The following is a 56,406-nucleotide window of genomic DNA, read 5'->3' as shown; positions in this document are numbered from 1 at the left end:
ATGGGCGAGTTCGGCGCCACCATCACCTTCGTCGCCAACATCCCCGGCGAGACCCAGACCCTGCCCACCGCGATCTACAGCTTCCTCCAGGTTCCCGGCGGCGATGCGGGCGCCCTGCGCCTGGTGCTGGTCTCGGTCGCCATCGCCACGCTGGCGCTCGCCCTGTCCGAATGGCTCTCGCGCCGCATCGCCGCAAGGATCGCCGGGCGATGACGCTGGAAATCCGCCTCTCCCATTCTCTTCCCGGCTTCCGGCTCGAGGTGGACCTGACCGCGCCGCCCGGCCTGACCTGTCTCTTCGGCCGCTCCGGTTCGGGCAAGACCACGGTGATCAATGCCGTCGCGGGGCTCCTCCGGCCGGACCGGGCCGAGATCCTCCTGGACAACGAGCCCCTCCATCACCTGCCGCCGCACAGGCGCCGCATCGGCTATGTCTTCCAGGACGCCCGCCTGTTCCCGCACCTGACCGTGCGCGGCAACCTCGGCTATGCCGCCCGCATCCGCCGCAGGCGGCCGCCCGGCTTCGACCGGATCGTGGCGCTTCTCGGCCTCGCAGCACTCCTCGACCGCCGTCCCGGCGCGCTTTCGGGGGGCGAGCGTCAGCGCGTCGCCATCGGCCGGGCTCTCCTCTCCGAGCCCCGGCTGATCCTGATGGACGAACCCCTCGCCGCCCTGGACGAGGCGCGCAAGGCCGAGATCCTGCCCTATATCGAGACGCTGCGCGACGAGCTTGCCCTGCCGATCCTCTATGTCAGCCATTCCCTGCCCGAGGTCGCGCGCCTTGCCACCACCATCGCCGTGATCGAGGCCGGGCATCTGGTCGCCCAGGGGCCGGCGGCCGACCTGCTGTCCGATCCGCAGATCGCGCCGGTTCTGGGGCTGGGCGATGCGGGCGCCATCCTGACCGCCCGCATCGCCGCGCATGAGGGCGACGGCCTGTCCCGGCTGGAGCTTGCCGCCGGCCCGCTCAGGCTGCCCCTCTGGCTCCCGCGCGTCCTGGGCGCGCCGGGCCAGACGCTGCGTCTGCGCATCGCGGCGCAGGACGTGATCCTGTCGCTGTCCCGGCCCGAAGGCCTGTCGGCCCTGAACATCCTGCCCGCCCGCGTCTCGGCCCTGCATCTGGGCAGCGGGCCGGGCGCGCTGGTGCGGCTCGACCTCGGCGGCCAGCACCTTCTCGCCCGCGTCACCCGCCGCTCGGCCGAGGCGCTGGCTCTCGCCCCCGGCCAGCCGGTCTTCGCCATCGTCAAATCCGTCGCCGTCGCCCGCGACAGCGTCGGCCATGCCGTCACGCCGTGACGCGAAACCCGCTGCTTCCTCTTGGGACAAATACTCTCGGGGGGTCCGGGGGCAGAATGCCCCCGGCTTCGGCCTCAACCCAGCGCGTAGCCCGCGCCCCGCACCGTCCGCACCGGATCCGAGCCGCCGAACTGCATCAGGCTTTTCCGCAGCCGCCCGACATGGACGTCCACCGTCCTGGTGTCGACATAGATGTCCCGCCCCCAGACCAGATCCAGCAGCTGCTCGCGGCTGAAGACCCGCCCCGGCCGCTCCATCAGCGTGACGAGAAGCTTGAACTCGGTCGGTCCCAGCTTCAGCACCTTGTCGGCGCGGTAGACCCGGTGGCTTTCGGGATCCAGCCGGATATCCTCGTGCTCCAGCACCACCCCGGCGGTCGAGGGCCGGACGCGCCGCAGCTGCGCCCGGGCGCGCGCCATCAGTTCCAGCACCGAATAGGGCTTCACCACGTAATCGTCCGCCCCGGTCTCCAGCCCGCGGATCCGGTCCACCTCCTCGGCCCGCGCGCTCAGCATGATGATCGGGATCCCCCGGGTCTCGGGCCGCATCTTCAGCCGCCGGCAGACCTCGATGCCGCTGACCCTCGGCATCATCCAGTCCAGGATGATGATGTCGGGATCCTCCTCGTCGACCAGCACCAGCGCGTCCTCGCCGTTGTCGGCCTGGGTCACGGCAAAGCCCTCGGCTTCCAGGTTGTAGGCCAGGACCGTCCGCTGCGCGGGCTCGTCCTCGACCAACAGCACCCGCGGCTGCCCGCTGCGCGCCATCGCCTCAGCCCCCCGTGGCGGTGGCGTCGAACTTCGGCCGCTCGTCGCCCGGCATCTCGCCGGTGACGAGGTAGATCACCTGCTCGGCCACGGCGGTGGCATGGTCGCCCACCCGTTCGATGTTCTTGGCGATGAAGTGCAGATGCATGCAGGGGCCGATGTTGCGCGGGTCCTCCATCATGTGGGTCAGGAACTCGCGGAAGATCGAGTTGTACATCTGGTCGATCTCGCGGTCGCGCTGGCGCACGTCGCCGGCCAGCTTCACGTCGCGCCGGATATAGGCGTCCAGCGCGTCGGCCATCATCTGCACCACCGCCTTCGCCAGCCGCCGGATCGCGCCCGAGGCGCCGGGGACCTGGGTCATCTGCCCCAGCACCGCGGTCCGCTTGGCCAGGTTCTTCGCGTAATCCCCCGACCGCTCCAGCGCGCCGGCGATGCGCATGACGGTCAGCACCGTGCGCAGATCGCCCGCCGTCGGCCCGCGCAGCGCCAGAAGCCGGGCGCATTGGCTGTGGATCTCCTCCTCCAGCGCGTCGATGGCGGCATCGCCCGTCCGCACCTTCTGCGCCAGTTCCTCGTCGCGGGTGTCCAGCGCCTCGGCCGCGTCCAGAAGCGCGGTCTCGACCAGCCCGCCCATGCGCATGACCAGGGCCTGCGCCGCTTCCAGGTCGCGGTCGAAGGCGGAAACGATATGTGCGGTGCTCATCGCGCTCTCCTCAGCCGATCCGGCCGGTGATGTAGGATTCGGTCCGGGGGTCCTTCGGGTTGGTGAAGATCCGGGTCGTGCTGTCGTATTCCACCAGATTGCCCAGGTGGAAGAAGGCGGTCTTCTGGCTCACGCGCGCGGCCTGCTGCATCGAATGGGTCACGATCACCACCGAGAACTGGTCGCGCAGCTCGTCGATCAGCTCCTCGACCTGGGCGGTGGCGATCGGGTCCAGCGCCGAGCAGGGCTCGTCCATCAGAAGGACCTCGGGCGCGGTGGCGATGGCGCGCGCGATGCACAGCCGTTGCTGCTGCCCGCCCGACAGCCCGGTGCCGGGCGCATCCAGCCGGTCCTTGACCTCGTTCCACAGCGCGGCCTTGCGCAGGGCGGTCTCGACGACCTGGTCAAGCTCGGCCCGGGTTCGCGTCATGCCGTGGATGCGCGGGCCATAGGCCACGTTGTCGTAGATCGATTTCGGGAAGGGGTTGGGCTTCTGGAACACCATCCCGACCCTTGCGCGCAGCTGCACCGGATCGACGCGGGCGTCATAGATGTCCTCGCCGTCCAGCAGGATCCGCCCCTCGATCCGCGCCGTGGCCACGGTGTCGTTCATCCGGTTCAGGCAGCGCAGGAAGGTCGACTTGCCGCAGCCCGATGGCCCGATGAACGCAGTGACCGCGCGTTCGGGAATGTCGATGTCCACGTCGCGCAGCGCATGGTTCTGGCCATACCAGACCTGCACGCCCCTGGCCGAGATCTTCGCTGCCCGCGTCGCGATGTCCTGCTCTGCCGTCTGCATCCCGTCCATCTTTCCGCTCCTTGCCGCTGCGAGACCGCAGCCCGCGCCCGGCCCCTATAGGCCGGCCCGGTGAAGTCTATGCGACAGAAGTGTAACAGCCGGGTGACAGCCCGTCACCCGCGCGCCAGAAGGGCCTCGATCTCGGCCCGCGCGGGCATCGAGCGCGCGGCTCCCGGCCGGGTGACGCTGATCCCGGCGGTGGCGCAGCCGAAGCGTACCGCCTCGACCACGTCGCGTCCTTCCGCCAGGGCCACGGCGAAGCCGCCGTTGAAGGCATCGCCCGCGCCCGTCGTCTCGACCACCGGGCCCGCGCTGACGGCCGGCACATGCACGCTGCGGCTGCGGTCGCGATACAGCGCGCCCTTCGCCCCCAGCGTGATCACCACCGCCCCGACGCCCCGGTCCAGCAGCGCATCCGCCGCCGCCTCGGCCTCGGCGAGGCTGGTCACCTTCAGGCCGGTCAGCCCCTCGGCCTCCGACTCGTTCGGGGTCAGATAGTCGCAAAGCGCCAGCATCGCATCGTCCAGCGCCGCCGCCGGCGCCGGGTTCAGGATCGTCGGCACTCCGGCCGCGCGGGCGATCTCCAGCCCGCGCTTCGCGGCCGGGATCGGCTGCTCCAACTGGGTGACGAAGACCGAGGCCCCCCGGATCAACTCCGCCCGCGTTTCCAGATCCTCCTCCGTGATCCGCGCCGCCGCCCCCGGCGAGACGATGATCGCATTGTCCCCCGTGGCCGCCTCCAGGAAGATGAAGGCCGCGCCGGTATAGCTTTCGCCATCCTCCGTCACCTCGGGCCGCACTCCCGCCTTCTCCCAGGTCGCCCACGCGATCCGCGCAAAGTCGTCCCGTCCCAGCCGGGTGATGAAATGCGTCTCGCCCCCCGCCATGGCGGCGGCGACCGACTGGTTCGACCCCTTGCCGCCGGGCCCGAGCGCGAAGCCTTGCCCCAGGACGGTCTCGCCCATGCGCGGCATCCGCTCGGCGCGAAAGCTGGTGTCGGCGACGAAGATGCCAAGGATGACGATGGGTTTCATGGGTCTCATACCTCAGGCGGGATCACGCCCTTGCGGAACATGAAGCAGCCGTAGAACCGCCGCTCTCCGGTCTGGATCACGGCAAAGGACTGGCGGGCAAGGTCGTAGAAGGCGAAGCGTTCGATGCCGGCCATCGGTCGCGCCCGCCCCTCGGCGCGGTCGATCTCGGCCTGGACTTCCTTCTGCACCGGCGGAATCTCGTCCGGCGCGCCCACCACCTCCATCCGCCCGGCAAAATCCGCGACGAAGGTGTCCAGCGGCAGGACCGAGAGGATCGCCGCTGCCGCCTCGGCCGCGCGCAGATTCTCCATCCGCAGGGATCTTCCCGTCACCGTCGCCCGCGCCAGCGCCTCGGCGGGGAAATTGGCATCCGCCAGGATCAGCATGTCGCCATGCCCCATGGCGCGCAGGCAGGCCAGCACCTCGGCGTTCAGCCGGTGGTCGATTCCCTTCAGCATCCGGCCCTCCCCGGCCTTGTCGGATCGCGCATCGGCGGAAGGATTGCACCTTTTCCTCCCCGGTTGCAAAGGCCCCGTGCGATGCCGTCTGGACATCCCCGGTCGCACCCTCCCTGATGGGCCGACACCAGGGAGGGGGGTCCGCATGATCACCGCAAGCCACATTTCCGTTCCGCCCGGCGGGATCGGGCAAAAGCCGTGACCCGACCGCCCTATGCCTGGCCCGATCCCGACCGCGAGCACATGAACGGGGCCTTCATCCCCGGTGCCGAGGATTATCCCGCCCGCTGGGCCTGGCGCGCCGCTGCCTTCCGCGCTGCCTGCCGCCGGGCCGAGCTCGACCTGCCCTATGGTCCCGCCCCGCGCGAAAGGCTCGACCTCTTTCTGCCCGAAGGCGCGCCGCGCGGCGTGGTGGCCTTTGTCCATGGTGGCTACTGGCTGGCGCTGGGCAAGGCGGACTGGTCGCATCTCGCCGCCGGGCCGCTGGCGCAGGGCTATGCCGTGGCGCTGCCGGGCTACACCCTGGCGCCCGAGGCGCGGCTGGCCGGAATCACCGCCGAGATCGCCCGCGCCTGCCGTTTCCTCGCTGCGCGTTTCACCGGCCCACTGGTGGTGACCGGCCATTCCGCTGGTGGCCACCTCGCCGCCCGGATGGGCTGCGCCGACCTCGACCTGCCGGTGGCGCGGGTGGTGCCGGTCTCGCCCCTGGCCGAGCTCGGGCCGCTGATGGCCACCACGATGAACGCGACATTGAAGATCGACGCGGCCGAGGCCGCAAGCGAAAGCCCCGCCCGGCTGCCGCTTCGTCCCGGCGTCACCGCCCATGTCTGGGTCGGCGCCGAGGAACGCCCCGCCTTCCTCTGGCAGGCGCGGACCCTGTCCGAGGAATGGTCCTGCGCCTGGACCCCGGAACCCCTCCGCCACCATTTCGATGTGGTCGAAGGGCTGGAGAGACCCGATTCCCCCCTCTGCCGGACCCTGCTCGCCGGGCTTTAGCCGTCGCGCGCCAGCACCTTGTCCAGCGTGGTCAGGAACTGGTCGAGGTTCGCCATCGAGAACGGCAGCGGCGGGCGGATCTTCAGGCTGTCGCCTGCCGGCCCGGTCGAACTGATCAGGATCCGCTCCTCGCGCAGCGCATTGACCAACCGCGCGGTGCGGGCGGGGTCGGGCCTGCCGTCGCTCAGGATCGTCTGGCCCAGGAACAGCCCCGCCGCCCGGGTCTCGCCCAGGGCCTCGTGGCGCGAGGCCAGCGCCCGCAGCCCCTCGGCAAAGGCCCGGCCGACGCGGTCGGCATTCTCCTGCAGCCCCTCGTCGCGGATCACGTCCAGCACCGCCAGGCCCACGGCGGCGGCCACGGCATTGCCGCCGAACGTGTTGAAATACCGCGCCTTCGCGCCGAACTCGGCAATCGTCCCCGGCTGCAGCACCAACCCCGCCAGCGGATAGCCATTGCCCATCGGCTTGCCCAGGCTCACCATGTCCGGGACCAGCCCATGCCGCTGGAAGCCCCAGAACCGGCTGCCGGTGCGGCCAAAGCCGGGCTGCACCTCGTCGGCCAGGAACAGCCCGCCCCGCGCCCGGATCGCGGCGGCGGCGGGGGCGAGGAAGCCCTCGGGGTCGGGATGGACCCCGTCCGAGGAAAAGATCGTGTCGGCGATCAGCAGCGCCGGCCGGATTCCCTGCGCCGCCATCCGGTCGCAGGCATCGTTCACCGCCCGCGCAAAGCCCGCCGCGACGCCTTCCGGGTAGTTCGCGGCCGAAGGCGCGGGGACCGGAAAGACCGCAGGCCCCGGGGCGACGGCCGGGCCGATCGACATCGACATCTCGGCCGTGGCCAGCGTGACGCCGTGATAGGCGTTGTCGGTCACGATCACCCCGGTCCCGCCGGTGCAGGCCCGTGCGATCCGCAGCGCGAGGTCGTTCGCCTCCGACCCGGTGCAGGTGAACATCACATGCGCAAGCCCGGCCGGAAACAGCGCCAGCAGCCGCTCGGCATAGGCCAGGATCCCCTCGTGCAGATAGCGGGTATGGGTGGCCAGCGTCGCGGCCTGCCGCGCCATCGCCTCGACCACGCGGGGATGGCAATGGCCGACCGAGGCCACGTTGTTGTAGGTGTCGAGATAGGCCTTGCCCTCCCGGTCATAGAGATGGACGCCCTCGCCCCGGACCAGATGCACCGGCGTTTCGTAGAAGAGCCGGTAGGCGGGCCCAAGCGCCCGGCTGCGCCGCTCGGCCAGCGCCCGGTCCTCGGGCGACAGATGCCCCGCTCCGGGGGTATAGGCGTTCAGCATCGTGGTCTGGCGGGTCATGGCAGGGGCTTTCGCAAGGCGGGAGCGGCAGGATAGCCGCTTGCCCGCCGGGGGCCAGCGGAATGTGCGGTTGACATACCTGAGTATTTCACTAAGGATGTGATCGAGCCCAGCCAGCCCCGACCGGGGCCAGCCCCGGTGTCCTTCGAACAGATGGAGTTCACCATGCCCGACCGCCAGGCCCTGCGGGGCGATCTTCTGGAATTCCTGTTCAGCATGTCCGGGGCCTTCCCCGGCGCGATGATCGAGACGCTGCTCGCGCGGATGGAGACCGGGCGATGAACGCTTTCGTGGAAACCTGGCTTACCGCCGATGCGACCCCGGCGCATGACGCCCGCGTCCTGACCGAGGGCGGCAGCCTCGCGCGGATCGTGCTGGACGGGCAGGTCTATTCCCTGCGGATCACCCGGGCGGGCAAGCTGATCCTGACCAAGTGACGGCGGCGACCGGCCGAGAATCCTTCGACGGATCTTGCAGAGCCTTTCGAAAGGATTTGGCGCCCGTCACCCGCCGGTATGGCTCATGTGCCGGGTGATCTGGCCCTGCACCTTCTGCCGCGAGTAATCGAAGTCATGGCCCTTCGGCTTGCGCGCGATCGCGGCGCGGATCGCCTGGTCCAGCGCCGCATCCGCGGGGCTGGCGCGCAGCGGCGCGCGCAGGTCGGCCACGTCCTCCTGCCCGAGGCACATGTAAAGCTGCCCGGTGCAGGTAAGACGCACCCGGTTGCAGCTTTCGCAGAAATTATGCGTCAGCGGCGTGATGAAGCCGACCTTCTGCCCCGTCTCCTCGATGCGGACATAGCGCGCGGGGCCGCCTGTGCGCTCGGCCAGGTCGGTCAGCGTCAGGCGTCCGGCCAGCCGGGCGCGCAGGTCCTTGAGCGGCCAGTACTGGTCCAGCCGGCCGGCCGTCATGTCCTCGCCCATCGGCATGACCTCGATGAAGGTCAGGTCGTGGCCCTCGGTCGCACACCAGTCCAGCAGCGGGAACAGCTCGTCCTCGTTGAAGCCCTTCAGCGCCACCGCGTTGATCTTGACCCGCAGCCCCGCGGCCTTCGCGGCCCCGATCCCCTCCAGCACCTGCGGCAGGCGGCCCCAGCGGGTGATCTCGGCGAACTTGGCCGGATCCAGCGTGTCCAGCGAGACATTGACCCGCCTCACCCCTAGGTCGGCCAGGGGCCGGGCGAATTTCGCCAGCTGGCTGCCGTTCGTGGTCAGCGTCAGCTCCTTCAGCGCGCCCGAGGCCAGATGGCGCGACATTGCCTCGAAGAAGGTCAGGATTCCCTTGCGCACCAGGGGCTCGCCCCCGGTGATGCGCAGCTTTTCCACGCCAAGCCGCACGAAGGCCGAACACAGCCGGTCCAACTCCTCAAGGCTGAGAAGCTCGGCCTTGGGCAGGAAGGTCATGTGCTCTGACATGCAATAGGTGCAGCGGAAATCGCAGCGGTCCGTGACCGAGACGCGCAGATAGCTGATCCGGCGGGCGAAGGGATCGACAAGCTGTTCCATGCCGGAAAGGTAGGATCGGGCGGGTCCCCGCACAAGCGGGAAAGCGGCGATTGCGGCGCTGTTGGCGTCAGGCTAGGCTTCGGCCATGCGCCATTTCCTGCTTGTCCCGCTTCTCGCCCTGGCCGGCTGCGGCCTGTTCCCTGCCTTCGACGAGCGCCCCGGCCCCGTTACTGGCTCCGTGACCGGCCCCTCGGCCCCGCAGCCCGCGACCGGGATCGCTCCTGCGGTCTCGACCACGGCGCTGGGCGCGCGGGCAGTCAGCGCGGCCGCACTCGACAGCACCACGGCCGAGCAGAAGGCCGCCGCCCTTTCCGCCCCCGCCGCCAGCGGCGAACGGGCGCTGGGCAAGGCCGTCGTCGCGCTCGGCCCCCCGGCCGAGCAGGGGATCTGGCTTTCGACCGCGCTGGTGGACAAGCCGGTTCAGGGCCGGATCGAGACGGCGGCGGGCAAAAGCCTGACGCTCGAGCTGCGCCCCGGCAGCGGCGGCGCGCTTCTGTCGCTGGCCGCCTTCCAGGCGCTGGGCCTGTCGCTGACCGAGCTGCCCGAGGTCACGGTCTACACCCGCTGACCGGCGGACCTTACCCCTGCAGATGCCGCGCGGACTCCTTGCGGGCAAAGGGTTTCAGCGCCGCCCCGTGCTCGGCCAGGAAGGCGCGGGCGCGCGGGGCGTCGTGTTTCGACAGGTCGCGGACCCACCAGGCGACCGCCTTCTGGATGAACCAGTCCGGGTCCGTGGCCAGGGTCGCGCACCAGCCAAGCACCCGGTCGCGGATCGCAATCTCCTCGGGCTTGGGAAAGTTCTGCTTGGTCCAGGGCAGGGTCATCACCAGCGCCGCGCGGCGGGTCCACATCCTCGGGCTGGCGATCCAGTCCGCGACCGTCTCCAGCCGCGCCGGATCGGCCACCAGCCGCTTTTGCCCGGCGATGGCGGCATGGTCGGCGATGGCCCAGGCGTCGAACTCCGGCACCCATCCGGCGATCAGCTCCCAGGCCGCCTGATCGGGCCGGATGCGGGCCTGGGTGAGCAGCTTGGCGGCGGCGATCCGGGCCTCGTGGATATTCGTCTGCCAGAGGTCGGCGGCCAGCTGGAGGCGCTCCTCCAGCGTCCGCTCGGCGCGCCAGCGATCGGCCAACTCGTCGATCTGCGGGACGGAAAGGCCGAGATAGGGCCGCTCGACCTTGTGATAGGCCTGCATCCCGGCGGCCTTCGCGGGATCGGCCAGCGACTGGAGTTCCTGAAGCGGTGTCACGGGCCTGGCCTCGATCCCCATGGGCAGGCCGCCGATGCGGCTTGCCGGTTGCACAGGGGGCAAAGACTGCCAGCCGGGGCCGGGAAGGGCAAGCCGCACCGGGATAAGGATTAATCAGATCTGAACGTCCGCGTCCAAGGCATTGATTTCCTTTGTGGCGGGATCCTGTCCACGCGTGGACACCCGCTGGCGTGACTTGACCTTTTCCGGCCGCTCGCAGAAGGTCGCGCGACGGACAGGCGGGGCAGATGGCAACGAAAACGGCACCTTTCTCGGGCTTTGAATTCATGATCGCCTGGCGCTACCTGCGCGCCCGGCGGGCTGAGGGCGGGGTCAGCGTGATGACCTGGATCAGCCTGATCGGCATCACGCTCGCGGTCTTCGCCCTGATCCTGACGCTCGCGGTCCGCGCCGGCTTCCGGGCCGAGTTCGTGGACACGATCCTGGGCGCGAATGCCCATGTCACCGTCTATTCCTCCGGCGAGGTCGGACCCGAAGGCCAGCTGATCCGCGGCTTCTCGCAGCCCGAGGCCATGGCAGCCGCCATCGCCAAGGTGCCGGGCGTGACCCGCGCCGCGCCGTTGATCCGGGGCAAGCTGATGGTCTCGGACGGCGAGGACACCACCGGGGCCGAGGTCTACGGCCTCCTGCCCGAGGACTTCGCCTCGATCCCCCGGATCGGCCGCGGCTCGGACGCGATCGGCGAACTGGACCGCTTCCCCGAGGGGATTGCCCTGGGCTCCGGCGTCGCGCGCGAGCTGGGCGTGACCGTGGGCGACCGCGTCCGCCTGATCGCGCCGGGGGGCGTCAAGACCGCGATGGGCACCAGCCCGCGCGTGAACGCCTATGAGGTCGTCTACATCTTCACCGCCGGCCGCTACGACATCGACTCGACCCGGATCTACATGCCCTTCATCGAGGCGCAGAGCTTCTTCAACAAGGAGGGCCTCGCCGACGAGGTCGAGGTCATGGTGGAGGATCCCGACGCCATCGACGACTACAGCCTGCCGATCCTGAACGCGGCCGGGCCGACCGCGCTGCTCTGGACCTGGAAGGACTCGTCCGGCGCCTTCCTGCGCGCGCTGGATATCGAGGATAACGTCATGTTCGTGATCCTCTCGGTCCTGGTGCTGATCGCGGCGATGAACATCGTTTCCGGCCTGATCATGCTGGTCAAGAACAAGGGCCGCGACATCGGCATCCTGCGCACCATGGGCCTGACCGAAGGCTCGGTCCTGCGGGTGTTCTTCATCTGCGGCGCCTTCACCGGGGTGATCGGCACCATCGCCGGGGTGGCGCTGGGCTGTCTCTCGGCGCTGAACATCGACCAGATCATGTCCTTCATCAACTGGATCAACGGCTCCGAGGTCTGGGACCCCTCGATCCGCGGCATCTACTCGCTGCCCGCGAAGCTGCAACTCGGCGACGTGCTCTCGGCGGTGGCACTGTCGCTGGGCCTGTCCTTCGTCGTCACCTTCTTCCCGGCCCGCCGCGCCGCGCGGATGAACCCGGTCGAGGCCCTGCGCTATGAGTGAGACGATGCTGGAGCTCGAGGGCGTCAAGAAGGGCTACAACCGGGGCAAGCCCTCCGAGGTGCTGGTCCTGCGCGGGGCGACGCTGAGCGTCGCCAAGGGCGAGGTCGTGGCGCTGGTCGCGCCGAGCGGGGCGGGGAAGTCGACGCTTCTGCATATCGCGGGGCTGCTGGACGTGCCGGATGCGGGCACGGTCCGGCTGGGCGGGCGCGCGATGGGCGGGCTGTCCGACCGCGCGCGGACCGAGGCGCGGCGCGAGGAGGTGGGGTTCATCTACCAGTTCCACCATCTCCTGCCCGAGTTCACGGCGCTGGAAAACGTGATGATCCCGCAGCTTGCCAATGGCGCCCCCCGGGCAAAGGCCGAGGCGCGGGCGCGCGAGCTTCTGGAGAAGGTCGGCGTCGGCGCGCGGGCGGGGCATCGCCCGGCGGCGCTTTCGGGGGGCGAGCAGCAGCGGGTCGCCTTTTGCCGGGCGCTGGCCAATGCGCCGAAACTCCTGCTGGCGGACGAGCCGACGGGGAACCTCGACCCCGCGACCTCGGACCAGGTGTTCGGCGTGCTGATGGAGCTGGTGCGGGCCACGGGCCTTTCGGCGCTGATCGCGACGCATAACCTGGAACTGGCGGCGCGGATGGACCGTATCGTCCGGCTTTCGGCCGGGGCGGTGAGTTGATGCAAGACAGCAAAGGACATCCCATGCGACTCCTGATCCTGGCCCTGCCCCTGGTGCTTGCCGCCTGCATCGAACCCGATGTGCCCACCGGCAGGGCCGATTTCGGCGATTTCTGCGCCAGTTGCCACGGGCTGTCCGGCAAGGGCGACGGCGAGGCCGCGGCGCATCTGGAACGCAAGCCGGCCGACCTGACCCGGATCTCGGCCCGCAATGGCGGGACCTTTCCGGGAACTCAGGTGATGGCGAAGATCTGGGGCTATACCGGCGGGCGCGACGGGGCCTCGCCGATGCCGGAATTCGGGCCGCTCCTGCAGGGCGAGCTGGTGCCCTATGACGGCGGCGACGGGATCCAGACGCCGACGCCGGTGCGGCTGGTGCAACTGGCGGAATACCTGAAGTCGATCCAGGAATAGGCGCGGGCGTAGGGTGGGTAAATCACCCACCCTACCTGGCGTTGCGCGGGGTATCGGGCGGCGCGCGGTGCGGTCAGGCGGTGTTGAGGCTGCTCTCCTAGGGTCGCGGGCCACGGCGATCCTGCGGAGGTATCCATGCCCGACGAAACGACGATCCTGTCGCTGCCCCTGATCCTTCCGGCGCAGGCGCAGAAGCATGTCACCCATAACGAGGCCCTGGCGCAGCTGGATCTGATCGTGCAACTGGCGGTGATCGACCGGGTGCGGAGCACCGCCCCGGCCCTGTCCTCGGTCGGCGACCGGCATATCGTCGCGCCGGGCGCCACCGGCCCCTGGGCCGGCCAGTCCGGGCGCATCGCGCTGTATTCGGCGACCGGCTGGGAGTTCACCCAGCCGCTGCCCGGCTGGCGGGCGCATGTGCTGGCCGAGGGGCAGACGGCGGTCTTCGACGGGCTGGGCTGGTGCGCGCCGACCGACGGGCCGCTGAGCGTGGGCGGGCTTGGCGTCTCGGCCACGGCCGATGCGACGAACCGGCTGGCGATCTCCTCTCCGGCGACGCTTCTGAACCATGCGGGAGCGGGGCATCAGCTGAAGCTGAACAAGGCCGCGCCGGGCGATACAGCGAGCCTGCTGTTCCAGACCGGCTTTTCCGGGCGGGCCGAGATGGGGACGGCGGGGGCGGACGACTTCGGCGTCAAGGTGAGCGCGGATGGCGCGGCCTGGTCCACAGCGCTGCAGGCGGCAGCTGCCACCGGCGAGGTCACGTTGCCGCAGCCCTTGCATCTGGGCGGGCAGGCGGCGGATCCGCCAGCCCCGGCGGACGGGACCCTGTGGCTGGACGCGGCCACGGGCGAGGTCCGTGTCCGCTCGGGCGGGGCGACGCTGGCGCTGGGCGGCGGCGGCGGGGTGACGGATGGCGACAAGGGGGACGTGACCGTCTCGGGCGGCGGCGCGACATGGACCATCGGGGCGGGCGCGGTGGGGCTGGCGAAGATGGCGGACCTTGCGGCCGGCTCGATCCTCGGCAACGATACGGGTGCGGCGGCGGCCCCGCTCGCGCTGAGCCCGGCGCAGGTCAAGGCGCTGTTGGCGATTGCCGCGGGCGACGTCGCGGGGCTGGCCGCGGTGGCGACCAGCGGCTCGGCCGGCGACCTTGCAGCGGGCACCCTTCCGGCGGCGCGGCTGAGCCTGACGAAGGCGGAGCTGAGCGCCGCCGTCACGGACGGCGATCCGCTTTATGTCGGCGACGTGGCCGGCAACGCGACCCATACCGGGGATGTGACCGGGGCGACGGCCCTGACCATCGCGGCCGGAGCCGTGACCAATGCCAAGCTGGCAAGCGTCGGGGCGGGCACGGTCAAGGGGCGCGTGACGGCCGGGGCCGGCGCGCCGGAGGATCTGACCGGGGCGCAGGTGACGGCGCTGCTCGATCCGTTCGGCGCCGCGACGAAGGGGGTGGTTCCGGCCTCGGGCGGGGGGACAGCGAATTTCCTGCGGGCGGACGGAACATGGGCGGCCCCGGCGGGCGGCGGCGGTTCCCCCGGCGGGAGCTCCGGCGAAATCCAGTACAACAATGCCGGGGTCTTCGCCGGCGCGGCGGATGTGGAGATCGAGGGCGGCCAGCTGCGCCTTCCCGCCATCGCCATTCCCTCGGTCCCGGCCGCCGGGGGGCTGAAGCTGTTCGGACGGGACGTGGGGGGGCGGATCCTGCCTGCGTCGATGGGGCCGTCCGGGCTGGATTCGCCGCTGCAGCCGCATGTCGGGCTGAACCGCGCGGCCTGGTGGGTGCCGCACGGCAACGGCACGGCGATCTCTGCGATGGGGATGACGGCGAGCACGGCCGGCACCGCGACGGCAACCAATGTGGCAGCCGGCTCCATTGTGGGCATGATGCGCCGCCTAGGCTATCACGTCACCACCGCCTCCGCCTCTGCCGTTGTCGGCTGGCGCTGCAACGCCAACCAGTTCTCGGTCGGTGGCTCGGTGGCCGGCCTTGGCGGGTTCCATTTCATCACCCGCTTCAACGGCAGCCTGGGGATGGCAAACGCCAGCCACCGCGCCTTCGCCGGCCTGCGGCCGCAGAACACGCCGACCGATGTGAACCCGTCCACCCTGCAGAACATGGTTGGCGCGGGTTATGACGCAGGTGATTCCACCTGGCAGATCATGGCCAATGACGGGGCCGGCGCGGCCACGAAGATCAGCCTCGGCGCCTCCTTTCCGAAGCCCAACGTCGACAATGCGGATGCCTATGAGCTGGCGCTGTTCTCGCCGCCGGGCACGGTCCAGTCGGTGTCGTGGCGGTTCCGCAACCTGACCACCGGAGCCGAGGATGCGGGCTTGATCACGGCCGACCTGCCCGGCACGACCTCGCTGCTTGCGCCGACGTTGCAGATGAGCGTGGGCGGGGTCAGCGCGACCATCGGCCTTGCGATCACCAGCATCTACATCGAGACGGATTACTGACGATCTCTACCCGGACCGCATGAGGATGCGGTCCGGATTGCCTTTTGGCCATTTGACAGCCGCCATCGGCCTCCATAGACAGGCCCTCGGCTGCATTTGGGGATGCTTCATGCGCATTGCGATGATCGGGACGGGCTATGTGGGGCTGGTCTCGGGGGCCTGTTTTTCGGATTTCGGGCATGAGGTGGTCTGCGTCGACAGGGACGTGGGCAAGATCGAGCGGCTGCGGGCCGGCGAGGTGCCGATCTTCGAGCCGGGGCTGGAGGCGCTGCTGGAAAAGAACATCGCGGCCGGTCGGCTGTCGTTCACCACCGATCTGGCGCAGGCGGTGGACGGGGCCGAGGCGGTGTTCATCGCCGTGGGCACGCCCACCCGCCGGGGCGACGGCCACGCCGACCTGACCTATGTGATGGGCGCGGCCCAGGAGATCGGGCGGGCGCTGACCGGCCCGGCGGTGGTGGTCACCAAGTCCACCGTCCCGGTCGGCACCAACCGCAAGGTGGCCGATGCGATCCGCGCCGCCAATCCCCAGGCCGAGTTCGATGTCGCATCGAACCCCGAGTTCCTGCGCGAAGGCGCGGCGATCGACGATTTCATGCATCCCGACCGGGTGGTCGTCGGCGTGGAATCGGAGCGCGCGAGGAAGGTCATGGCCGAGCTTTACCGGCCGCTCTCGCTGCGCGAGTTTCCGGTTGTCTATACCGGGCTGGAAAGCGCGGAGATGATCAAATACGCGGCCAATGCCTTCCTTGCGACCAAGATCACCTTCATCAACGAGATCGCTGCCCTATGCGAGAGGGTGGGGGCGGATGTGAAGGCCGTGGCCCGCGGCATCGGCATGGACGGGCGCATCGGCGACAAGTTCCTGCATGCGGGACCCGGCTATGGCGGCAGCTGTTTTCCCAAGGACACCAGGGCGCTGGCCCGGATCGGGCAGGAGCATGCCGCGCCGGTGCAGATCGTCGAGACCGTGATCAAGGTCAACGACGAGGTGAAGCGGCGGATGATCGACAAGATCCTCGACCTTTGCGAAGGCAGCCTGCGCGACCGGACGATCGCGGTGCTGGGCGTGACCTTCAAGCCCAACACCGACGACATGCGCGACGCGCCGGCGCTGACCATCGTGCCGGCGCTGGTGGGGGCCGGGGCGAAGGTGCGGATCAGCGACCCCCAGGGCCGGCACGAGGGCGAGGCGCTGCTGCCGGGGGTGAAGTGGATCGAGAACCCCTACCAGGCCGCGACAGGGGCCGATCTGGTGGTGCTCCTGACCGAGTGGAACGAGTTCCGGGGCCTCGACCTGGCCAGGATGGCGCGGAAGATGGCGATGCCGCGCATGGCGGACCTGCGCAACATCTACGACCGCGACGAGGTGCTGGAGGCGGGTTTCACCGCCTATGTCGGCGTCGGCCGCTAGGCGGGATTTTCCGAAAATCCGGTGGAAAGGTCCCAATTCGGCCCGGATGGCTTCAGCGGAAAGTAAGGACGTTCGGGCAACCCTGATCCTTGGGTAAATAGGGTCTGTGTGGGGCCTCGGGTGTTCAAAGTCCATGTTGTGGAGACGTTCACGGCTGCGCCGCTGAACCTGGTCTCCGGTATTTGTGACATGCAGCTGGCGGTGCGGGGCGGGAACCTCGTGCTGTATACGGCGACGCGCGCGGGCGGGGGGGTGCTGGCGCTGGATGTCGACGGCGCGATGGCGCTGATCGACCAGGAGGGGTTGGCCCCCGGAACCACGCTGCCCGCCCCGGCGGGACTGGAGCTGCTGCAGGTCAATGGTGCGCCGCATCTTGTCGTCTCGGGCGCGAACCAGGCCGGGGTGCGGACGCTGGCGGTTCAGGGCGACGGGACGCTGGGCGCGGGCTTGCAGCTGCCGGGAAGCCTGGCAGGGACGATCTGCGCCCAGGCGGTGGTGGAGGTCGGCGCCGCGACCTTCTTCTATGCCGCCCGACCGGGTGAGGCGACGGTCCACGCCCATGCCGTCGCGGCGAACGGCGCGATGACGCGGCTGGCGCCGATGGTTGTCTCGGGCGCCCAGGCGGGGATCGACATCTCGGCCCTGGCCCCGGTGCGGGTCGGGGCCGAGACCTTTTTGGTCAGCCTCTCGCTTGCCGCCGATGTGGTCCGCGCCTTCAAGGTCCTGCCCGACGGGACGCTGGCCAGCCCGACGATGATCGGCGTGCCGCAGGGGCTGGGGCTGGGCGATCCCTCGGCGGTCGAGGCGGTGGAGGTCTGGGGCCATTCCTACCTGCTGGTCGCCTCTCGCGGCTCGTCCTCGGTCAGCGTGATCGAGATCGCGGCGGGCGGGCTGATGCGGGCGACGGATCACGTGATCGACACGCTGGACACCCGCTTCCAGGGTGTGCTGGCGCTGGAGGTGGTGACCGTCGGCGACCGGGCGCTGGTGATCGCGGGCGGCGCGGATGGCGGAATCACGGTGATGCTGCTTGCGCCGGACGGGCAGCTGCTGCCGGTGGGCCAGCAACTGCAGCTGCCGGGGCTGGCGCTGGACAACATCACCGCGATGACCGCGCGGGTGGTGGACGGTCAGGTCGACCTTTTCGTCGCGGGCGAGGGCACGGGGATCACCCGGCTGCGGATCGACCCCGGCCCGCTGGCCCCCATGATCACGGGCGGCGAGGGGCCGGCCAGCCTGGACGGCGGGGCATCCGGCGACATGATCCTGGGCGGCGAGGGCGACGAGACCATTCGGGGCGAGGGCGGCGACGACATCCTGGGCGACGGCGGCGGAGCGGATGTGCTGCATGGTGGCGCGGGGGCCGATCTCTTCGTCCTGGGGCGCGACGGGGCGGTCGACGTGATCGCCGATTTCCAGCCGGGGATCGACCGGATCGACCTGTCGGCCTGGGGGCGGGTACATTCGCTGGCCAGCCTGACGATCGCCGCCACCGCGACGGGGGCCCGCATCGCCCATGGCGACGAGGTGCTGGAGATCCACTCGGCCAACGGCCTGCCGATCCTGCCGCAGAGCTTCCGCCTGACGGATTTCGTCGGTCTCTGGCACAGCCTGCCCGATCCGGCCCATTCCGGCGGGCAGATCCGCGGCACCGCACAGGACGACCGGCTTGACGGCACCGGAGAGGACGACCTTTTCATCGCCACCCCCGGCGCCGACACGATCACGGGCGGGGCGGGGCTGGACCGGATCGCCTTTTCCGAGTCGCCCACGGGCCTGCGGGTCAACCTGCAATCGCCGGGCCTGAACACCGGGCTCGCCCAGGGGCAAGGCTATTCGGGGATCGAGGGGATCATCGGTTCGGGCTTCGCCGACAGCCTTACCGGCGACAGTGGCCGGAACTGGATCGACGGGGGCGAGGGGAACGACCGGCTCTGGGGGCTTCTGGACAACGACAGCCTGTATGGCGGCGCGGGGAACGACACGCTTTCGGGCGGGGCGGGTGCGGATATGCTGGATGGTGGCGCGGGCCGCGACCGGGCCAGCTATCGCGAGGCGACGGAGGGGATCCTTCTCGACCTCGCCGAACCCCAGCGCAATACCGGCGAGGCGGCGGGCGATCTTTTCATCGGGATCGAGGAGATCGAGGCCAGCACCCATGCCGATACGCTGCATGGCGATCATCTGGCCAATATCCTGCATGGCGTCGGCGGCAATGACCTGATCTTCGGTCGCGGCGGTAATGATTCGCTTTATGGCAACGACGGGTCCGACACGCTGGTCGGCGGGGCCGGGGCCGACCGGCTGGAGGGCAATGCCGGCGTGGATTTCGCGAGTTATGCCGACAGTCCCTCCGCCCTGACGCTGGACCTGCGCACGCCCGGCCTCTCGACCGGCGATGCGCTGGGCGACACATTCGTCACCCTCGAAGGCTTCCTGCTGACCGCGTTCGGCGATCGTTTCTTCGGCGCCTCGGGCAATGACCTCGCCGAGAGCGGCGCGGGCAATGATCTTCTGGACGGAGGCGCCGGCAACGACCTTCTGTCGGGCGGCGCGGGCAACGACAGCCTTCTGGGCGGCGAGGGGGATGACACGCTGATCGGCGGTGCGGGCGCGGATCGGCTGGAGGGCGGGTCGGGGTGCGACCGGGTGAGCCATGCCGATGCCTTTGCTGCGGTGAAGGTGGACCTGGCATCGCCGAGGGGCAACCTCGGCGATGCCAAGGGCGACAGCTATTTCGGGATCGAGGAACTGGAAGGCTCGGCCCATGCCGACACGCTGTTGGGCGATGCGGCGGCGAACCTGATCCTCGGGCTGGACGGCGCCGACAGTCTTGCGGGCCGGGCGGGCAACGACACGCTGGACGGCGGCGCGGGCGACGACACGCTGGCCGGCGGCGCGGGGGCGGACCTGCTGATCGGCGGTGCGGGGCTGGACATGGCCGCCTACGAGGTCGCCACCGCCCTGCGGCTGGACCTTGCCGCGCCGCCGCTGAACACGGGCGAGGCGGCGGGGGATGTCTACGCCGGGATCGAGGGGCTGATCGGCGGCGCGGGTGCCGACACGATCGGCGGCGACGGGGGCGCGAACCGGCTGATCGGCGGCGCGGGCAATGACCAGATCCACGGCCGCGAGGGCGAGGACAGTCTGGACGGCGGGCTTGGCAACGATTCCCTCTGGGGCGGCGCGGGGGAGGACAGCCTTGCGGGCGGGGCGGGCAATGACCTCTTGCACGGCGAGGAGGGCGGCGACCGCCTCTCGGGCGGCGACGGCAACGACAGTCTCTGGGGCGGCGAGGGGGCCGACTGGCTGGAGGGCGGGGCGGGTCTGGATACCGTCTTCTACAGCGATGCGGGGGCGGGGCTGGTGCTCGATCTGTCCGATCCGGGCCGCAACGCCGGGGCCGCGGCGGGCGACATGCTGCTGGGGGTGGAGGCGGTGGTGGCAAGTGCCTTCGCCGACAGCCTGGCGGGCGACGGGCTGGCCAACCTTCTGCGCGGCGAGGGCGGCAACGACTGGCTCTCGGGGGGCGCGGGCAACGACAGCCTTCTGGGCGGCGAGGGGGATGACACGCTGATCGGCGGTGCGGGCGCGGATCGGTTGGAGGGCGGGTCGGGGTGCGACCGGGTGAGCCATGCCGATGCCTTTGCCGCGGTGAGGGTGGACCTGGCATCGCCGAGGGGCAACCTCGGCGATGCCAAGGGCGACAGCTATTTCGGGATCGAGGAACTGGAAGGCTCGGCCTATGCCGACACGCTGCTGGGCGACGCGGCGGCGAACCTGATCCTCGGGCTGGACGGCGCCGACAGTCTTGCGGGCCGGGCCGGCAACGACACGCTGGACGGCGGCGCGGGCGACGACACGCTGGCCGGCGGCGCGGGGGCGGACCTGCTGATCGGCGGCGCGGGACTGGACATGGCGAGCTTTGCCGACATGACCGCCGCGATCCTGGTCGACCTGGCCGATCCCGCCCGCAACCTGGGCGAGGCGGCGCTGGACCGGCTGGTGGAGATCGAACAGATCACCGGCACCGCGGCCGCGGACTCGCTTTACGGGGACCACCTGGCAAACCTGCTGATCGGCGGTGGCGGCAACGACCTCTTGCACGGGCGCGGGGGCGACGACCGGCTGGAGGGCGACGCAGGCAATGACGTTCTCGACGGAGATGCGGGGATCGACACCCTGAGCGGCGGGGCGGGCAACGACATGCTTTACGGCGGCGCGGGGGATGACCTGCTGATCGGCGGCGCGGGCAGTGACCTTCTGGACGGGGGCGACGGGTACGACCTTGCCAGCTACCGGACTTCGACCGCTGCGCTGCGGATCGACCTGGCGCTGCCCTCGGCCAACAGCGGCGACGCGCTGGGCGACCTCTACCTGGGGATCGAGGCCCATGAACTGGGCCAGGGCGCGGACCGCTTCCTAGGCAGTGCGAACGGCGACCGGGTCTGGGGCCTGACCGGCAACGACTGGCTGGAGGGCCGCGCGGGGGACGACTGGCTGGCGGGCGGGGCGGGAAATGATTCGCTCTTGGGCGGGGAGGGGGATGACCTGCTGATCGGCGGGGCGGGGGCCGACCGGCTGGACGGGGGGGCGGGGCAGGATCTCGCCTCATACGCCGATGCGGCGGCCGGGGTGGTGGTGGATCTCGCGCTGCCCGCGCAGAACCAGGGCGATGCGAAGGGCGACAGCCATATCTCGATCGAGGATCTGGAGGGCTCGCGCTTTGCGGATCGGCTGGCGGGGGATGCTCTTGCCAACCGGCTTGCAGGCGGGGCGGGCGATGACAGCCTTTCGGGACGCGAGGGAGGCGACTGGCTGGATGGCGGTGGGGGGAACGACTGGCTTTCCGGCGGTTCGGGCGCGGATACGTTCGTCTTCACCGGCGGATGCGATGTGCTGGCCGATTTCACCGGGGGCGAGGACCGGATCCTGCTGTCGGCGGCGCTCTGGCCGGGCGACCCGCCGCCGCTTGCCGCGCTGCTGGCGGGGGCGACGGTCACCGATTCGGGGCTGATGCTGGACTTCGGTGCGGCGGGATCGCTGGACATCCGGGGGATTTTCGACGCAACATTTCTGGTGGACGAGATCCAGTTCCTGTGACGCGGGTTAGGTCGGAAGATGGCGGGCAAGGTGCTGGTGACGGGCGGGGCGGGCTATGTCGGAGCGCATGCCTGCAAGGCGCTGGCGCGGGCGGGCTTTACGCCGGTGGTGTTCGACAACCTCTCGACCGGCTGGGCCGAGGCGGTGAAATGGGGCCCGCTGGTCCGGGGCGATCTGATGGACCGCGCCGCGATCGACGCCGCGCTGGCCGAACACCGCCCGGTTGCGGTGATGCATTTCGCGGCGCTGTCGCTGGTGGGCGAGTCGATGCGGGATCCCGGCCGCTACTGGCGCGTGAACATCGGCGGCGCGCTGAACCTGCTGGAGGGATGTGCGGCGGCGGGGGTGCGGAACTTCGTCTTCTCCTCGACCTGCGCGACCTATGGCGACCAGGACGGCGTGCTGCTGACCGAGGAGACGCCGCAACGCCCGATCAACGCCTATGGCGGCTCGAAACTGGCGATCGAGGGGATGCTGCGCGATTTCGGCGCGGCCTTCGGGATTGCGCATGTGATCTTCCGCTATTTCAACGTGGCCGGGGCCGACCCCGAGGGCGAGATCGGCGAGCAGCACCGGCCCGAGACCCATCTCATTCCGCTGATGCTGGATGCCGTGGCGGGCAGGCGTCCGGCACTGAGCGTCTTCGGTACGGATTACCCGACGCCGGACGGCACCTGCGTGCGGGATTACGTCCATGTGGCCGACCTTGCGGAGGCGCATGTCCTGGGCCTGCGGCATCTCATGCAGGGCCGGGGCAACGGCGTCTTCTGCCTGGGGACGGGGCGGGGCTTTTCGGTGCGCGAGGTGATCGAGGCCAGCCGCGCCGTCACCAACCGGGAGGTGCCGGTGCTGATCGCCGGGCGGCGGCCGGGGGACGCGGCGGCGCTGGTCTCCTCCTCAAGCCGGGCGGTGCAGGAACTGGGCTGGGAGCCACGCCATTCGACGCTGCGGCAGATGATCGGCGACGCCTGGGCCTGGGCGCAGAAACCGGGGTTCGGCGCGTGACCTGTGGACATGCGGGGATGAGTGGCCATCGTGGCGGGAAACTCAGCGTGTGCAATTTCAACAGGTTAAGAGAAGACGTTCAGGACTTCTTAACATCTGCTGAGATCGGCCGACAGGTCAAAGGTCCCAGTCCAGCCTGGGGGGCTTCCCGCCCTGGCCTGCTGCGGCCAAGCCCAGCCAACCGCCCCGGATCGGCAGCTTGCGTTCCGCCCCCCAGTCGCCGGTGACGGTCAGCACGTCGCCCTCCAGCATCACCCCGGCCACCGACTGGCCCGAGGGCCAGTGGATCGCGCCCAGGATGTGGCGGACCTCGGCCGTTCCCTGCGGGTCGAGCCGGAGGAGCGCGGGCTGGCCGGCGGCGGTCAGGGGATCGGGTTCCTCGCGCGAGGAAAGTCCGAGCACCGGCAGGACCGCGCCCTCCTCGACCCCAAGGCAGGCCCTGTGCCTGCCGTTCCAGGGCGCGTAATCCCTGCCGCCGTTCGAATGCCAGAGCATGGTCATCGGCAGTTGCGCCGGGTTGCGCAGCGACAGGAAAAGGTCGCCCTCCTTTGGCCGGACCACGGCGGTCCAGCCCAGGGACGAGGCCGGGTCCTCGATGCCGGAGACGAAATCCTCGTGCCGCTCGCCCCAGGGATAGCGGTGCAGGTTCACCGTGCCGCCGTCGGCGCCGGGAAACTCGGCCGCGTCCTCGGCCCGGCGGGGATAGGCGAGGCAGGAGCGGCCGTTCACCGTCTCCAGCGGCCCCGCCAGGGTTTCCCACCAGCGTTTGCGCGAGAAGGAGAGTTTCGCGCCGTTCGGGACATGGACCATCGCGTGATTCGAGACCGGCAGCGCGCCGGTGCCGCCGATGAAGAGGTGGCGCTGGTAGACAAAGGGCTGGCCGTCGGCGACGGCAAGCTCCTTGACCAGGGTCGCGCCATGGACCGCACCGTCCAGGACCGCGCGCACCGTGCCGGGGTCCGTGGGCTGCACCCGCCAGTCGCCGTTCGCCGCCAGCCCGTGCAGCCCCTCCGGGCCCGGCCCCATCGGTGCGGCGAGGAAATCCCCGGCGAGCCAGGCCTGGTGCGGCGGGGCATCGGCAGGAACCTCTTCGGCCGCCCAGGGGGCGTGGTGCAGGGGGGCGATCTCGCCCCCCTCGTCCGTCACGGCGAACTGCCGCAGCACACCGCCCCTTGCGGCGAAGCTGGCGGTGATGCCTTGGGCGCTGATCTTGTGGAGCATCGGGGGGCCTCGCTTTCCGGGGCAGGCTAGCCCCACGGGACCAGCAAGGGAACTGGCATGTCGGTTTCCTCCCGGCTAGGCTGGCCGGGCAGCAGGGGAGGCGCGGATGGGACGGCTGGACGGTAAGACGGTTCTGGTGACGGCGGCGGGGGCGGGGATCGGACGGGCCTCGGCGCTGGCCATGGCGCGGGAAGGCGCGCGGGTGATCGCGACGGATGTGAACGCCGAGGCGCTGCAGGGCCTGCAAGGCTGCGAGACCAGGGTGCTTGACGTGCGCGACCCGGCCGCGATCGCGGCCACATTCGCGGCGGTCGGCACCCCGGATGTGCTGTTCAACTGCGCGGGATTCGTGGCGAACGGCACGATCCTGGACTGCGACGAGGAGACCTGGGCCTTCAGCCTGGACCTGAACCTGACGGCGATGTTCCGCATGTGCCGGGCGGCGCTGCCCGGAATGCTGGCGCGCGGGCACGGCAACATCATCAACATGGCCTCGGTCGCGGGGTCGATCATCGCGGCGCCGAACCGGGCGGTCTATGGGGTGACCAAGGCCGGTGTGATCGGCCTGACCAAGGCGATCGCGGCGGATTTCGTGGCTAAGGGCATCCGCTGCAACGCGGTCTGTCCGGGCACGGTGGACACGCCCTCGCTGCGCCAACGGATGCGGGACAGCGGCGATTACGAGACCGCGCGCGCCAGTTTCCTGGCCCGCCAGCCCACGGGGCGCCTGGCCGCGGCCGAGGAGATCGCGGCGCTGGTGGTCTATCTTGCCTCGGACGAATCCTCGTTCACCACCGGGGTGGCGCATGTGATCGACGGCGGCTGGTCGAACACCTGATCCCGCTCAGCCCCGCGTGGCGCGCTTCTGCACCGGCGAGGTGCCGAAATGCGCGCGGAACACGCGCGAGAAATGCGAGGTGGTCTGGAACCCGCAGGCCATCGCGATCTCGGTGATCGACTGTTCGGTCTGCAGCAGCAGGTTCTGCGCCCGGTGCAGCCGCATCTCCATGAAGTAGTGCTTCGGCGTGGAGTTCAGGTAGCGCCCGAACAGCCGCTCCAGCTGCCGGGTGGAAATCCCGAGGTCCTCGGCGATCAGGCTGGGCGAGATCGGGGTCTCGATCGTCTCCTCCATCATCGCGATCGCCCGCATCAGATGCTGGTTGCGCATCCCATGCCGCGACTGGATCGAGACGCGCTGCGCCGCCGTCCCCTCGCGCACGGCGTTGTAGACCATCTGGTCGGCGACCTCGGTCGCGAGGTCCTTGCCGTGGTCGCGGCCGATCAGGTGCAGCATCAGGTCCGCGGCCGCCGTGCCGCCCGAGGCGGTGATGATCTTCTCGCGCGCGGCGAAGACATTGCGCACGAGGCGGACGTCGGGAAACTCTTCGGTGAAAAGGTCGTGCCAGGCCCAGTGGACCGCCGTCTCCACATCGTCCAGGAACCCCGCCTTCGCCAGCACATAGGCGCCCGAGCAGATCGCGCCGAGCGGCGTACCCGCCGCCCGCTCGCGCCGCAGCCAGGACAGCACCGGCGCAGAGGTCAGGTTCTGCACGTTGGTGCCCGAGATGACGAACAGCCGGTCGGCATGGCGCGTCGGCTCCAGCCCCTGATCGGTCAGCGTGACCGAGCCGTTCGAGCAGGTGGCGCTGTGGCCGTCCTCGCTGGCCAGCGTCCAGCGGTAGAGCGGCCGGCCCGAGACGTAGTTGGCGATGCGAAGCGGTTCCACGGCGCAGGAAAAGGCGAGGTGGGTGAATTCGCGCAGGAGGAAGAAGGTGTAGTGCGTGGTCCCGGTCATCTGCCTTCGCTCCATGCAAAAGGGGGCCGCCCGCGACGGGCGGCCCCCAGGCTCAGTCGGACGGCGTCACTGCGCCACGGCGCGGGCTTCGGTCAGCCAGCCGTCGAAGGTGGCGCGGTTGTCCACGATCCACTTGTCGGCCAGGGCCCAGATCGCCTCGTCGGTATTGGCGCCCTTCGACACTTCCAGCGCCTGGGCCGAGACGTCGTTGACCGGGATCTTCGCCACTTCGAACAGTTTCGCGGCGGCCGGGTTGGCTTCGAGGAAGTCGTTGCGGGCCAGGACGCCGACGCTTTCGACCCCGAAGCCCACGTTCTTGCCGTCGACGATGGTGTTCAGGCCCTCGCTGCCTTCGGGCAGCGCGGTATAGGGCACGCTCAGCCATTCCACATCCTTGCCCGGGACCAGCACGCCCGAGACCCAGTAGGGCGTCCAGGTATAGTAGAGGATCGGCTCGCCGTTGGCATGCCGCGCGATGGCGTCGCCGATGATCGCCTGATAGGCGCCCTGGTTGTGGGTCACGGTGTCGCGCAGGCCGTATTCGGTCAGCTGGAACTCGATCGCCCGCTCGCAGCCCCAGCCGGGGGTGCAGCCGACCAGATCGGCCTTGCCGTCGCCGTCGGCGTCGAAGCGCTTGGCGACCTCGGGGTCCTTCAGCATGGTGAAATCGGTGACGCCCGCGTCATAGCTGGCCTTGTCGACCAGATAGCCCTGCAGGGCGCCCTCGATCAGGACGCCGACCTTGGACATCACCGCGGCGCCGCCGGATTCCTCGAAGAAGGCGGCATGCAGCGCGTGCCAGTGGTTGGCCGTGAAATCCGCATCCCCGCCGCCGATGGCGATGTGCATGGTCTGGTATTCGGCTTCCATCGGCTCGGCGGTCTCGTAGCCCAGTTCCTGCAGCGCGCGCAGCAGCACGTAGTGGTGGAAGTGCTCCTCGATCTGCGCCGGCATCACGACGCGGACCGGATCCTTGCCCTCGCCGGGCTTGTTCGGATCTTGCGCCAGGGACGGCCCCGCCAGCAAGAGCGCCAGCGCGGTGGTGAGGGTAAACATCTTCATCAGTGGTGTCTCCTTGTTGATTTTACAGTCAGATTCTTGTTGCTCGCAGGTTCTTCAGCCGCGTTTTGCGAAAAGCCCGGTCAGCAGGCCGACGGGCCCGGTCTGCCACCAGTGGCGGTGTCCCTTGTCGCGGCCGGAACGGCCCAGACCCTGGGTGATGCGGTCCAGCACGATGGCCAGCATCACGATCCCGAGGCCGCCGACGATGGCCTTGCCGGCATCCAGCCGCCCCATCGCCCGCAGCACCTCGTTGCCCAGGCCCTTGACCGCGATCATCGAGGCGATCACCACCATCGAGAGCGACAGCATGATCGTCTGGTTCAGCCCCGCGAGGATCGTCGGCGTGGCCAGCGGCAGCTCGACCTTGCGCAGGATCTGGCCCGGCGAGGCCCCGAAGGCCCGCGCGGCCTCGACCACCGAGGGGTTCACGCCGCGGATGCCCAGCGAGGTCAGGCGGACCAGCGGCGGCAGGGCGAAGATGATGGTGACGATGACGCCGGAGACGTTGCCGATCCCGATCATCATCACGACCGGAACCAGATAGACGAAGGCGGGGATCGTCTGCATCGTGTCCAGAATCGGGCGGATGAAGGCCTCGAACCGATCGCTCTTTCCGGCCAGCACGCCCAGGGGCAGGCCGATCAGCACGCAAAGGATGACCGAGGCGATCACGATGGCCAGCGTGGTCATCGCCAGGCCCCAGGCCTCGGGCGCCAGGATCCCGAGGATCAGCAGGCAGGCTCCGACCAGGATCGCGGTGCGCCGCCCCGCGGTCTGCCAGGCCACAAGCACCAGCACCGCCAGCATCACCAGGGGCGGCACCGAGTGCAGCGCGCTCTCGATGCCGGTGATCACCGTCTCGAAGAACCGTTTGGTCGGCTGGATCAGGTCCCGGTTGGAAATCGCCCACTGCTTGATCCCGTCCGCCCAGTTGGCGATGCCGAGATCGATCGAGCCGAAGGGGTTCAGCCAGTCGAAGGTCTTGTCGGCCATCAGGCAGCCCTCTCTTCTTCGCGTCCCTGGATGCCGCGCAGAAGCGCGCGCTTGGTCACCACGCCGACGGGCTTGCCCTCGGAGGCGATCAGGATCGGATGGTCGGTGCCGACCGCCAGGTCGACGAGTTCGTTCAGGTTCATCTCCGGCCGCCCGACCGGCCAGCTCGCGGTATCCTGCGGCCCCTGCGCCTGCACATGGGCCGCGAAGGGCTGCATGATCCGCGCCGCCGTCACCAGGTCCAGCTTGGAAATCCCGGCCACGAATTCGGCGACATAGTCATCCGCCGGCTCGGTCACGATCTCTTCCGGAGTACCGATCTGCACCAGCACCCCGTCCTTCATGATTGCGATGCGGTCGCCGATGCGGATCGCCTCGTCGAGGTCATGGGTGATGAAGACCGTGGTCTTGTGGAGTTCGGCCGAGAGCTCCATGAAGGTGCCCTGCAACTGCCGCCGGATCAGCGGGTCGAGCGCGCTGAAGGGTTCGTCCATCAAGAGGATCGTCGGATCTGCCGCCAGCGCCCGGGCCAGGCCCACGCGCTGCTGCATGCCCCCCGACAGTTCGTCGGGATATTTCGCGTCCCAGCCGGTGAGGTCCACCATCTCGATCGCCCTGGCCGCGACCCTCGCGCGCTCGGCCTCCGATTTGCCGCGCACCTCCAGGCTGAAGGCGACATTATCGCGCACGGTGCGGTGCGGCATCAGCGCCATCGACTGGAACACCATGCCGATCTTCTCGGCCCGCAGCTTGCGCAGCGCCTCGGCGTTCATCGCATTGACGTTCTGGCCCTCGATATAGACCGCGCCCGAGGTCGGCTCGATCAGCCGGTTGATGTGGCGGATCAGCGTCGACTTGCCCGATCCCGACAGGCCCATGATGCAGAAGATCTCGCCCCGGCCGACGGTGAAGCTGGCGTTCTGGACGCCCACCACGCAGTCGAATTTCTCGCGAATGTCCTTCTTCGACAGGCCCTGGGACCGCACGGCCTCCATCGCCTGGCGCGACTTGTCGCCGAATATCTTCCAGATGCCTTCGCAGCGGATCACGTCCTCTCGGGCCTCGGCCATGCAGAATCTCCCCCCGGTTTGGTCGACTAAAAACACAAAACTTTGCTGTAGACAATATGTATTTTATCCGACTACACAGAGGTCGGGCTACCTGATTCACCAATGGCGTCAATCCAGGGTCAGGCAGGAGATCATCCAGTGAACGCAGAACCGCGCAGCAAGAAGACCCAGTGCATCGAGGACCTGCGCCGCAAGGTCCTGACCCAGATTCTGGAGCCCGGCGCCTATCTCGACGAGACCGAGCTGGCCGAGACCTATGGTATCTCGCGCCCTCCGCTGCGCGAGGTCCTGCGCCAGTTGCAGGGTGAGGGTTATGTTGTGCTGCATGAGAACCGGGGCGCGCAAGTGGCCCCGATGTCGCACAAGACGCTGCGCAATTTTTTCGTCGCCGCCCCGATGATCTATGCCGCCGTGACGCGGCTGGCGGCCGAACATGCCACCCCGGCCCAGATCGCCTGGCTGAAGGACACGCAGGTTTCCTTCCGCAAGGCCATTGCCTCGGGCAATGCCTCGGACCGGGCGTTGTGGAACCAGCGGTTCCATTCCGTGATCGGCGAGATGGCCGACAACGAGTTCCTGATGCCCAGCCTCCGCCGGCTCTTGATCGACCATACCCGCATCGGGATGACCTTCTACAATCCGCGCAAGGAGGCGATGGCCTGTGTCTCGGCCACCGCCGCCGACCAGCACGACACCTTCATCGCCCTGATCGAGGCCGGCGATGCCGACGCCGCCGCCGACCTGGCGGTGGCCCATTGGGAGCTGTCGCGCGCCCAGATCGAAAGCTTTGTCACCCCCCCCAGCATCCAGAGCCCGCTTGGCCGGGCGCCCGAGGCTGGCGATCAACGAGGAGCCGCATGAACTTCGAAGGCATCTACACCCCCGCCATCACGCCGCATCGCGAGGACGGCTCGATCGACCGCGACGCATTCGTCGCCCAGCTGGAATACCTGATCGCCCAGGGCGTTCATGGCATCATCAACGGCGGTTCGACCGGCGAATATTACGCCCAGTCGATGGAAGAGCGGCTGGAAATGGCCTCGCTCGCCCGCGAGGTCACCAAGGGCCGCACGCATCTGATGGTCGGCACCGTGGCGATCCGGCTGGAAGACAGCCTCACCATGGCCGAACATGCCGCGAAGATCGGGGCCGACAGCATCCTCGTCGGCTCGCCGCCCTATTCGGTCCCGACCGAACGCGAGAACGCCTTGAACGCGCTCGCCATCGACCGCGCCGCCGACCTGCCGATCATGCTCTACAACTACCCCGGCCGGATGGGCATCAACATGGGCGAGGAATTCCTCGACCGCGTCGGCCGCAGCCGCAATTTCTGCGCCATCAAGGAAAGCTCGGGCGACATCAACCGCGTCCACCTCCTCGCCCGCGACTACCCGCATGTCCAGATGTCCTGCGGCATGGACGACCAGGCGCTGGAATTCTTCGCCTGGGGCGCCCGCAGCTGGGTCTGCGGCGGGTCCAACTTCCTGCCCGCCGAACACCTGGCGCTCTGGCAGGCCTGCGCGGTCGAGGGCAATTTCGACAAGGGCCGCCGGATCATGTCCGCCCTGATGCCGCTGATGCGGGTCCTGGAACAGGGCGGCAAGTTCATCCAGTGCATCAAGCACGGCTGCGAGATGATGGGCCAATATGCCGGCCCGCCGCGCCCGCCGCTGAAACCGCTCAACAAGGACGACAAGCGCCAGCTGGAACAGACCGTGCGCGTCCTCAAGACCACCATCGCCCAGATCGTTGCGGAGTAAGCCCATGTCCCTTCTCACCACCGAAGAATACAAGGCCATCGCCGCCGGTCTGTCCTTCCCCACGACCGCCTTCATCGACGGCCACTTCCGCCCCGCGATCTCTGGCAAGACCTTCGACACGATCAACCCGGCCACGGGCGACGTGCTGGCCAAGGTCGCCGCCTGCGGGCCCGAGGATGTGGACCTCGCCGTCCAGAAGGCCCGCGACGCCTTCGAGGACGGCCGCTGGTCGCGCCTGCACCCGAAGGAACGGAAAGAGGTGCTGATCAAGCTGGCGAAGCTGGTCAAGCGCAACGCCCGCGAACTGGCGGTGCTGGAAAGCCTCGATTCCGGCAAGACGATCTATGATTGCGAACAGGTCGACGTGCCGGAAACTGTCAACTGCCTGGCCTGGCACGCCGAACTGATCGACAAGATCTACGACCAGGTCGCCCCGGCGTCGGACAACCACATCGCCATGATCGTCCGCGAACCCGTGGGCGTCGTGGGTCTGGTGCTGCCCTGGAACTTCCCGCTCCTGATGCTCGCCTGGAAGATCGGCCCCGCCCTCGCTGCCGGCTGCTCGGTGATCGTCAAACCGGCCGAGGAGACCCCGCTCACCACCCTCCGCATGGCCGAACTCGCGATGGAGGCCGGCATCCCCGCCGGCGTCTTCAACGTCGTCCCCGGCAGCGGCCCGGACGTGGGCGAACCCATCGGCCGCCACATGGACATCGACGCCGTCTCCTTCACCGGCAGCACCGAGACCGGCCGCCGCTTCCTGCGCTATGCGGCGGAATCGAACCTCAAGGAAGTCACGCTGGAAATGGGCGGCAAGAACCCCGCCGTGGTCCTCGACGATGCCGAGAACCTCGACCGCGTCGCCGCGCATGTCGTCAACGGCGCCTTCTGGAACATGGGCGAGAACTGTTCGGCCTCCTCGCGCCTGATCGTGCAGAAGGGCGTGAAGGACGAGCTTCTGAAGCGCATCGTCGCCCATGCCCGCGAATGGCCGATGGGCGATCCGCTCGACCCGGTGAACCGGGTGGGTGCGCTGGTCTCGAAGGGCCATTACGACAAGGTGTGCAGCTACCTCGAGAAGGGGCCGAAGGTCGTCCTCGGCGGCAAGGCCGACAAGGGCTTCGTCGAACCCACGATCCTGGAAGTCTCGCGCGAGGCGAAGCAGGCCCGGGAGGAAATCTTCGGCCCCGTCCTCTCGGTCCTGACCGTCGACAGCTTCGACGAGGCCATCGCGCTGGCCAACGACACCGAATACGGCCTTGCCGCAAGCATCTTCACCGCCAACGTCAAGCGCGCCCTGCGCGGCGCCCGCGCCCTGCGGGCCGGGACCGTCACGGTGAATTCCTTCGGCGAGGGCGATATCTCCACCCCCTTCGGCGGGTTCAAGCAGTCGGGCTTCGGCGGCCGGGACAACGGCATCCAGGCGCATGACCAGTATACCCAAGTCAAGACGATCTGGGTCGACCTGGCCGACGACGCGGACGAGGCTGTCGGCTGATGCGCATCGGCTTTCTCGGCACCGGCGAGATCACCGCCGCCATGGTGCGGGGGCTGAAGGGCCAGGGTCACCGGATCCTGGTCTCGCCCCGCAACGCCGGCATGGCGGCGCAGCTTGCCGCCGAGGTGGCCGAAGTCACCATCGCGCCGAACGATGAGGTGGTGGCGGGCTCGGAGGTGGTGTTCCTCTGCCTTCTGGCCCGTGTGGCCGGGGAGGTGCTGCCCGGCCTGCCGTTCCGCCAGGGCCAGAGCATCATCTCCGTCATGGTCGATGCGCCCATCGCGACGCTGCAACGGCTCTGCGCGCCCGCGACCGACATCGCCATCACCATACCGCTGCCGCCCATCGCGGTGGGCGGCTGCCCGCTGCCGGTCTACCCGGCCTCGCCGGCGCTGGAGACCCTGTTCGGCGCCCGCAACCTGATCCTGCCGCAGCCGTCCGAGGCCGCGCTGAACGCCCATCTCGGCGTTTCCGCCCTCTGCTCGCCGATCCTGGACCAGATCCTGACGGCGGTGGACTGGCTGGCGGGCTTTACTGGTAATCCGGGGGCGGCCGAGGCCTATGTCGCCGCGATGATCCGCGGCTACCTGCCCGAACGGGCGAATGGCGGCGATCTGGCTGGGGCGCTGCAGAAGCTTTCCACCGAGGGCGGTCTGAACGCCACGCTGCGCGCCGCCATGGCCCCGGCGAAGGACGACCTGCGCCGGGGGCTGGACGGTTTCCGTTCCCGCCTCGGCCTTGACGAACGGAAGACAGAGACATGACCCGCATCCAGGCCAGACGCACCCCGGTCCACCGCGGCCCCGCCGCCTGGTCCGCGATCCTGCCCGGCCAGCCCGCGCCGGTGCCGCTGCCGGGCGACCAGACTGTCGACGTGGCGATCGTCGGCGGCGGTTTCGCCGGTCTCGCCGCCGCGCGCCGCCTGCGCGAAATGGAACCGGCGCTGAAGGTCGCGGTCCTCGAAGCCTCGCGCCTCGCCGAGGGCGCCTCGGGTCGCAACTCGGGCTTCATGATCGACCTGCCGCATGAGCTGACCTCGGACGACTACGCCGGCCACGGCGACGACCGCGAGATGATCGCGCTGAACCGCCAAGCCATCGCCTTCGCGCGCGGCGCGGTCCAGGACTATGGCATCAGGGCCGACTACTTCGACCCGATGGGCAAGGTGAACGGCGCCGCCTCCGAAACCGCCGACAAGCTGAACCGCTCCTATGCCGAGCATCTGACCAGCCTGGGCGAGCCCAACGAGCGGCTCGACGCGAAGGGGATGAAGGAGCTGACCGGCAGCCGCCACTATCTCTCCGGCCTCTACACCCCCGGCACGGTGATGCTGCAACCCGCAGGCTTCGTGCGCGGTTTCGGCGAGGGGCTGCGGGCATCCGGCGTGGGCATCTGGGAGAACACCCCCGTCACCGCGATCGAGCGGACGGGCCAGGGCTGGACCGTGACCACCGCGCGGGGCCGGCTGACGGCGGGCAAGGTGATCCTGGCGAACAACGGCCATCTGGAAAGCTTCGGCTTTGCCGAGAACCGGCTGATGCATGTCTTCCTTTACGCCTCGATGACGGTGGACCTTGGCGCGGAGGCGCTGAAAGCCCTTGGCGGCAGCCCGCGCTGGGGCGTCACGCCCTCGGACCCGATGGGCACCACCATGCGCCGGATCGACACCGCCCTTGGCGGCAACCGCATCGTCACCCGCACCTGCGCCAGCTTCCTGCCGGGGATGGAGGCCTCCGAGGCCGCCCTGCGCCGCACCGCCGCCGTCCATCGCCAGAAATTCGCCGACCGCTTCCCAGCACTGAAGGACGTGAAACAGGAATACACCTGGGCCGGGCACCTGTGCCTGACCCGCAACGCGGTCTCCATCGCGCGCGAGCTTGAGCCGGGGCTTTACGCCGCCACCGTCTGCAATGGCCTCGGCACGGCGCGCAGCACGCTGACCGGGATCGCGGCGGCGGAACTGGTCCTGGGGCAGGACACCGCCACCACCCGCCATTTCGCGCGCGAGGCCCAGCCGGCCAAGCTGCCGCCGAAACCCTTCTCGACCATCGGCGCCAATGTCTTCCTGCGCTTCAAGGAATGGCGCGCGGGCCGCGAGTAGGGTGGGCAATCTGCCCACGTCCCGATCTCCAAGGATGAACCGATGACCTTCAAGCGCATGATTACCGCCGTCGACACCCATTCCGGCATCCCGATGCGGGTCATCACCGGCGGCGTCGGCCATATCCCCGGCGCAACCGTCTACGACAAGATGAAATGGCTGGAGGCGAACGACGACCAGCTGCGCCAGCTGGTCCTGCGCGAACCGCGCGGCTACCCGGCGCATTGCTGCAACCTCCTCGTCCCGCCCAGCCACCCCGAGGCTCAGGCCGGCTACATCATCATGGAGCAGGTCGAATATCCGATGATGTCGGGCGGCAACACGATCTCGGTCGCCACGGTGCTGTTGGAGACCGGCATCCTGCCCATGCAGGAACCCGTGACCGAGCTGACCCTCGAAGCCCCCGCCGGGCTGATCCGAATCCGCGCCGAGTGCGAAGGCGGCAAGGTCAAGTCCGTCACCTTCCGCAACGTCCCCGCCTTCGCCGCGCATCTCGATGCCGAGATCGACGTGCCGCACCTTGGGAAGGTCCGCGTCGATGTCGGCTGGGGCGGCATGTTCTACGTCATCGCCGACGTGCGCCAGTTCAAGGGCCTTGAGCTGATCCCCGAACATGGCGGCGAGATCGCCCGCGTCTCCGCCATGATCCGCCAGGCCGCCATCGAGCAGCTCCCCGTCGCGCACCCGGACTATCCCGGCGTCGGCATCACCATCTCGCAGCTCTCCGGCCCCAGCGACGATCCGAAGGCCGACTGGAAGAACGCCGTCACCATGGCCACCGGCCCGCTCAGCTGGGACGACCCCGCCACCTGGACCGGGGCCATCGACCGCTGCCCTTGCGGCACGGGCACCTGCGCCAAGATGGCCGTCCTCCATGCCAAGGGCGAGTTGCCGCTGGACCGGGATTTCCGCCACCAGGGCATCCTCGGCACCGTCTTCACCGGCCGTCTGGTGGAGAAGGCACAGGTCGGCGACAAGGCGGCCGTGGTGCCGACGATCTCGGGCAGAAGCTGGATCTACGGGTTCAACACCATGGTCCTCGACCCCGAGGACCCGCTGCCGAACGGCTATACGCTGGGCGACATCTGGGCCTGATCACTCACGCGCGGTCAGCACGAGAAGCCCGCCCGAGGTGATCAGCACCGTCCCGACCAGGGTCCAGATGTCCGGCACCTCGCCGAAGAAGATGAAGCCCCAGAAGACGGCGAAGATCATGTAGGCGTAGTCGAAGCTCGCCACGACCTCGGGGCGCGGGGACTGGTAGGCCTTGGCCACGCCGATGGCGATCCCCAGCATCAGCAGGGCAAGGGTCGCCATGACCGCCCAGACCTCGGCCGTGACGGGAACCCAGGCGCCGGTGAGGAACGGGTAGTCCCAGGGCAGGTCCGGTCCCAGCGACAACAGGGTCAGGGCCGCAAGGCCAAAGCCCAGGAAGGCCAGGTTCAGCCAGAACCCCAGCACCACCGGCGCGACGGTGGCGCATTTCGCGCGGGTCAGGATCGCCGAGACGGCATAGAACGCCGCCGCGGCCACGGGCATCAGCACCAGCGGAGTGAACGCGGCACCGAAGGGGCGGACGATGGCCAGAAGTCCGGCGAAGCCGGTGAGGATCGCCAGCCAGTGCCGCGCCGTCACCCGGTTCCCCAGGATCAGCGCCGACAGCGCGACGATGAAGAGTGGCGCGGTGTAGAAGGCCGCCCCGGCCAGCGCCATGTCGATCAGCGGCAGCGCGGGATACATCGACAGATACATCCCGACCAGCGCCAGAGAGCGCAAGGCAACCCAGGCGGCCGAGGCCAGGCCGACGCGCCCCCGCGCCATCAGGTACAGCACCGGCAGGACAAGCGCCGACCGCAGGACCCAGATCTGCCACAGGGTCATGCCCCCGGCCGAGGCCTTGATGATCGCATCGGCCAGCGCCATGGCAAAGACCGATCCGAGAATGGCCAGCACCCCTGCCGGCAGGGCCTTGAGGCGGGTCATGGCTTGCTCGTGCGGTCCCAAAGGGTCAGTCCGCGCAGGCCATGCCATATCGTCGGTCCGGCTGGAAGCCCGCTCACGGCAGCGACAGCTTCGCCATCCGCCCGCCATCCACCGTCCAGACCTGCCCGGTCACGAACCCCGCCTCCTCGCTCGCCAGCCAGGCCACCAGCGCCGCCACCTCCTCCGGCCGCCCGGTCCGCCCGACGGGATGGATCCGGCCGATGTTGGCGCGGAAGGCGGCCGGGTCCGGCATCCCCTCGATGAAGGCCTCGTTCAGCTCGGTGTCGATCCAGCCCGGCGCGACCGCATTGCAGCGCACCTCGCGCGAGTGATCCACCGCCACCGCCCGCGTCAACCCGTGCAGCCCCGCCTTCGAGGCGCAATAGGCCGCATGGCTCGGGTTCGACCCCAGCCCCTCGATGCTGCCGATGTTGACGATGCTGCCCTGCGCCGCCCGCAGATGCGGCAGTGCTGCCTGGATGAACAGGAATGGCGCGGTGAGGTTCACCCGCAGGTTCCGCTCCCAGTCGGCGAGGCTCATCTCCTCGACCCGGGCCTCCTGCATCATGCCGGCGTTGTTCACCAGCACGTCCAGCCGCCCGGCCCGCGCGAGGATCGTGGAGACGACCCGCGCCGGGGCGGCGGTGTCGGTGAAATCGGCCTCGATCCCCTCGAACTCCGCATCCGCCCCGCGCTGCGCGGTGAAGACCCTCGCGCCTTCGCTGGCAAGACGGCGCGCGATGGCCTGCCCGATACCCGACCGCCCCCCGGTCACCAGGGCAACCTTGCCAGAAAACCTCATTTCACCGGCTTCCCGCCATTCACCTCGACCACCGCGCCGACCATGTAGCGCGAAGCGTCCGAGGCGAGGAACAGGATCACGTCGGCAATGTCCTCGGGCTCGGCAATCCGGCCCAGCGGCACCGTCTTGCCCAGTTCGGCAACGGCGGTATCCGGATCGAACCCGCGCTTGGCGAAGCCGGTCCGCAGCATCGGCGTGTTGACCTCGTTCGGCGCGACCGCGTTGATGCGGATGCCCTTCTCCGCATGGTCCATCCCCATGCACTGCGTCAGCGAGGCGATCGCCGCCTTGGTCATGCAATAGACCGCGTGCCCCGGCCCCGGCCGCAGCCCCCAGCAGGAGGCGACGTTGACGATGGCGCTGCCCGGCGGAAGCAGCGGGATCGCCGCCCGGCAGATGCGGAACGGCGCTTCCACGTTCACGCCGAGCGACAGGTCCCAGTCGGCGTCCGTGGTCTCGTCCACCTTGCCCCGCGTGATGACGCCCGCGTTGTTGACGACGATGTCGAGGCCGCCCAGAGCCGCCTTCGCCGCGGCCGGAAGCCCGTCGGCATAGGCGGGCTCCAGCAGGTTCCCCGGCAGATGCGCCTCGGCCTCCACCCCCGACACGTCGCGGTCCGCCACCGCCACCAGCGCGCCTTGCGCCCGCAGCGCCCGCACCACCGCTGCCCCGATGCCGCCCGCGGCCCCCGTGACCAGCGCCTTCTTTCCCTTGAGATCGCTCATCTTCTTCCTCAGCCGAACGAAAGAACCGGATTGCCGAACATGCCTTCCTCGGGCACCACGCCCAGACCCGGCCCTTCCGGCAGCCTGATGTGGCCGCCGACGATGTTGACGCCGGTCCTGTCGTAGTTGCCTTCGATATAAGGCGCAGCCAGCCAGACGCCTTCGTTCAGCCGAGGCTGCACCGTCGCGCCGATATGGGTGCAGGCCGCCGCGATGATGTCGCCGCCCCAGGCGTCGTCACAGGTATGCGGCAGGCTCCGCGCCTCGCAGATGTCGCGGAAAGCGGCCATCTGTTGCAGGCCCCCGATCCGTGTGACCTTCATGCCGAAGCCGTCGACCAGCCCCGTGCCCGCCGCGCGGATCACCGTCGCCAGATCCTCGCCATTCTCGTCCATGTAGATGCCGTGATGCACCTGTCCCCGGATCGCCGCCAGTTCCTCGACCGTGTTGCAGGGCTGTTCCATGATGAAGGGAATTTCCTGGCACTCGCGGCTCAGGCGCAGCGCATCGCGGGTCGGCAGGCCGCGGTTGCCATCGGCCGCCAGCCGCACGCCCTTGCCGCCGATCACCTCCCAGACCTTGCGCAGGACCGCGATGTCCACCTCGACCGGGCGTCCGCCGATCTTGATCTGGAGCCGGGGATAGCCCTCGGCGACCTTCTCGGCGGCGATGCGGGCAATCTCATCCGGCTCGCCCACCCCGGTGGCGAAATAGGAGGGCACGTTCTCCTGCGCCACGCCGCCCAGAAGCTCGGCCACGCGCAGGCCCGTCGCCTTGCCGATGATGTCATAGGCCGCGATGTCGAGGGCGGCCTTGGCGTAGCGGTGGCCGTTCAGCAGGCTGTCCATCTTCCGCCGCAGGCTCACGGGATGCAGCGACGCGCCGATCAGGCCCCGCCCCATCTCCTCCAGCGCGGCGCGGGCGCCCCTGGCGTGGCTGGCGCAATAGGTGGGGCCGACCGGGCAGGTCTCGCCCCAGCCGACATGGCCGGTGTCCGAGACGATCTTGACCAGCGTCGTGTCCAGCGCCCAGACTTGGGCATTGGCCATCGTGTAGGGCCCGTTCCTGACCGGCAGGTCATGGGCGTAGACGTGGATTTCCTTGATTTTCATGGGAAGGGGTCCGGGGTCAGGTGTTGTCGGAAGGGGGGATCAGGACAAGCTTGCCGACATGGCCCTTGGCCAGAAAATCCTTCTGGGCCTGGACGATCTCGGACAGCGGATAGGTGCGGGCGACGACGGGGCGGATGCGGCCCGCCTCGATGTAGCGGATGAGGTTCTCGAACACCTCGTCCTCCTGGAAGGTCGCGCCGTAGAGGGTGAGGTCCTTCAGATAGAGCGTACGCAGGTCGATCTGCGCCAGCGGCCCGGCGATGGCGCCGGAGATGACGTAGCGGCCGCCCTTCTTCAGCACGTCGAGAAGCTGCGGCCAGCCCGGTCCCCCGACGAGGTCCAGCACCACATCCACGCTGCCCTTGCCCAGCTCCTTCACCAGATCCGCATCGCGGTCGATCACCCGGTCGGCCCCGATGGCCAGCACCTCCTCGGTCTTCGACTTGCCCGCCAGTGCGATTACAGTCGCACCCCGCAGCTTTGCCAGCTGTACGGCGGAAGAGCCCACGCCACCCGAGGCCCCGGTGATCAGCACGGTCTCCGCCCCGACCTTGCCGCGATGGAGCATGTTCTCCGCCGTGGACCAGGCGCAGGGGATGGCGGCAAGCTCGGCGTCCGACCAGTCGCAGTTCACCGCGAAGGTTTCGCGCGCGGGCGCGACGGTGAACTGCGCGAAGCCGCCGTCGCATTCGGAGCCGAAGGTCCAGCATTCCCAGGGTTTCCAGCCGACATAGGTCCGCAACAGGTTCCGCACGATCACCCGCTCGCCGATCCGGCCCGCGTCCACGCCCTCGCCCACCGCCACGATCCGCCCGCAGGCGTCCGCGCCCTGGATGCGGGGGAACTTCAGCGCCTCGCCGGTCCAGCTCGCATCGGCGTCGTCGGCCCCGGCAAAGCCCGCTGCCCCGCCGGCGTTCGAGCCTTCGCCGACCGCCTTGGAATACCAGCCGATGCGAGTGTTGATGTCGGTGTTGTTGACCGCCGAGGCGGCGACGCGGATCAGCACCTCGCCCGGTTTCGGCTGCGGCACCGGCACGTCGGTGCGGTATTCCAGCTTCTCGTAGCCGCCGTGCCCGGTCAGCAGAACGGCACACATCATGGAGGGCATTCCCTTCCCCTTTCAGTCGATTTCCGCCGCCGCAAGGGCAGCGCGCGCCGCGTGCATCGCGGCTTCATAGGCGATCTCGCGGCCTTGCAGCCGGGCGGCCTGGGTCATGCCCTCGTGCAGCAGGAACAGCGTCTCGGCCAGGTGGCCGGTGTCCCGTCCGGGGGCCACGCGGGCCAGCCGCCGGCGGAATTCCTCGGCAAGCCGAGCCTTGTGGTCCTTGACCACCGCCTCGATGGCGGCGCTGTCGGGGTATTGCGCCCAGGCGTTCAGGAACAGGCAGCCGGTGTTCGCCACCTCGCCCAGCCAGTCGCCCAGCCGGACGAGGGGGTGCAGCACATGCGCGGCACCCTCCTGCGGCCCGCCCTCCAGCCAGCGGAAATAGGTCGCGTCGCGATGCTCCAGCGCGCCGACGATCATCGCCTCGCGGCTGGGGAAGTGCTTGTAGAGCGTGCGGAGCGACACGTCCGCCTCGGCACGCAGAGCCTCGACCCCCTGCTCGGCAAAGCCGGCCTCGGCGAAGCTGCGCTCCAGGTCGCTGGCGATTCTGTCCTTGGTGCCCATGGCGAGAGGGTAGAATGATCGCTCTACTTATGCAAAGGAAAAGTAAAGCGATCACTCTACCTTAAGAAAAGGCCGCCCGAAGGCGGCCAGTCGCAGGGAACTCAGTGTTCGGTGTTCAACTCGTCCACCGCCGGGATCTCGCGTTCGCGGCGGGCGATGTAGTCGAGAAGGGCCTCGTTGACGCCTTCGTCCAGCTTCGGCTCCTCGTAGTCGGCCAGCAACTGCCGCGCCCGGTCCAGCGCCCGCTGGGTGATCTCGACGCTGCCTTCGGCCTGCCATTGCTCGATCGAGTTGTTGTCGAAGAGCTTCGGCATGAAGAACGCCCGCTCGAAGTTTTCCAGCGTATGCGGGTGGCCCAGGTAATGCCCTCCCGGCCCCACATCGCGCACTGCTGCCATCGCCTCGTCGAAATCGTCCCAGCGCGGGCCCTCGGCCATGCGGTAGCCCATCTGGCACATCTCGGCATCGACCACGAACTTGGCGACCGAACAATGCATCCCGGCCTCGTTCCAGCCGGCGGAGTGCCAGATGTAGTTGGCCCCGGCATGGAGCACCGCGTTCATCGTCATCGCGCTTTCATACCCGGCCTGCGCGTCGAAGGTCTTCGCGCCCCCCAGCAGGTTCGAGGTCCGCCACGGCACGTTGTAGTAGCGCGCCATCTGGCCGATCATGAAGTTCATCAGGCTGATCTCCGGCGTCCCCGCCATCGGTGCCCCGGATTTCATCGAAACCGTCGACAGGTAGTGCCCGTAGATCGCCGGGGCGCCCTTGCGGATGACCTGGGTATAGGCCAGCGCCGACAGCGCTTCGGCGTTCAGCTGCGCCACGGCGGGGGCGACCGAGGCGGGGGTATTGGCGCCGCCCAGCACAAAGGGCGAGCACAACACGGGCTGGCGACGCTTCACGAAGGCGCGCATCGCCGACAGCATCGTCTCGTCCCAGACCAGGGGCGAGTTGCCGTTGCAGTTGCCGGTGGTTACCGGCGTTTCTTCCATCACATCCTTGCCGAACAGGATCTCGCACATCGCCATCACGTCCTCGGCGTTCTTGCCCGAGGTCGTCATGCCCATGAAGGTCTTGTCGGAATGCTTCATCGAGGAATAGGTGATGTGCAGGTGCCGGTGGGAAACCTTCATGTCCATCGGCTCGACGATGTGGTGCGCGGTGGAATGCAGCGCGGGCGACATGTGGGAAAGCTTGTGGAACATGTTCAGGTCGGCGATCGTCGGCCAGCGCCGCACATCGTCGAGGTCGCGCAGGAAGGGCGCGCCGGTCATCGGCACGAAGATCGAATGCTTGCCGCCGAAGGGCAGGCTCTTCTCCGGGTTCCGCGCCCGGTAGGTCCAGTCCGAGGGGATGGTCGAGATCAGTTCGCGCACGAGACCCCGGTCGAGGTAGACCCGCTCGCCCTCGACCTTCGCGCCTGCGCGCTTCCAGTCGGCCAAGGCGATCTCGTCGCGGAAGATGACGCCGACCTCTTCCAGGATCGACATGGACGCATTGTCGATCTGCTCGACCCGGGACTGGTCCATGACCTCGCATTCCGGGATGCCGCGCTTGAGGGCGGGGAGCATCTCGAAATCCGGGGCCGAGCGCATCGCGCGGCGGGCGCCACGGCCCCCGGCGCGGGCGGTTCTGGTGACTTCGTTCATGGTTTGCCTCCAAGCGATGCGGATGCGTCATCTGCCGCCCTCCGGGTCCTTGCCACAGTCACGGCGACGAAGCGGGCTGGCGATTTTGCGACATGGTACGGCTCTCTGCCGACGGGGCGGCCATAACATTCTGCATATGGCGGCAGGGCGCAGGCCGTGGTCTATTCCAGGGGCGGCCGGTCCGAGGGCCGCCAGCGAGGGAGGTCAGACATGCATCCGGCACTTGCGAAGGGAGGCGTGGCCGTCATCACCGGCGCGGCTTCGGGCATCGGGCTCGCCGCCGCCCGGCATCTGGCGCGGTCGGGGCTGCGGGTCTGTCTCGCCGACCTGGACGATGGCCGTCTGGAGGCCGCGCGGGCGCTGCTTCTGGACGATGGCGCATTGGCGGACGAGGTGATGGCGGTGCCGATCGACGTGGCCGAGGCCGAAGAGCTTCGGGCGCTGGCCGACCAGGTGGCGGCGGACTGGGGCGCGGTCAACGTGCTGATGAACAACGCCGGGATGCAGCCGGGCAGTTCGATCTTCGACATCGAGGGCAACTGGGACCGGATCCTCTCGGTCAACATGATGGGCGTGATCCGGGGCGCGCAGACCTTCGCGCCGCGGATGCTGGAGAGCGGGGAGCCGGGGCTGATCATCAACACCGGCTCGAAACAGGGGATCACCACGCCGCCGGGGGATCCGGCCTACAATGTCTCGAAAGCCGGGGTGAAGGTCTTCACCGAGGCGCTGCAGCACGCCCTGCGCAACATGCCGGACGGCAAGGTCGAGGCGCGGCTCTTCATCCCCGGCTTCGTCTGGACGCCGCTGACCGCGGGCGGGCGCGCGGAAAAGCCCGCCGGGGCCTGGACGCCCGAGGAGGTGGTGGAGTTCCTCTTCGCCTCGGTCGAGCGGGGGGATTTCTACATCCTCTGCCCCGACAACGAGGTAGACCGACGCACGGATGAAAAGCGCATCCTCTGGGCGGCCGGCGACATCGCCGAGAACCGGCCGCCCTTGTCGCGCTGGCACCCGGAATATGGCGAGCTGTTCAAGGAATGGCTGAAGGTCTGAACCGGGGGAACCCATGCCCGACACGATTGACAGCATCGAAACCCCGGCCTTCGTCGTCAGCGAGACCATAGCCCGGCGCAACATCCGCGCGCTGCAGGACCATTGCGACCGGGTCGGCCTGCGGCTGCGGCCGCATATCAAGACCCACAAGCTGATCCGCTTCGCCAAGGCCCAGGTCGCGGCGGGGGCGAAGGGGATCACCTGCCAGAAGATCGGCGAGGCCGAGGTGATGGCGGAGGGCGGACTCGACGACATCCTGATCACCTACAACATCCTCGGCTCGGCCAAGCTGGCGCGGCTGCGCGCCCTGTCGGACCGGCTGACCCGTCTGGCCGTCACCGCCGACGGCCAAGCGGTAGTAACCGGGCTGTCCGCAGCCTTCGCCGACGCGCCGCGCCCGCTGGACGTGCTGGTCGAATGCGACACCGGCGGGCGGCGCTGCGGGGTGCAGACCCCCGAGGAGGCGCTGGCCCTGGCCCGGGGCATCGCGGCATCGCCCGGCCTGCGTTTCGGCGGGCTGATGACCTATCCCGCCGCCGGCGGCGCGCGCGAGGCCGCCGGCTTTCTGCGGGCGGCGCGGGGTCTGCTGCGCGAGAACGGGCTGGACTGCCCGACCGTCACCTCGGGCGGTACCCCGGACATGTGGGCCTCGGAAGCCGCCGATATCCTGACCGAATATCGCGCAGGAACCTACATCTACAACGACCGCTCGCTGGTGAAGCGCGGCACCTGCGGCTGGGAGGATTGCGCGGGGCAGGTCCTCGCGACAGTGGTCAGCATGCCCACGCCAGACCGGGCGGTGATCGACGCGGGCTCCAAGGTGCTGAGTTCCGATCTGCTGGGCCTGACCGGCCATGGCCATGTAATGGGCCACCCGGAAATCCAGATCACCGGGCTGAGCGAGGAGCACGGCGTTCTGGCCGTTGATCCCGCGCGCCCCTTGCAGATCGGCCAGCGTCTCAGGATCGTGCCGAACCATGTCTGCGTGGTTTCGAACCTGTTCGACCGGATCTGGATCGAGGGCGCGGACGGGAGCCTGGAGCAAGTGCCAGTCGATGCGCGCGGGCGCGTGACCTGAACGGGGGAGAAAGCGCATGACACTGACGCGTTACGGATCGGGTTCCTCTGGCGCCGGCAAGCAGCCCTTGCCCTTCGCCCGGGCGGTCGAGGCGGACGGCTGGCTGCATGTCTCGGGCCAGGTCGCAATGGAAGGCGGCGAAATCGTGCAGGGCGGCGTCATCGCCCAGTCCCGTCGCGCGATCGAGAACATGATCGCGATCCTGCACGAGGCGGGCTATGGCGTCGAGGATGTGGTTCGCGTCGGGGTCTGGCTGGACGATCCCCGCGACTTCTGGAGTTTCAACGGCGTGTTCACCGAGTATTTCGGGGCGAACCCGCCCGCGCGCTCGACCGTGCAGTCGCGGATGATGGTGGACTGCAAGATCGAGATCGACTGTGTCGCATTCCGTGCCGACCGCAAGCCGCGGTAGACTTGCGGCCAGGTGCTTGATCTAGTGCGCGCCGCGACAGCATGGAGTTGACGGAATGGAAAGCCGCTGGCTTGAAGACTTCCTGAGCCTCGTCGATACCCGGAACTTCTCGCGATCCGCCCAGGCGCGCTATACCACGCAGCCCGCCTTCAGCCGCCGTATAAAGAGCTTGGAGGAATGGGTCGGTGCGCAGCTGTTCAACCGCACGACGCAGCCGATCACCCTGACCCTCTCGGGCGAACGCTTCCGCCCGGTGGCCGAGGACGTGCTGCGGCGCCTCTATCAGGGGCGCGAGGAGGCGCGGCGGATCGGCGACGTCAGCTCGCAGACCATCCGCTTTGCCGCGACGCACAGCCTGTCGCTGAACTTCTTCCCCGGCTGGCTGCGCGCGCTGGAGCTGCGCAGCCACACGTTCAACACGAGGCTCGACACCAGCCAGTTCAACGAATGCATCCACATGCTGCAACGGGGCGAGTGCCAGTTCCTGATCAGCTACACCCATCCCGTGATCCCGATGCAGCTGCCGCCCGAGCACTTCACCTCGAAGATCGTGATGCGCGACCGGCTGGTGCCGGTGACGCTGCCCGATACCGAGGGCCATCCGGTCGACCAGCTGCCCGGCACCGAGGAGGAGCCGGTGCATTACCTTGCCTATGCCGAGACCTCGGCCATCGGCAAGGTGGTCGAGCACATGATCGCCATCTGGGAGGAACCCCTGCACCTGAACCGGGTCTTTGTCTCGCACATGGCAGCGGTGCTGAAGGCGATGAGTTCGGAAGGGCGCGGCACGGCCTGGCTGCCGGAAAGCCACCTCACGCGCGAGTTCGCCGAAGGAACCCTGGTGCGGGCCGGGGACAAGCGCTGGGACATTCCGGTCGAGGTGCGGATGATCCGCTCGCGCGATCCCTTGCCCGACATGGCCGAGGAGCTCTGGGCCCTTCTGCCGGGCGAAGAGGATTGCGGCTGGGGCTGATGCGCCAAAGGCATGACGGGTGCCGCAGCTTGCATTGGCCAGCGTCGCTGCGCCGGGGTTAACTGACCGGGACCGCCCGCCGTCTGCCGGGCCAGACCTTGCCCGGAGCCTGCCATGACCACCCTTGCCAGCCTGGAAACCCCCTGCCTGATCCTTGACGGTGGCCGGCTGGAGCGGAACGCCGCCCGGATGACGGGCCGCTACGCCGGGACCGGGGTCAAGCTGCGCCCGCATATGAAGACGGCGAAATCCATCGACGTGGCCCGGATCGCGCTGGCCGGGAACTTCGGCGGCATCACCGTCTCGACCCTGAAGGAGGCGGAGTATTTCGCCGACCACGGCATCGACGACATCATCTATGCCGTGGGCCTGGTGCCCGAGAAGCTGTCCCGCATCGCGCGCCTGATCCGGCGCGGAGCACAACTGACTGGGATCACCGACAGCTCCGCCATGGCCGAGGCGATCAGCCGCGCCGCGGTGGCGGAAGGGGTGATGGTCGACCTGCTGATCGAACTCGACTCGGGCGAACGGCGCGGGGGTCTGATCGCGGGCAGCGCCGGGGTGGTGGACCTCGGCCGCGCGCTGCACGACCTGCCGGGAACCCGGCTGGCCGGGGTGCTGACCCATGCCGGGAACTCCTATCACTGCCGGAGCCTGGAGGATCTGTACCGGGTGGCCGAGGAGGAGCGCCTGGTCGCCGTGACCGCCGCGGACCAGCTGCGCGCGGCGGGGCTGCCCTGTGCGGTCGTCAGCGTCGGCTCGACCCCGACGGCGGTGCATGGGCAGAATTTCGACGGCCTGACCGAGATGCGCTGCGGCGTCTACATGTTCGGCGACGTCTTCCAGCACGAGATCGCATCGCACGGGTTGGAGGATATCGCCGTATCGGTCCTCGCCACGGTGATCGGGCATCGGCCCGACCTGAACGCGGCGCTGATCGACGCAGGCGGGCTCGCGCTGTCCAAGGACCGCAGCACCGGCGCGCCGGGCCTGGCCGAGGATGTGGGCTTCGGCATGATCATGGACGAGACCTGCGCGCGCCGGATCGGGCGGGTACGGGTGGGCCATGTCTATCAGGAACACGGCATGCTGGTCAGCGACGGCCTGTTCCCCTTCGACGATCTGCCGGTGGGCGCGCGGGTGCGGGTGCTGCCGAACCATGTCTGCATGACGGCGGCGATGTATGACGGCTACCGCGTGCTGGACATGGACGATCCGCGGCGCGTCGCGGACTTCTGGCCCCGCGTCAACGGCTGGTGACACCACTTCAATCCAAAGGGAGCGCAAGGATGGGCGTCTTCGACCGCCTCCGTCTTGACGGAAAGACCGTGTTCATCACCGGCGGCAGCCGGGGCCTCGGGCGCGAGATCGCGCTGGCGCTGGCCGAGGCCGGGGCCGACATCACCCTGGCCGCCCGCAGCGCCGAAAGCCTGCAGCGGACGGCCGGCGACATCCGCGCCCTGGGCCGGAAGGCGACGGTGATCGTGGCCGACATGGCCGATCCCGCCACCTGCGAGGCCGCCTGCGCCCGCGCGGTAGAGGAAGCGGGCTGCTTCGACATCCTCGTCAACAACATCGGCGGGCGGCGGGTGAATCTCGGACTGGAGGAGATGCCGCTCGACCAGTGGCATCGGCTTCTCGACCTGAACCTGACCTCGACCTTCCTCTGCTGCAAGCACATGGGCGGCGCGATGATACGGCGGGGGCAGGGCGGGCGGATCATCAATCTCGCCTCGATCAACGCGATGGTGGCCGGGCGCAACATCCAGGGCCGCCATTACGAGGCCGCGAAGGCGGGCGTCCTGATGCTGACCCGCTCGCTGGCGGTGGATTGGGCCAGGCACGGCATCACCGTCAACGCGATCTGCCCCGGCATCTTCGCGACCGAGCCGAACCGGATCTGGGCCGAGAAGAACCCCGCGATCATCGAGGCCTATGTCCAGACCATCCCGATGGGCAAGCTGGGCGAGCCCGAGGATCTGGGCCCGCTCGCGGTCTATCTCGCCAGCGATGCCGCACGCTACATGACCGGCGCGGGACTGGTGATCGACGGCGGCTATACCTGCCTGTGACGGACGGCGGGGGGGGCCTCAGCCCTCGCCGCCTTCGGCCCACCATTGGCCGCGCAGCACCATGCCGCGGCTGACGAGGCCGGTCTCGGCCACGATCACCTCGCCCGAGACATCGACATGCTCGAACCGGCCCCCGGCCAGTTCAAGGACCGTCGCATCCCCCGGCGTGCCGGGTGTCAGCGATCCAAGCTCGGGTCGGCGCAGGGCGTGGGCGGGGTTCTGGGTGGTGGCGCGGATCACCTCGGTCAAGGACATGCCAAGCGCCATGAACTTCGACATGACCGCCAGCACGTTATAGGCGGGCCCGTCGCAGCACAGGACATGGACGTCGGACGAGATCACGTCGGGCAGGATCCCCTCGGCCAGCATCGGGCGGGCGGATTTGAAGGCAAAACCGCCGAAGCCGTGGCCGATGTCGAAGATGATCCCCCGGGCATGGGCGTCAAGGATGTCCTGTCTTATGCGGCTGCCCTTGGTGACGGGGGCGTTGGGGAAGGGGCGGAAGCAATGGGTCAGCACGTCGCCGGGGCGCAGCGCATCCAGCACCTCTTTCCGGCCGGGCGGCGGGAAGTCGATATGCGCCATGACCGGCAGGTCCAGCTCCTCGGCCACCTCGATCGCCAGGTGCAGCGGCGCGAGGCCCGAGCTGCCCCCCGCCCGCGCGCCGACGCGGGCCTTGATCCCGACGATCAGGTCCAGGTTCTTCTCGGCCAGCGCCAGGCACTCACGGCTGTCCAGAAGCCGCAGGTCCTCGCATTCGCCCATCATCACGTTCTTCGAGAAGGCGAAGATGCCGGGGAAGGAGATGTTGAGATAGGCGAGGATGCGCGGCGCGGCGGGTTCGACGATGAACTTGCGCAGGCCCGCGAAATTGCCCGCCCCGGCGCTGCCCGCGTCGACGAAGGTGGTGGTGCCGCTGCGTTTCGCGATGGTCTCGGCATCGACGCCCAGCGAGGTGCCGCCCCAGTAGACATGGGAATGCATGTCGATCAGCCCCGGGGTGACGATGCGGCCCGCGACATTGCGCACCTCGCGCGCGTCCTGCCCCAGATCGGGGCCAAGCGCCGCAACCTTGCCATCCGCGAAGGCCACGTCCAGCACGGCATCGAGGCCCTGTTCCGGGTCGATCACCCGGCCGCCCTTCAGGATCAGGTCATGCAATTCTGGTCTCCCGTTCAGAAGCGGATGCCGACGTTCTTGGTCTGGACATAGCCGAGCAGCGCCTCTTGCCCCTTCTCGCGCCCGTAACCCGAGCGTTTCATGCCGCCGAACGGCGTTTCCACCCCGCCGGCCCACCATTCGTTGACATAGACCTGCCCGGCGACCAGCCGTTCGGCCGTCCAGTGCGCCAGGCGCAGGTCGCGGGTATAGACCCCGGCGGCCAGACCGTAATCGGTGCCGTTGGCGATGGAAAGCGCCTCCTCCGGCGTGTCGAAGGGCAGGACGACCAGGACCGGGCCGAAGAATTCTTTTTGCGCGATGCGCATGTCGGGGCGGACGCCGGTGAAGATCGTGGGGGCCATGAAATGCCCCCTGCGCTGCGCCACGCGCGCGCCGCCCATCACCAGGGTCGCACCCTCCTCGATGCCGGCGCGGCACAGCGCCTCGACCCGGTCCAGCTGGCGGGCGTTGATCAGCGGGCCCATGTCGCAGCCTTCGACTCCCGGCCCGACGCTGCGCTGTTCGGCCAGCGCCTTGATGCGCCCGACCAACTCGTCATGCACCGAGCGATGCACGATCAGCCGCGACCCGGCCGAGCAGATCTGCCCGGAGTGGTGGAAGATGCCCCGCGTGGCCGAGGCGGCGGTCCGTTCAAGGTCGGCATCGGGATAGACGATGGCGCCGGACTTGCCGCCAAGCTCCATCACGCAGGGGATGACCCGTTCGGCCGCGGCGCGCAGCACGCTTTTCCCGGTCTCGACCGAGCCGGTGAAGACGATGTGGTCGATGTCCGGGTGGGAAACCAGCGCCGCCCCGGCCTCATAGCCATAGCCGCAGACGATGTTCACCGCACCCGCCGGGACGCCCGCGCGGTGGCAGGCTTCGGCCAGCAGGAACAGGCTGAGCGGCGAATCCTCGGGCGATTTCAGCACGACGGTATTGCCGGTGACGATGGCGCAGGCGACCGAGCGCGCGCCCACCGGCAAGGGACCGTTCCAGGGCACGATCTGGGCGGAAACGCCGTAGGGTTCGTGCAGCGTATAGTCCAGGTAATCCGCGCCAAGCGGGATCTGGCGGCCCTCCAGCTTGTCGGCAAGTCCCGCGTAATACTGCAGGTAGCGCCGGGTCAGCGCCACCTCGGCCCGGCCAGCCGCCAGCGTCTTGCCGTTGTCGCGGCATTCGACCAGCGCGATCTCGTCGGCCAGGTCGCCCAGGTGGCGCGAGACCTCGAGCATCAGGTCGCCCCGGCGATGCGGGCGCAGGTCGCGCAACGCGCGGCTGTCGAAGCAGCGCCTTGCGGCGGCCACGGCGCGGTCGATGTCGGCGGCGGTCCCGCGCGCGACCTCGGCGATGGGCTCGTCCAGCGCGGGGTCGGTCACGGTGATCCGCGTCCCATCGCCGCCATCGGCCCAGGCGCCGTCGATGTAGTTCTGCCAGTAGGGCCGCACCGTCTCTGTCATCTGCTCCACCTTCGCCGTCTGGCGCAAGGTATTCACGGGTGCAAGGCGTGGCGAATGCCGAATGCCGATACCGCCATGCGGGAAACGCATGTCCCCGGCGACCATGCCGCAGGCGCATCGGGCTAGACCGACCTTGCATTGGCGGCCCGACGCTGGCGCGGCCTATCGTCGGGTCAGACACCTGGACCGGGAATACAGGAATGCCCACGAACGCCCCCCGCCGCGTTGCGATCCTTGGCCTGATGCTCGAGAGCAACCGCTTCGCTCCCGTCGTCACCGAAGAGGACTATCTCAAGCGGGTCTATCTTGCCGGGGACGAGATCCTCGAGGACCTCTACGGCCCGGATCCCAAGCTGCCGACCGAGATCCGGGGCTTCCGCGCCGAGATGGACAGCCGCGACGACTGGATCCCGGTGCCGATCCTCGTCGGCCTGGTCGAGGCGGGCGGGCCGCTGGACCACGCCTTCTTCGAAACCGCGATGCGGGAGATCCGCGACCGGCTGACGGCCGCACTGCCGCTGGATGCGGTCTACATCTCGAACCACGGGGCGATGATCACCACGGCCAGCACCGATCCCGACGGCGAGATCTTCGCGGCGGTGCGGGCGATCGTCGGGCCGGAGGTGCCGGTGGTGGCGACGCTGGACCTGCACGGCAACGTCTCGGAACGGATGGTCTCCAGTGCGGATGCCATCGTTGCCTATCAGACCAACCCGCATGTCGACATGCTGGAGCGCGGGCGCGATGCGGCCTCGATCCTGCATGAGCTTTTCGCCGGCATGAAGCCCGAGGTCGCCTTCCTGCGCCTGCCGGTGGTGCCACCGACCGTCACCCTGCTGACCGAGGCCGGCCCCTATGCCGACATCATGAATTTCGGCCAGTCGCAACTGGACGACAAGGTGATCAACGTCTCGATCCTGGGCGGGTTCGCCTATAGCGACACGCCGAAGAACGGGCTGGCGATCATCGTGACCTCGCGGATGCGCGACGGCAGCGCGCGGCGGGCCGCGAACCGGATCGCCCGCTTCGCCTGGAACCAGCACAAGCGCTTCGTCCCGAAGCTGACCGGGCTGGAAGACACGGTGAAGCGGGTGCTGGAGGTGGGGGCCGATCCGTCCCTTCCGCCGGTGATCCTGGCCGATGTGTCGGATAATCCAGGCGGCGGCGGCAACGGCAACACGATGTGGATCCTGGAGGCGCTGCACAAGGCGCGCACGACCGGGGTGATCGTCGGGGTGATCAACGATCCGGCGCTGGCGCAAGAGGCCGCGACACTGGGGCAGGGTGCGCGGTTCCGGGCGGTGTTCAACCGGGTGCCCCCCGACGATTTCTCGGGCCGGTTCGAGGCGGATGCCCGCGTCATGGCGATCCGCGACGGCGATTGCGTCGGCCGCCGGGGCTTCTACGCCGGGCGGCGGATGAATCTGGGGCTGTCGGTTCTTCTCGATCTGGGCGGCATCCAGGTGGTCGTGATCTCTATTCGCACCCAATGCGCTGATCCGATCTTCCTGGAGATGATGGGTCTCGACATCGGCAAGGCGCGGGCCGTGGTCGTCAAGTCGCGCGGGCATTTCCGGGCCGGCTTCGACGAGTTCTTCTCGCCCTCGCAGGTGATCGAGGTCGATGTGCCCGGCCTGACCTCGCCGGTGCTGACGCGGTTCGACTTCCGCTCGATGCCGCGTCCGGTATTCCCGATCGACGAAGAGGTGTACTGGACCCCGCCGCAGGATTGACGGACTGGAGGAAGCCCCGCCTCCGTAAGGAGACGGGGCCTTTCCGTCCCAACGTCCGGGAGAACGCGCCGGGACTGGAAGGATCAGTACTCGACCTCGACGCCCAGCCCGCTGTCGCGCGCGCGACGCACGGCCAGATCGGCCACCACCAGATCCTGAAGCGCGACGCCTGTGCCGTCGAAAAGCGTGATCTCCGTCTCCGACTGCCGTCCCTTGGCCATGCCCGCCAGCACCGCGCCCAGCGGGGTCAGTTGCGCTTGCGCGATCAGGCCGGCTGAGAAAGCGTGCTGGCAGTCGCCGATACTGACGGCCTGCGCCGCCTCGTCCACGAAGACGCGGGCGGCGGCGACCAGGGCGGGGTCCAGCTCCTGCTTGCCCTTGGTGTCGGCGCCCATGGCGCTGATATGGGTGCCGGGGCGGATCCAGTCGCGCATCAGGATCGGCTGCTGCGAGGGGGTGACGGTCACGATGATCCCGGCCGCGCGGGCCACCGCCTCGGCCGTGGGTTCCGCCGCGCAATCGATGCCCATCTCGCTCAGAGTCCGGGCAAAGCGGGCGCTCATCTCGGGATTCATGTCCCAGGCATGGACCTTCGTGATCCGCCGTACCGCCATCGTTGCGCGCAACTGGTGCAGCGACTGCCCGCCGGTGCCGATGATGCCCAGGACCGAGGCATCCTCGCGCGACAGCGCCCGCGTCGCCAGCGCCGAGGCTGCGCCGGTGCGGATTCCGGTCAGGTAGTTCGCGCTGACCAGCGCCGAGGCGCGGCCGGTGTCGGGGTCGAACAACAGCGTCGAGGACTGATGGTTGCTCAGCCCCCGGCCCAGGTTGTGCGGCCAGTAGCCCCCGGCCTTCAGCCCCAGGAAGGGGGCCGAGACATCGCCGCCCGCCTTCACGCCATAGACCGCATCGGCATGGCCCACGACCTCGCGCACCACGGGGTAGTTGCGCGCCTCGCCCCGCGCCATGGCGGCGAAGGTGCTGGCGACCGCCTCGATCGCATCCTCGACACTGACCAGCTTCTGCGCGAGGGGTTCGGAAATGATCAGCATGACGGCCGCTCCTTACTGCGATTCCAGGATGAATTCGCCGATCATCACGTTCATCCCGGCCAAGAGCCCGCCATCCACGGGCAGCGCGACGCCGGTGATGTAGCCGGCATCCTCCGAGCCGAGGAACGAGACCGCCTTGGCGATGTCCTCGGGCTCGGCCACCCGGCCCATCGGATACCAGCGGGCAAGCTTTTGGAACACCTGCGGATCCTTCTCCTGCCGGATCCTCCAGGTGATGTTGTCGGTGCGGACCGAGCCGGGCAGGACCGCGTTGCAGCGGATGCCGTGGCGGCCGTATTCCGAGGCGACCGATTGCGTCAGGTTGATCAGCCCGGCCTTCGCCGCGCTGTAGGCCGGGTTGCCGAAGTAGCGCACCCCGTTGACGGAGGTGATGTTGACCACCGCCCCGCCGCCGCGCGCCTGCATCCGGGGCAGGAGGGCGCGCAGGCAGTGGTAGGTTCCGTTCAGGTTGACGTCGACTTCCTTGTGCCAGGCTTCAAGCCCGATCCCGGCCAGGTCGCCCGCATCGGTGAAGCCGGCGTTGTTGACCAGAAGCGTCAGCGGCCCGATTGCCGCCTCGCAGGTGTCCACGGCGGCGGTCACGGCCGCCATGTCGGTGATATCCGCACCCGTCGAAAAGGCGATGCCACCCTCGGACTGGATCAGGCGCGCGGTCTCGGCCGCGCCCTCGGCGTCGAGGTCGATCACGGCCACGGCCGCGCCTTCGCGCGCAAGATGCCGGGCGATGGCACGGCCGATGCCATGGGCGGCGCCGGTCACGAGGGCGGTGGTGGTGTCATGTCTGGGCAAGGCGTCCTCCGGTCGGGTCTGTCACAGGGCGCGCGCGATCCAGTCCAGGGACTGAAGCCGCATGTGCCCGTAGTTGTAGAAGGAGATCCGGTCCGCCCCTGCGGCCCGGGTGGCGGCGACACAGGCGGCAAGCTCCTCGGCGCCGGTCACATGCGGCCAGGTCGGGCGCAGGATGAAGCCAAGGCTGGCCTCTGGTCCCGCTGTGGCGCGCACCTCGGCGATGTCGGCGGCGATGGCCTCCGGCCCGCGCTGGTAGGCGGTCACCTCCAGCCGGTCGGCCACGCGGGCCAGAGCGGCCAGGTCGCTGCCTTCGCGCCAGCACAGGCTGTTCGGGGTCTGGACCGAGGGGATGATCGACAGCCCGGTCTCGCGCGGCAGGGCCTCGCGGATTTCGCGGACGAGGCTGGTCACGGTCTCCGCCCGCAGATCTTGCAAGGCGGCCCAGCCGGGATCGTTTTGCGGATCGGGCAGGGGGGCGCTGCCATCGGCGAAGAAGGCGTCGAGCGCGCGATGCGCCTCCGCCGCCAGGGCCTCGCCGTCCAGCCCGGCCTCGCGGGCGCGGGTCAGGCAGGCGGGGCAGAAGCAGGTGCCCAGCAGCGTCTCGGCCGCCGGGGGCAGGCCCACCAGCTCGAACTCATGGTGGTGGCCGTGGCGATAGGTCTGGAAGCCCGGCGTCTCGATCGCCACCTCGCGCACGCCCGGCTGGGCGGCGGTGTCGAGGCAGAGCGCGGTCAGATAGCGCCGGACCTCGGGCTGCGAGGGGCAAAGCGCGTTGACCAGCACGTCGCCGAACGGGGTCTGGCAGGCCAGGTCGGGATGCATCGCGCCAAGGCGCGAGTTGTGCAGGCCCACGGTCCAGGCCGTGACCTGCAACCCTGGCGCATGGCGCGCGAGTTCGGCCAGCGCGTCGTGGTCGCGGACCATCCGTGCCGCCTGCGGCTGCAGCCGGCCATAGCGCGAGGGATCGGGGCGGAAATAGACGGTGCCGTCCTCGGGGAAATACACCCGCCCGCGCGGCGCGTGCGGGCGCAGGAACTTGCCGGCGTGATAGGCGGTGGCCAGCGAGACCCGGTCCAGCCCGGCCCCGGTCAGCCGGGCGGCGACCTCGGCGGTGCCCTCGTCCTGCAGGTCCCAGGGATAGACGAACATGCCGCGCAGCAACGCTTGCCTCCATCGCGCGCCGTTGCGCGTCAGCCGACCGCAGGGGCAGGGCGCCCCGTTTCCTGCCCTGACGCTATCGCCGGGGCAACGGGACGGCCAATGCCATGCCGGCATGGCGGCATTCGGGAAACGCATTCGCTTGCGGGCGGAGGACGGTCTAAGGAAGTCTGGCGCATCGTTCGCCGCTGGAGCCGGACGGCTGGGGAACGCCCGGCAGGGGCTGGCTTGAGCGATGTGCAATTCATTGAAGGGAGAGCCGCAGATGAAGAACATTGTCGTCACCGGGGGCAGCGGCAAGGCGGGCCGGGCGGTCTGCCGCCATCTGGTCGAGCGCGGCTATACCGTGCTGAACGTGGACATGGCGCCCTCGTCCGATCCGGTCTGCCCGATGCTGCGCGTCGACCTGACCGACTTCGGCCAGGTGATGGACGCGATGCAGTGGACCGGCGGCAAGGACCATCCGTTCCGCCAGTTCCGCACGCCGGACGCCGTGGTGCATCTCGCGGCGATCCCGGTGCCGGACACCAATCCCGAGGAACTGACCTTCCGCACCAACATCGTCTCGACCTACAACGTCTTCGACGCGGCCCTGCGGGCGGGCGTGCGGCGCATCGTCTGGGCCTCGTCCGAGACCACGCTGGGCCTGCCCCTCAGCGCGGCAAATCCCCCCGCCTACGCGCCGATCGACGAGGACCACCCGATGCGGCCGGAAAGCGCCTATTCGCTGTCCAAGGATCTGTCCGAGGAGATGGCCCGCCAGATGGCGCGCTGGAACCCCGGCACCACCTTCATCGGCCTGCGCCTGTCGAACGTGATGGAGCCGCAGGACTATGCCCGCTTCGCCGGCTGGCAGGACACGCCGCGCTTCCGGGAATGGAACCTCTGGGGCTATATCGACGCCCGCGACGCTGCCCAGGCGGTGCGCCGGTCGCTGCATGTCGACATGGAAGGCGCGGATCATTTCATAATCGCCAACTCCAACACGGTGATGACTCGCGACAGCGCCGGGCTGATGGCCGAGATCTTTCCAGGGGTCGAGCTGCGCGGCACGGTGAAGGGGCGCGAGACGCTTCTATCGATCGCCAAGGCGCGCCGCGTGCTGGGCTATGCGCCCGAGCATGACTGGTCCGGCCCGAACGGCTGACCCGCCGCCGTCGCGCGATGCCGGATTCGGGGCGCCCCGCCGCAAGGCCGGGCGCCCCATTCTGCTCCAGGGAACCATGATTTCCTCTGCTTTTCAATCCTATGCAGGGCCAACATACCCCCATG

53 protein-coding genes (1 of these 53 only partly in view) are annotated in these 56,406 nt (G+C 69.1%); 28 read left to right on the top strand and 25 right to left on the bottom strand.

The features are described from left to right. Positions 1-213, top strand: the 3' portion of a protein-coding gene (gene modB, locus I7S92_RS02485; RefSeq protein ID WP_197641893.1) for a molybdate ABC transporter permease subunit. It extends 486 nt beyond the left edge of the window; only the last 213 of its 699 coding nucleotides appear in the window; the start codon falls outside the window, past its left edge; the stop codon is at positions 211-213. Further along, positions 210-1,295, top strand: coding sequence for a molybdenum ABC transporter ATP-binding protein (gene modC / locus I7S92_RS02480; protein ID WP_197641892.1), 1,086 nt, complete (start codon positions 210-212; stop codon positions 1,293-1,295). The genes modB and modC overlap by 4 nt, the downstream gene beginning before the upstream one ends. 74 nt (positions 1,296-1,369) lie before the next feature. On the opposite strand, the gene phoB is transcribed toward modC, so the two are convergent. The 5 genes from phoB to I7S92_RS02455 all read right to left on the bottom strand — a co-directional run bounded on the left by phoB (position 1,370) and on the right by I7S92_RS02455 (position 5,059). Next, the gene (gene phoB / locus I7S92_RS02475) at positions 1,370-2,062 is read right to left on the bottom strand and encodes a phosphate regulon transcriptional regulator PhoB (RefSeq protein ID WP_197641891.1); all 693 of its coding nucleotides are present in this window, start codon (positions 2,060-2,062) and stop codon (positions 1,370-1,372) included. Positions 2,063-2,066: 4 nt separating this feature from the next. Then, entirely contained in the window at positions 2,067-2,768 is a 702-nt protein-coding gene (gene phoU, locus I7S92_RS02470) for a phosphate signaling complex protein PhoU (RefSeq protein WP_197641890.1), read from the bottom strand. A 10-nt stretch (positions 2,769-2,778) separates the two neighbouring features. Beyond that, complete coding sequence (gene pstB / locus I7S92_RS02465) at positions 2,779-3,576, bottom strand: phosphate ABC transporter ATP-binding protein PstB (RefSeq protein ID WP_197641889.1); 798 nt, start codon at positions 3,574-3,576, stop codon at positions 2,779-2,781. A 104-nt stretch (positions 3,577-3,680) separates the two neighbouring features. Further along, positions 3,681-4,601 (bottom strand): ribokinase, encoded by a 921-nt coding sequence (gene rbsK, locus I7S92_RS02460; RefSeq protein WP_197641888.1) that lies wholly within the window; start codon positions 4,599-4,601, stop codon positions 3,681-3,683. Positions 4,602-4,606: 5 nt separating this feature from the next. Beyond that, positions 4,607-5,059 (bottom strand): RbsD/FucU family protein, encoded by a 453-nt coding sequence (locus I7S92_RS02455; protein ID WP_197641887.1) that lies wholly within the window; start codon positions 5,057-5,059, stop codon positions 4,607-4,609. 198 nt (positions 5,060-5,257) lie between these two features. Here I7S92_RS02455 and I7S92_RS02450 point away from each other — a divergent pair, with 198 nt between their 5' ends. Further along, positions 5,258-6,055 carry a hormone-sensitive lipase gene (locus tag I7S92_RS02450; RefSeq protein ID WP_494337052.1) on the top strand — a complete coding sequence of 266 codons (798 nt, stop codon included), beginning with the start codon at positions 5,258-5,260 and terminating at the stop codon, positions 6,053-6,055. Here I7S92_RS02450 and I7S92_RS02445 read toward each other — a convergent pair. After that, positions 6,052-7,368, bottom strand: a complete 1,317-nt coding sequence (locus I7S92_RS02445) for an aspartate aminotransferase family protein (protein ID WP_197641886.1) — start codon at positions 7,366-7,368, stop codon at positions 6,052-6,054. The two genes, I7S92_RS02450 and I7S92_RS02445, sit on opposite strands and share 4 nt — an antisense overlap. A 138-nt stretch (positions 7,369-7,506) precedes the next feature. Between I7S92_RS02445 and I7S92_RS02440 the strand changes: the two genes are divergently transcribed. Next, positions 7,507-7,650, top strand: coding sequence for a hypothetical protein (locus I7S92_RS02440; RefSeq protein WP_197641885.1), 144 nt, complete (start codon positions 7,507-7,509; stop codon positions 7,648-7,650). Then, positions 7,647-7,805, top strand: a complete 159-nt coding sequence (gene hemP, locus I7S92_RS02435) for a hemin uptake protein HemP (RefSeq protein WP_197641884.1) — start codon at positions 7,647-7,649, stop codon at positions 7,803-7,805. The genes I7S92_RS02440 and hemP overlap by 4 nt, the downstream gene beginning before the upstream one ends. A 66-nt stretch (positions 7,806-7,871) precedes the next feature. On the opposite strand, the gene moaA is transcribed toward hemP, so the two are convergent. Next, positions 7,872-8,873, bottom strand: a complete 1,002-nt coding sequence (moaA, locus tag I7S92_RS02430; RefSeq protein ID WP_197641883.1) for a GTP 3',8-cyclase MoaA — start codon at positions 8,871-8,873, stop codon at positions 7,872-7,874. Between the two features lie 85 nt (positions 8,874-8,958). On the opposite strand from moaA, the gene I7S92_RS02425 reads away from it, so the two are divergent. Next, positions 8,959-9,441, top strand: coding sequence for a D-galactarate dehydratase (locus I7S92_RS02425; protein WP_197641882.1), 483 nt, complete (start codon positions 8,959-8,961; stop codon positions 9,439-9,441). Between the two features lie 10 nt (positions 9,442-9,451). Here I7S92_RS02425 and I7S92_RS02420 read toward each other — a convergent pair whose 3' ends face one another. Next, complete coding sequence (locus I7S92_RS02420; protein WP_197642027.1) at positions 9,452-10,144, bottom strand: DNA alkylation repair protein; 693 nt, start codon at positions 10,142-10,144, stop codon at positions 9,452-9,454. 227 nt (positions 10,145-10,371) lie between these two features. Between I7S92_RS02420 and I7S92_RS02415 the strand changes: the two genes are divergently transcribed. The 7 genes from I7S92_RS02415 (at position 10,372) to galE (ending at position 22,729) form a co-directional block, all read left to right on the top strand. After that, positions 10,372-11,658, top strand: coding sequence for a lipoprotein-releasing ABC transporter permease subunit (locus I7S92_RS02415; RefSeq protein ID WP_197641881.1), 1,287 nt, complete (start codon positions 10,372-10,374; stop codon positions 11,656-11,658). Continuing rightward, positions 11,651-12,328, top strand: a complete 678-nt coding sequence (locus I7S92_RS02410; protein ID WP_197641880.1) for an ABC transporter ATP-binding protein — start codon at positions 11,651-11,653, stop codon at positions 12,326-12,328. Before I7S92_RS02415 ends, I7S92_RS02410 begins: the two co-directional genes overlap by 8 nt. A 23-nt stretch (positions 12,329-12,351) precedes the next feature. Next, entirely contained in the window at positions 12,352-12,741 is a 390-nt protein-coding gene (locus tag I7S92_RS02405) for a c-type cytochrome (RefSeq protein WP_197641879.1), read from the top strand. Positions 12,742-12,876: 135 nt separating this feature from the next. Next, positions 12,877-15,207: a DUF2793 domain-containing protein gene (locus I7S92_RS02400; RefSeq protein ID WP_197641878.1), complete on the top strand. Its 2,331-nt coding sequence runs from the start codon at positions 12,877-12,879 to the stop codon at positions 15,205-15,207. 109 nt (positions 15,208-15,316) lie between these two features. After that, positions 15,317-16,621, top strand: a complete 1,305-nt coding sequence (locus I7S92_RS02395) for a UDP-glucose dehydrogenase family protein (protein WP_197641877.1) — start codon at positions 15,317-15,319, stop codon at positions 16,619-16,621. Between the two features lie 120 nt (positions 16,622-16,741). Further along, the gene (locus tag I7S92_RS23085) at positions 16,742-21,724 is read left to right on the top strand and encodes a hypothetical protein (RefSeq protein ID WP_197641876.1); all 4,983 of its coding nucleotides are present in this window, start codon (positions 16,742-16,744) and stop codon (positions 21,722-21,724) included. A gap of 18 nt (positions 21,725-21,742) precedes the next feature. After that, complete coding sequence (gene galE, locus I7S92_RS02385) at positions 21,743-22,729, top strand: UDP-glucose 4-epimerase GalE (RefSeq protein WP_197641875.1); 987 nt, start codon at positions 21,743-21,745, stop codon at positions 22,727-22,729. Positions 22,730-22,846: 117 nt separating this feature from the next. Here galE and I7S92_RS02380 read toward each other — a convergent pair whose 3' ends face one another. Next, a complete protein-coding gene (locus tag I7S92_RS02380) occupies positions 22,847-23,950 on the bottom strand; it encodes a hypothetical protein (RefSeq protein ID WP_197641874.1) in 1,104 nt (367 codons plus the stop codon). 106 nt (positions 23,951-24,056) lie between these two features. Between I7S92_RS02380 and I7S92_RS02375 the strand changes: the two genes are divergently transcribed. Continuing rightward, entirely contained in the window at positions 24,057-24,788 is a 732-nt protein-coding gene (locus I7S92_RS02375; RefSeq protein ID WP_197641873.1) for an SDR family oxidoreductase, read from the top strand. Positions 24,789-24,794: 6 nt separating this feature from the next. On the opposite strand, the gene I7S92_RS02370 is transcribed toward I7S92_RS02375, so the two are convergent. From I7S92_RS02370 to I7S92_RS02355, 4 genes are all read right to left on the bottom strand, one after another. Beyond that, complete coding sequence (locus I7S92_RS02370; RefSeq protein WP_197641872.1) at positions 24,795-25,745, bottom strand: GlxA family transcriptional regulator; 951 nt, start codon at positions 25,743-25,745, stop codon at positions 24,795-24,797. Between the two features lie 66 nt (positions 25,746-25,811). Beyond that, positions 25,812-26,807 (bottom strand): glycine betaine/L-proline ABC transporter substrate-binding protein ProX, encoded by a 996-nt coding sequence (proX, locus tag I7S92_RS02365; RefSeq protein WP_197641871.1) that lies wholly within the window; start codon positions 26,805-26,807, stop codon positions 25,812-25,814. A 54-nt stretch (positions 26,808-26,861) separates the two neighbouring features. Next, entirely contained in the window at positions 26,862-27,800 is a 939-nt protein-coding gene (locus I7S92_RS02360) for an ABC transporter permease (RefSeq protein ID WP_206760985.1), read from the bottom strand. Next, positions 27,800-28,870 carry a quaternary amine ABC transporter ATP-binding protein gene (locus tag I7S92_RS02355; protein WP_197641870.1) on the bottom strand — a complete coding sequence of 357 codons (1,071 nt, stop codon included), beginning with the start codon at positions 28,868-28,870 and terminating at the stop codon, positions 27,800-27,802. The genes I7S92_RS02360 and I7S92_RS02355 overlap by 1 nt, the downstream gene beginning before the upstream one ends. Positions 28,871-29,008: 138 nt before the next feature. Here I7S92_RS02355 and I7S92_RS02350 point away from each other — a divergent pair, with 138 nt between their 5' ends. The 6 genes from I7S92_RS02350 to I7S92_RS02325 are packed head-to-tail and all read left to right on the top strand — an operon-like array spanning position 29,009 to position 35,324. Then, positions 29,009-29,731, top strand: a complete 723-nt coding sequence (locus I7S92_RS02350; RefSeq protein WP_287864156.1) for a GntR family transcriptional regulator — start codon at positions 29,009-29,011, stop codon at positions 29,729-29,731. Continuing rightward, positions 29,728-30,630: a dihydrodipicolinate synthase family protein gene (locus I7S92_RS02345; RefSeq protein WP_197641868.1), complete on the top strand. Its 903-nt coding sequence runs from the start codon at positions 29,728-29,730 to the stop codon at positions 30,628-30,630. The genes I7S92_RS02350 and I7S92_RS02345 overlap by 4 nt, the downstream gene beginning before the upstream one ends. Positions 30,631-30,634: 4 nt before the next feature. Beyond that, a complete protein-coding gene (locus tag I7S92_RS02340; RefSeq protein WP_197641867.1) occupies positions 30,635-32,128 on the top strand; it encodes an aldehyde dehydrogenase in 1,494 nt (497 codons plus the stop codon). Beyond that, the gene (locus I7S92_RS02335) at positions 32,128-32,892 is read left to right on the top strand and encodes an NAD(P)-binding domain-containing protein (protein ID WP_197641866.1); all 765 of its coding nucleotides are present in this window, start codon (positions 32,128-32,130) and stop codon (positions 32,890-32,892) included. The genes I7S92_RS02340 and I7S92_RS02335 overlap by 1 nt, the downstream gene beginning before the upstream one ends. Further along, a complete protein-coding gene (locus tag I7S92_RS02330) occupies positions 32,889-34,229 on the top strand; it encodes an NAD(P)/FAD-dependent oxidoreductase (RefSeq protein ID WP_197641865.1) in 1,341 nt (446 codons plus the stop codon). Before I7S92_RS02335 ends, I7S92_RS02330 begins: the two co-directional genes overlap by 4 nt. A gap of 42 nt (positions 34,230-34,271) precedes the next feature. Further along, on the top strand, positions 34,272-35,324 hold the full coding sequence (locus I7S92_RS02325) for a proline racemase family protein (protein WP_197641864.1): 1,053 nt from the start codon (positions 34,272-34,274) through the stop codon (positions 35,322-35,324). Here the strand turns inward: I7S92_RS02325 and I7S92_RS02320 are convergent, their stop codons facing one another. From I7S92_RS02320 to I7S92_RS02290, 7 genes are all read right to left on the bottom strand, one after another. Next, the gene (locus I7S92_RS02320) at positions 35,325-36,212 is read right to left on the bottom strand and encodes a DMT family transporter (RefSeq protein WP_197641863.1); all 888 of its coding nucleotides are present in this window, start codon (positions 36,210-36,212) and stop codon (positions 35,325-35,327) included. It lies immediately after the preceding gene. 73 nt (positions 36,213-36,285) lie between these two features. Beyond that, complete coding sequence (locus tag I7S92_RS02315) at positions 36,286-37,014, bottom strand: SDR family NAD(P)-dependent oxidoreductase (protein ID WP_197641862.1); 729 nt, start codon at positions 37,012-37,014, stop codon at positions 36,286-36,288. Next, positions 37,011-37,739 (bottom strand): SDR family NAD(P)-dependent oxidoreductase, encoded by a 729-nt coding sequence (locus tag I7S92_RS02310; RefSeq protein ID WP_197641861.1) that lies wholly within the window; start codon positions 37,737-37,739, stop codon positions 37,011-37,013. Before I7S92_RS02310 ends, I7S92_RS02315 begins: the two co-directional genes overlap by 4 nt. 8 nt (positions 37,740-37,747) lie before the next feature. Then, complete coding sequence (locus I7S92_RS02305) at positions 37,748-38,851, bottom strand: mandelate racemase/muconate lactonizing enzyme family protein (protein WP_197641860.1); 1,104 nt, start codon at positions 38,849-38,851, stop codon at positions 37,748-37,750. Positions 38,852-38,867: 16 nt separating this feature from the next. Further along, on the bottom strand, positions 38,868-39,959 hold the full coding sequence (locus tag I7S92_RS02300) for an alcohol dehydrogenase family protein (RefSeq protein WP_242070032.1): 1,092 nt from the start codon (positions 39,957-39,959) through the stop codon (positions 38,868-38,870). 12 nt (positions 39,960-39,971) lie between these two features. Continuing rightward, on the bottom strand, positions 39,972-40,520 hold the full coding sequence (locus I7S92_RS02295; RefSeq protein ID WP_197641859.1) for a TetR/AcrR family transcriptional regulator: 549 nt from the start codon (positions 40,518-40,520) through the stop codon (positions 39,972-39,974). A 101-nt stretch (positions 40,521-40,621) separates the two neighbouring features. Continuing rightward, positions 40,622-42,172: a trimethylamine methyltransferase family protein gene (locus tag I7S92_RS02290; protein WP_197641858.1), complete on the bottom strand. Its 1,551-nt coding sequence runs from the start codon at positions 42,170-42,172 to the stop codon at positions 40,622-40,624. 210 nt (positions 42,173-42,382) lie between these two features. Here I7S92_RS02290 and I7S92_RS02285 point away from each other — a divergent pair, with 210 nt between their 5' ends. The 6 genes from I7S92_RS02285 to I7S92_RS02260 all read left to right on the top strand — a co-directional run bounded on the left by I7S92_RS02285 (position 42,383) and on the right by I7S92_RS02260 (position 47,760). Then, the gene (locus I7S92_RS02285) at positions 42,383-43,225 is read left to right on the top strand and encodes an SDR family NAD(P)-dependent oxidoreductase (RefSeq protein WP_197641857.1); all 843 of its coding nucleotides are present in this window, start codon (positions 42,383-42,385) and stop codon (positions 43,223-43,225) included. 13 nt (positions 43,226-43,238) lie between these two features. Continuing rightward, on the top strand, positions 43,239-44,303 hold the full coding sequence (locus I7S92_RS02280; RefSeq protein ID WP_197641856.1) for a D-TA family PLP-dependent enzyme: 1,065 nt from the start codon (positions 43,239-43,241) through the stop codon (positions 44,301-44,303). Positions 44,304-44,319: 16 nt separating this feature from the next. Further along, complete coding sequence (locus tag I7S92_RS02275; RefSeq protein WP_197641855.1) at positions 44,320-44,715, top strand: RidA family protein; 396 nt, start codon at positions 44,320-44,322, stop codon at positions 44,713-44,715. 55 nt (positions 44,716-44,770) lie between these two features. Continuing rightward, on the top strand, positions 44,771-45,688 hold the full coding sequence (locus tag I7S92_RS02270; RefSeq protein ID WP_197641854.1) for a LysR substrate-binding domain-containing protein: 918 nt from the start codon (positions 44,771-44,773) through the stop codon (positions 45,686-45,688). 114 nt (positions 45,689-45,802) lie between these two features. Continuing rightward, positions 45,803-46,948 (top strand): alanine racemase, encoded by a 1,146-nt coding sequence (locus I7S92_RS02265; RefSeq protein ID WP_197641853.1) that lies wholly within the window; start codon positions 45,803-45,805, stop codon positions 46,946-46,948. Positions 46,949-46,977: 29 nt separating this feature from the next. Next, the gene (locus tag I7S92_RS02260; RefSeq protein ID WP_197641852.1) at positions 46,978-47,760 is read left to right on the top strand and encodes an SDR family NAD(P)-dependent oxidoreductase; all 783 of its coding nucleotides are present in this window, start codon (positions 46,978-46,980) and stop codon (positions 47,758-47,760) included. An 18-nt stretch (positions 47,761-47,778) separates the two neighbouring features. Here I7S92_RS02260 and I7S92_RS02255 read toward each other — a convergent pair whose 3' ends face one another. After that, positions 47,779-48,921, bottom strand: coding sequence for an amidohydrolase/deacetylase family metallohydrolase (locus I7S92_RS02255; RefSeq protein WP_197641851.1), 1,143 nt, complete (start codon positions 48,919-48,921; stop codon positions 47,779-47,781). A gap of 14 nt (positions 48,922-48,935) precedes the next feature. Next, on the bottom strand, positions 48,936-50,381 hold the full coding sequence (locus I7S92_RS02250; protein WP_197641850.1) for an aldehyde dehydrogenase family protein: 1,446 nt from the start codon (positions 50,379-50,381) through the stop codon (positions 48,936-48,938). Positions 50,382-50,581: 200 nt separating this feature from the next. On the opposite strand from I7S92_RS02250, the gene I7S92_RS02245 reads away from it, so the two are divergent. Continuing rightward, positions 50,582-52,114 (top strand): M81 family metallopeptidase, encoded by a 1,533-nt coding sequence (locus tag I7S92_RS02245; RefSeq protein WP_197641849.1) that lies wholly within the window; start codon positions 50,582-50,584, stop codon positions 52,112-52,114. An 83-nt stretch (positions 52,115-52,197) separates the two neighbouring features. Here I7S92_RS02245 and I7S92_RS02240 read toward each other — a convergent pair whose 3' ends face one another. Genes I7S92_RS02240 through I7S92_RS02230 form a run of 3 tightly spaced genes read right to left on the bottom strand, consistent with a single transcriptional unit; the run spans position 52,198 to position 55,137 of the window. Then, positions 52,198-53,166, bottom strand: coding sequence for an ornithine cyclodeaminase family protein (locus tag I7S92_RS02240; protein ID WP_197641848.1), 969 nt, complete (start codon positions 53,164-53,166; stop codon positions 52,198-52,200). A gap of 12 nt (positions 53,167-53,178) precedes the next feature. After that, positions 53,179-53,976 carry an SDR family NAD(P)-dependent oxidoreductase gene (locus tag I7S92_RS02235; RefSeq protein ID WP_197641847.1) on the bottom strand — a complete coding sequence of 266 codons (798 nt, stop codon included), beginning with the start codon at positions 53,974-53,976 and terminating at the stop codon, positions 53,179-53,181. A 21-nt stretch (positions 53,977-53,997) separates the two neighbouring features. Continuing rightward, a complete protein-coding gene (locus I7S92_RS02230; RefSeq protein ID WP_197641846.1) occupies positions 53,998-55,137 on the bottom strand; it encodes a glycoside hydrolase family 18 protein in 1,140 nt (379 codons plus the stop codon). A gap of 262 nt (positions 55,138-55,399) precedes the next feature. On the opposite strand from I7S92_RS02230, the gene I7S92_RS02225 reads away from it, so the two are divergent. Then, positions 55,400-56,281, top strand: a complete 882-nt coding sequence (locus tag I7S92_RS02225; protein WP_197641845.1) for an NAD-dependent epimerase/dehydratase family protein — start codon at positions 55,400-55,402, stop codon at positions 56,279-56,281. Positions 56,282-56,406: the final 125 nt, after the last annotated feature.

Source organism: Tabrizicola soli, assembly GCF_015999335.1.
In the GTDB taxonomy this organism is placed as follows: domain Bacteria; phylum Pseudomonadota; class Alphaproteobacteria; order Rhodobacterales; family Rhodobacteraceae; genus Tabrizicola; species Tabrizicola soli.
The sequence above is the reverse complement of the archived record's forward strand: the minus strand, read 5'-3'. Positions and strand labels throughout refer to the sequence as shown.

Coding starts and splice junctions, on each gene's coding strand:
- modC (WP_197641892.1), top strand. CDS start 210: ATGACGCTGGAAATCCGCCTCTCCCATTCTCTTCCCGGCTTCCGGCTC.
- phoB (WP_197641891.1), bottom strand. CDS start 2,062: ATGGCGCGCAGCGGGCAGCCGCGGGTGCTGTTGGTCGAGGACGAGCCC.
- phoU (WP_197641890.1), bottom strand. CDS start 2,768: ATGAGCACCGCACATATCGTTTCCGCCTTCGACCGCGACCTGGAAGCG.
- pstB (WP_197641889.1), bottom strand. CDS start 3,576: ATGGACGGGATGCAGACGGCAGAGCAGGACATCGCGACGCGGGCAGCG.
- rbsK (WP_197641888.1), bottom strand. CDS start 4,601: ATGAAACCCATCGTCATCCTTGGCATCTTCGTCGCCGACACCAGCTTT.
- I7S92_RS02455 (WP_197641887.1), bottom strand. CDS start 5,059: ATGCTGAAGGGAATCGACCACCGGCTGAACGCCGAGGTGCTGGCCTGC.
- I7S92_RS02445 (WP_197641886.1), bottom strand. CDS start 7,368: ATGACCCGCCAGACCACGATGCTGAACGCCTATACCCCCGGAGCGGGG.
- hemP (WP_197641884.1), top strand. CDS start 7,647: ATGAACGCTTTCGTGGAAACCTGGCTTACCGCCGATGCGACCCCGGCG.
- moaA (WP_197641883.1), bottom strand. CDS start 8,873: ATGGAACAGCTTGTCGATCCCTTCGCCCGCCGGATCAGCTATCTGCGC.
- I7S92_RS02425 (WP_197641882.1), top strand. CDS start 8,959: ATGCGCCATTTCCTGCTTGTCCCGCTTCTCGCCCTGGCCGGCTGCGGC.
- I7S92_RS02420 (WP_197642027.1), bottom strand. CDS start 10,144: ATGGGGATCGAGGCCAGGCCCGTGACACCGCTTCAGGAACTCCAGTCG.
- I7S92_RS02415 (WP_197641881.1), top strand. CDS start 10,372: ATGGCAACGAAAACGGCACCTTTCTCGGGCTTTGAATTCATGATCGCC.
- I7S92_RS02410 (WP_197641880.1), top strand. CDS start 11,651: ATGAGTGAGACGATGCTGGAGCTCGAGGGCGTCAAGAAGGGCTACAAC.
- I7S92_RS02405 (WP_197641879.1), top strand. CDS start 12,352: ATGCGACTCCTGATCCTGGCCCTGCCCCTGGTGCTTGCCGCCTGCATC.
- I7S92_RS02400 (WP_197641878.1), top strand. CDS start 12,877: ATGCCCGACGAAACGACGATCCTGTCGCTGCCCCTGATCCTTCCGGCG.
- I7S92_RS02395 (WP_197641877.1), top strand. CDS start 15,317: ATGCGCATTGCGATGATCGGGACGGGCTATGTGGGGCTGGTCTCGGGG.
- galE (WP_197641875.1), top strand. CDS start 21,743: ATGGCGGGCAAGGTGCTGGTGACGGGCGGGGCGGGCTATGTCGGAGCG.
- I7S92_RS02380 (WP_197641874.1), bottom strand. CDS start 23,950: ATGCTCCACAAGATCAGCGCCCAAGGCATCACCGCCAGCTTCGCCGCA.
- I7S92_RS02375 (WP_197641873.1), top strand. CDS start 24,057: ATGGGACGGCTGGACGGTAAGACGGTTCTGGTGACGGCGGCGGGGGCG.
- I7S92_RS02370 (WP_197641872.1), bottom strand. CDS start 25,745: ATGACCGGGACCACGCACTACACCTTCTTCCTCCTGCGCGAATTCACC.
- proX (WP_197641871.1), bottom strand. CDS start 26,807: ATGAAGATGTTTACCCTCACCACCGCGCTGGCGCTCTTGCTGGCGGGG.
- I7S92_RS02360 (WP_206760985.1), bottom strand. CDS start 27,800: ATGGCCGACAAGACCTTCGACTGGCTGAACCCCTTCGGCTCGATCGAT.
- I7S92_RS02355 (WP_197641870.1), bottom strand. CDS start 28,870: ATGGCCGAGGCCCGAGAGGACGTGATCCGCTGCGAAGGCATCTGGAAG.
- I7S92_RS02345 (WP_197641868.1), top strand. CDS start 29,728: ATGAACTTCGAAGGCATCTACACCCCCGCCATCACGCCGCATCGCGAG.
- I7S92_RS02340 (WP_197641867.1), top strand. CDS start 30,635: ATGTCCCTTCTCACCACCGAAGAATACAAGGCCATCGCCGCCGGTCTG.
- I7S92_RS02335 (WP_197641866.1), top strand. CDS start 32,128: ATGCGCATCGGCTTTCTCGGCACCGGCGAGATCACCGCCGCCATGGTG.
- I7S92_RS02330 (WP_197641865.1), top strand. CDS start 32,889: ATGACCCGCATCCAGGCCAGACGCACCCCGGTCCACCGCGGCCCCGCC.
- I7S92_RS02325 (WP_197641864.1), top strand. CDS start 34,272: ATGACCTTCAAGCGCATGATTACCGCCGTCGACACCCATTCCGGCATC.
- I7S92_RS02320 (WP_197641863.1), bottom strand. CDS start 36,212: ATGACCCGCCTCAAGGCCCTGCCGGCAGGGGTGCTGGCCATTCTCGGA.
- I7S92_RS02315 (WP_197641862.1), bottom strand. CDS start 37,014: ATGAGGTTTTCTGGCAAGGTTGCCCTGGTGACCGGGGGGCGGTCGGGT.
- I7S92_RS02310 (WP_197641861.1), bottom strand. CDS start 37,739: ATGAGCGATCTCAAGGGAAAGAAGGCGCTGGTCACGGGGGCCGCGGGC.
- I7S92_RS02305 (WP_197641860.1), bottom strand. CDS start 38,851: ATGAAAATCAAGGAAATCCACGTCTACGCCCATGACCTGCCGGTCAGG.
- I7S92_RS02300 (WP_242070032.1), bottom strand. CDS start 39,959: ATGCCCTCCATGATGTGTGCCGTTCTGCTGACCGGGCACGGCGGCTAC.
- I7S92_RS02295 (WP_197641859.1), bottom strand. CDS start 40,520: ATGGGCACCAAGGACAGAATCGCCAGCGACCTGGAGCGCAGCTTCGCC.
- I7S92_RS02290 (WP_197641858.1), bottom strand. CDS start 42,172: ATGAACGAAGTCACCAGAACCGCCCGCGCCGGGGGCCGTGGCGCCCGC.
- I7S92_RS02285 (WP_197641857.1), top strand. CDS start 42,383: ATGCATCCGGCACTTGCGAAGGGAGGCGTGGCCGTCATCACCGGCGCG.
- I7S92_RS02280 (WP_197641856.1), top strand. CDS start 43,239: ATGCCCGACACGATTGACAGCATCGAAACCCCGGCCTTCGTCGTCAGC.
- I7S92_RS02275 (WP_197641855.1), top strand. CDS start 44,320: ATGACACTGACGCGTTACGGATCGGGTTCCTCTGGCGCCGGCAAGCAG.
- I7S92_RS02270 (WP_197641854.1), top strand. CDS start 44,771: ATGGAAAGCCGCTGGCTTGAAGACTTCCTGAGCCTCGTCGATACCCGG.
- I7S92_RS02265 (WP_197641853.1), top strand. CDS start 45,803: ATGACCACCCTTGCCAGCCTGGAAACCCCCTGCCTGATCCTTGACGGT.
- I7S92_RS02260 (WP_197641852.1), top strand. CDS start 46,978: ATGGGCGTCTTCGACCGCCTCCGTCTTGACGGAAAGACCGTGTTCATC.
- I7S92_RS02250 (WP_197641850.1), bottom strand. CDS start 50,381: ATGACAGAGACGGTGCGGCCCTACTGGCAGAACTACATCGACGGCGCC.
- I7S92_RS02245 (WP_197641849.1), top strand. CDS start 50,582: ATGCCCACGAACGCCCCCCGCCGCGTTGCGATCCTTGGCCTGATGCTC.
- I7S92_RS02240 (WP_197641848.1), bottom strand. CDS start 53,166: ATGCTGATCATTTCCGAACCCCTCGCGCAGAAGCTGGTCAGTGTCGAG.
- I7S92_RS02225 (WP_197641845.1), top strand. CDS start 55,400: ATGAAGAACATTGTCGTCACCGGGGGCAGCGGCAAGGCGGGCCGGGCG.